Below are 55,982 nucleotides of genomic sequence, written 5' to 3'. Positions count from 1 at the left end.
CATCTCCAAATGCCTGGAAGATGGCGAGGTATTCGGGATTCGAGCGTACTTGCCACTCCGGGTGCCACTGCACCCCAAGGGCAAAGCTCTTGGCTCCCTCGACCGAGATGGACTCGATCAGCCCGTCAGGAGCCAAAGCCTCGACACGCAGGCCCGGCGCCAGACGTTCAACGCCCTGACCATGAATCGAATTGACGAGGATCTCGTCCGGCAAGCCGAGGCCGGCGAGGACACCGCCCGACTGCACGTGCAGCGGGTGGCGGGGGGCGTATTGGACTTCCAGCGGCTCGTTCTCCGGCTCGCGGTGATCCATAAAGGGGCCGACCTCATGCACCTTCTGGTGCAGGCTGCCGCCGAAGGCCACATTTATTTCTTGGAAGCCGCGGCAGATACCGAGCAGCGGAACACCGGCGGCCACGGCCGCACGAATCAGCGGCAAGGTGGTGCGGTCACGCTCGGGGTCGTGCTGAGTGCCTGGCGGACTGGCCTGGCCACTGTAGTGCTGAGGTTCGACATTCGACGGCGAGCCGGTAAACAACAAGCCGTCTAGACTCTCTAATAAGGTCGGTTGGTCGATCAGCTCAGCCAGTGACGGAATGATCAGCGGCAAGCCACCGGCGCCGACGGCCACCGCACGGACGTATTTGTCGCCCGCTATATGGTGGGGATGGAGGCCAATCTGCTTGGAGCAGGCGATAACGCCGATTAACGGCAGGCGCGACATGAGATACCCGTTTTATTGCTGTTATGGGTTTGAACCGAGCTTAGCCTTGTTCATTTTTTTACACAATACTTATGTAAAAAATTAAACACACCTTCGCTGAGCACCGCGCAGGCCAAGGCCGCGAGAGGGTTTGCAATGCCCTGCAGCGCCCTAAAAACGGCCGCCACGCCCCTTTTTAAGGCGAAATGTGGCACTATTGACAGGGTGAGGCGTTTGAGATTGACTCACACCCCATCAGTCGAATGATTGATATTTTTAACAATAAAGGTGTTGCATCATGTCGGTTCCTCCGTGTGCCGTTCAGCTTAATGAAGCGAATGATTTTCTTAAGAAACATCCCGAGGTTCAGTTCGTCGACCTCCTAATTGCAGATATGAATGGCGTGGTGCGCGGCAAGCGCATTGAGCGCGCCAGCCTGCACAAGGTCTATCAGCGCGGCATCAACCTGCCCGCCTCCCTGTTTGCACTCGACATCAATGGCTCCACGGTAGAGAGCACCGGCCTCGGCCTGGATATTGGTGATTCCGACCGGGTTTGTTACCCCATTCCCAACACCCTGTGCAACGAGCCCTGGCAGAAGCGTCCTACCGCTCAGCTGCTGATGACCATGCACGAGATGGAAGGCGAGGCCTTCTTTGCCGACCCACGCGCCGTGCTGCAGCAGGTAGTCAGCAAATTCGATGCGCTGGGTCTGACCATCTGTGCGGCGTTCGAGTTGGAGTTCTACCTGATCGACCAGGCCAACGTGAACGGCCGCCCGCAACCCCCGCTGTCGCCGCTCTCGGGCAAGCGCCCGCAATCCACCCAGGTCTATATGATCGACGACCTGGACGAATATGCCGAATGCCTGCAGGACATCCTCGAAGGGGCCAAAGAGCAGGGCATTCCGGCTGACGCCGTGGTCAAGGAAAGCGCCCCGGCGCAGTTCGAGATCAACCTGCACCACGTCGCCGACCCGATGAAGGCCTGCGATTACGCGCTGCTGCTCAAGCGCCTGGTGAAGAACATCGCCTACGACCATGAAATGGATACCACCTTCATGGCCAAGCCTTACCCGAACCAGGCTGGCAACGGGCTGCATGTGCACATCTCGATTCTCGACAAAGATGGCAACAACATCTTCAAGAGCGAAGAGCCGGTAGAGAACGACGCGCTGCGTCATGCCATCGGCGGCATCATCGAAACCATGCCGGCGTCGATGGCGTTCCTCTGCCCGAACGTCAACTCCTACCGGCGTTTCGGCGAGAAGTTCTTCGTGCCGACTTCGCCGACCTGGGGCGTGGACAACCGCACCGTAGCACTGCGCGTGCCGAACGATTCGGCCGATGCCGTGCGCATCGAGCACCGGGTTGCCGGCGCCGATGCCAACCCCTACCTGCTGATGGCCTCGGTGCTGGCGGGCATTCACCACGGCCTGACCAACAAGGTCGAGCCCGGTGCGCCGGTCGAAGGCAATGCCTACGAGCAAAACGAGGCCAGCCTGCCGAATAACCTGCGCGACGCCCTGCGCGAGCTGGACGACAACGAGATCATGGCGCGCTATATCGACCCGAAATACATCGATGTGTTCGTCGCCTGCAAGGAAAGCGAGCTGGCCGAGTTCGAGTACTCGATCTCCGACCTCGAGTACAACTGGTATCTGCACACCGTGTAACTAAGACCCGACGCCGGCCCTAGCCGGCGTCGTTTTATCGGGCGACAACCAGCAATCATTCGCCGCGCCCGTGGTTCCGCGCCGCGGCCGAGAGCTGCAGCGCTCATAGCGCAAGCCGCCAAGCCAAGCACGTGCAACCTCAGCCAGCAGAACAAGCCCCAGGCCCGCTCGGCGCCGCTCAGCTTGGATAGATGGAACTCATCCGTGGCGCCCAATGCCGGTGCTGCACATGCTGTGAACCGACACTTAAGGAAGGTCGTCATGCCCCGCTTTCTCGCTCCGCTGCTGTTCGCTTTGACTCCGCTACTGGCCACCCCGCTGCCGGCCGCTGCCGAGGAGCTGATCCGTGTCTACAACTGGGACGACTACATAGCGCCGCAGGTGCTCACGGACTTCGAGAAGGAGACCGGCATCCGCGTCGAGTACCACACCTTCGACACCGCCGAAGAATTGGAGAAAGCCCTCGCCAGCGGCGAGGCGATCGACATCGCGGTGCCCACCCACAGCGATCTGCCAGCCCTGATCAAAGCCGGGCGCCTGCAGCCGCTGGATATGACCAAACTGCCCAATCGCCAGCACCTGGATAAACCCCTGCTGAGCAAGCTCGCGGCGGTCGATCCGCAGAACCGCTATGCGATTCCCTACCTGTGGGGCGCCATCGGCCTGGCGGTGAATACCCGACTGGCGGAACAGGCCTTCGGTGGCCCGCTACCCGATAGCTGGAGCCTGTTGTTCGATCCCGAGAAGAGCAAGCGCCTGGCCAGCTGCGGGATCGGCGTCTTGGATGCCCAGGACGAAGTCCTCTCCGTGCTGCTGAACTACCAGGGACACAGCCTCGCCCACAGCCCGCCGAGACAGATCAAACGGGCCGGCGAGGTGCTCAATGAGTTGCGCCCGCAGCTCAAATACGTCGACAGTGCGCGCTATCTCGACGACTTGCAGCAAGGTCGGCTGTGCCTGGCCGTGGCCTGGGCCGGCGACGCCCTGGCCGCTGCCGATACCGGCCAGCCGGTGCGCTTCGTGATACCGCAGGAAGGCTCGGTGGTGTTTATCGACAACCTGGTGATTCCCAGCAGCGCGCAACGGGCCGACCTCGCCCACCGCTTTATCGACTACCTGATGCGGCCCAAAGTGGCGGCGCTGACCACCGCGCAAACCCTCTACCCGAGCGGCAATGCCGACGCCAAGCAGTTCCTCGAGCCGGCGCTGCGCGAGCAGCCCGGTCTCTATCCGGACCGCGACACCAAGCGCCGCCTGTTCGCCCTGGAAACCCTACCGGAGAAGCTCGGCCCGATACGCGACGAGGTCTGGGTGCGCTTTCGCGACGGCAGCTGACTTGCCGAACGGCGCGGGCTGACGTCCAATAGCACCTCCTAAGCAGAGGTGACCGTCATGCAGCGCCCCGCTACCGCCCGCAAACCACGCGCCAGCAGCCAGGCACGGATCGCCGGGATACTCGCCGCCGCCCGTGCCTTGCTGGCCGAAGAGGGGGTCGCCGGGCTGTCGATCTACAGCGTGGCCGAGCGCGCGGAGATGCCGCCGTCCTCGGTCTATCACTTCTTCGCCAGCGTGCCGGCCATCCTCGAGGCCCTCACCGCCGATGTGCATGCGGCCTTCCGCGCCTGCCTGCAACAGCCGATCGAGCACGGCGCCCTGCGCGACTGGCGCGATCTCTCGCGGCTGGTCGAGCAACGCATGCTGGCGATCTATGCCGCCGACGCCGCCGCCCGCCAACTGATCCTCGCGCAGCACGGCCTGAGTGAAGTCACCCAGGCCGACCGCCAGCACGACATCGAACTCGGCCAGCTGATGCACGAGTTGTTCGACCGCCACTTTCCGCTGCCACTGTTGCCAGCAGAAATCGACGTGTTCGCCCTGGCTCTGGAGCTTAGCGATCGGGTGTATGCACGCTCGGTGCAACTGCACGGACAGATCACGCCGCGCCTGGCCGAGGAAGGCATGCGCGTCTTCGATGTTTATCTTGGTCTCTACCTGCCGCCTTACCTGCCCAAGCGCGACCCGCAGCCCTAGACCATCCGCAGCGATCAATACGGCCAACGACCACATTGAGCCGGGTGCATGGTGCCGGGCTTATTGCACCCGACCAACCCGCACAAAACAGATATTTATCGGTATTTTTATCGTTAAAGATCTTTCGATAGAAAAAATAAGCTTCTAAAGCAGATTTTTATCGACTATAAAGTCAGCAACCGCACGGCAGGCCTTCGTCTGCCGCCACGGCATTGCCACAGCTGTCTGCTAGCGTCTGATGACCCCCGCAGATGATCCAGTCGTAATCACTCTTACGAGGTGTTCCATGTCCCGTATCGTCACCGTCGCCGCCACGCAGATGGCTTGTTCCTGGGATCGCACGGCGAATATCGCCAACGCCGAGAAGCTGGTGCGCGAAGCCGCCGCCAAAGGCGCGCAGGTCATCCTGATCCAGGAACTGTTCGAGACTCCGTATTTCTGCCAGAAACCGAATCCGGACTACCTGCAGTTGGCCACCAGCACGGAAGAGAACGCCGCCATCGCGCACTTCCAGAAGATCGCCAAGGAACTGCAAGTGGTGCTGCCGATCAGCTACTTCGAGCATGCCGGGCGCGCACGCTATAACAGCATCGCGATCATCGACGCCGACGGCAGCAACCTCGGCATCTACCGCAAGAGCCATATCCCGGACGGTCCTGGCTACCACGAGAAGTACTACTTCAACCCAGGCGACACCGGCTTCAAGGTTTTCCAGACCCGTTACGCCAAGATCGGCGTGGCCATCTGCTGGGACCAGTGGTTCCCGGAAAGCGCGCGCAGCATGGCGCTGCTCGGCGCCGAACTGCTGTTCTACCCGACCGCCATCGGCAGCGAGCCGCATGACCCGAGCATCACCTCGCGCGAACACTGGCAGCGCGTGCAACAGGGCCACGCCGGGGCGAACCTGATGCCGCTGATCGCCAGCAACCGCATCGGCCGCGAAGACCAAGGCGACTACCACATCAACTTCTACGGCTCGTCCTTTATCGCCAACCAGTTCGGCGAGAAGGTCGCGGAGCTCAACCAGACCGAGGAAGGCGTGTTGGTGCACAGCTTCGACCTGGATGCGCTGGAACATACCCGCAGCGCCTGGGGCGTGTTCCGCGACCGCCGGCCGAACCTCTACGGCCCGATCAAGACGCTGGACGGCGAGCTGCAGTCCTGACCCGGCCCGCCCGGATTGCGCGCCCCCTGATCCGGGCCACAGGCTATTTGTTGTAGGAGCGGGCCATGCCCGCGATATCCGGTGTTTCGCGGGCATGGCCCGCTCCTACGGTCAGAACTCCCCCTTTTGGCAACAGGTTCGACACTAATGAAAACCCTAAACAGCACCCCGCGCACCGATGGCTTCCGCATGCCGGCCGAATGGGAAGCGCATAGCCAGACCTGGATGGTCTGGCCGGAGCGCCCGGACAACTGGCGCCTCGGCGGCAAGCCGGCGCAAGCCGCGTTCACCGCGGTGGCCACGGCCATCGCGCGCTTCGAGCCGGTGACCGTGTGCGTCAGCGCCGGGCAATACGAAAACGCCCGCGCACGGCTCGACGAGCCCAATATCCGCCTAGTCGAAATCACTACCGACGACGCCTGGGTGCGCGACACCGGGCCAACCTTCGTAACCAACAGCCAAGGCGAAGTCCGTGGCGTGGACTGGACCTTCAACGCCTGGGGCGGCTTCGACGGCGGCCTGTATGCGCCGTGGCTGCGCGACGATCAGGTGGCCAGCAAGATCCTCGAGATCGAGCGCTGCCCGCGCTATCGCACCGAAGGCTTCGTACTGGAAGGCGGCTCCATCCACGTGGATGGCGAAGGCACGCTGATCACCACCGAAGAATGCCTGCTCAATCGCAACCGCAACCCGCACCTCGGTCGCGAAGAGATCGAAGCGCTGTTGCGCGAGCACCTGGCGGTGGAGACGGTGATCTGGCTGCCGGACGGCCTGTTCAACGACGAGACCGACGGCCACGTCGACAACTTCTGCTGCTACGTGCGCCCGGGCGAAGTGCTGCTGGCCTGGACCGACGATGTGCAGAACCCCAACTACCCGCGTTGCCAGGCCGCCATGCGCGTGCTGGAAAGCGCGAAAGATGCCCAAGGCCGCAGCCTGGTCGTGCACAAGATGCCGATCCCCGGGCCGCTCTACGCCACCGATGCGGAATGCGCCGGCGTCGATCTGGTCGCCGGCACCCAGGAGCGTGACCCGTCGATCCGCCTGGCCGGCTCCTACGTCAACTTCCTGATCGTCAACGGCGGCATCATCGCGCCGAGCTTCGACGACCCGAAAGATGCCGAGGCCCGCGCCATCCTCCAACGCCTGTTCCCGGCCCATGAGGTGGTGCTGGTGCCCGGCCGGGAGATCCTCCTCGGCGGCGGCAATATCCACTGCATCACCCAGCAACAACCCGCGCCGCAACGGCGCTGAGGCATCACCCAGGCCTGGCGCTCGACAGCGGCGCCAGGCCTGGGTGCGGAGCGGCTGGCGCTGCGCCTGCAGATAAAGAGCAACAGCCCCCGGCGCCGGTTCAGGCCGAGACGATCTGGTTCTTGCCCTGACGCTTGGCCTGGTACATGGCGGCATCGGCACGGGCGAACAGCGCATCGAGGGCGGCGTCATTGCTCCGCAGGCTGGTCAGCCCCTGGCTGACGGTGACGCCGAAGACTTGCTCATCACAGCTGAACGTCAGCCGCTGGATTTCCCGCTGCAGGCGTTCGGCGATTTGCTCGGCCAACTCTGGTGCACAGTGGGGAAACAGCGCGGCGAATTCCTCGCCGCCGATGCGCCCAAACAGGTCACCGCGCCGGAGCGCACCGGCGCCACACTGGGCGATGCGCTGCAGCACCACGTCGCCCATCTGATGGCCATGGCTATCGTTGATCGACTTGAAGTCATCCACATCCAGCAGCAGGAAGGCCAGTGGCGTACCGGCGCTGCGCGCTTGTCCGAACTCGTGCTGAGCGCATTCGAAGAAATGCCGGCGGTTGCTGCTCTGGGTCAGCACGTCGGTGGTCGCCAGGCGTTGCAGCTCGCCCTCCAGCTGCTTCTGCGCGGTGATGTCTTCGGCGATGCCGACCACGATCAACGGCTTGCCGGCGGCGCACTGGCGGCTGACGAAGCATTTGTCGCTGAGCCAGCGCAGCTGCCCGTCGGCGCGCAGGATGCGGTATTCACGGGCCTCGACCGCGCCCTTGACCAGCACCTCGGCCAGGCTCGCGGCGGCGTACTCGACGTCGTCCGGGTAGATGCTATTGAGCCACTCGCCATAATCGGCCAACAGCAGCCCGGCGGAGCGGCCGAAGACCCGTTCGTAAGCCGGACTGACGTAGATGATCCGCTGCGTTTGCCAGTCGAAGGCCCAGAGCACCGCGTTGACGCTGTCGAGCAGGGAACTGAACAACTGCTCGCGTTCACGCAAGCGCTCGACTTCCCCACGGCTGTGCAGCAAAGCCAGGGTCAGCGCCTCGAGCTCCGGCGGTAGAGGGGTCTGCTCGTCCATCAGAATCCCTCCCGGGTGAATCCATGGGTGACCTCTGCAGCATACTGCGCCTGCCCCGCGCGCAACAAAAAGCCCGCCGAACGGCGGGCTTGAGTCGAGCAGGCAAGGCTTAAGCCAGGGCTGCCGGGCGGAGCGAGTAGGTCTTCAGCTGTTCGGCGAAATCGCGCAGCGATTGGATGCCACTGGCCTCGGCCTCGTGCACCCAGACCTTCATCGCTTCGAGCATGTCGTGGCCGTTGGCACTGGTTTTCACCCAGATCTGCTGCAGCGCCAGGCGCTTCTCGTAAATCACCTTGAGCGCCTGGCTCTGCTCCAGCATGACCTGGATGCGCGCGTGGTGCTGGTCCTCCAGCAGGCTGGTCTCACGCGACAGCAGCCGCTTGGCGCGGTGGAATTGATGGCGAACCGAGGCGTCGGCCTTGGCCAGTTCTTGCTTGACCAACGGCCCGATCACCAACTTGCGGTACTGCGCCATGATCTGGAAGCGGTTGTTGAGGATCGCCATGGCGGTATCCATGTCCAGGTTGCCCTTGCCGGCCACCCGGTGGGCAATCGGCGCGACCCGCTGCACCTTCGCCAGGCGCAAGCAGCTGAACAGCTGGATCCAGGCCCAGCCCATATCGAACTCCCACTTCTTCACCGACAACTTGGCCGAGTTCGGGTAGGTGTGGTGGTTGTTGTGCAGCTCTTCGCCGCCGATCAGGATGCCCCAGGGCAGCAGGTTGGTGGCGGCGTCGCGGCATTCGAAGTTGCGATAGCCGACCGCATGGCCAAGGCCGTTGATCACCCCCGCGGCCCACACCGGAATCCACATCATCTGCACGGCCCAGACGGTGATGCCGATCACGCCGAACAAGGCCAGGTCGGCGATGGCCATCAACACGATGCCGCCCATCGGGAAGCGCGAATAAAGGTTACGCTCGATCCAGTCTTCCGGGCAGTTCTTGCCGTAGATGCGCAGGGTCTCGGGGTTTTGCGCTTCCGCGCGATACAGCTCGGCGCCGGTGCGTAGGACGGTGGCCAGCCCCTTGATCACCGGGCTGTGGGGGTCGTCGACGGTCTCGCATTTGGCGTGGTGTTTACGGTGGATCGCCGTCCACTCGCGGGTGTTCTGGCCGGTGGTCAGCCACAGCCAGAAGCGGAAGAAGTGCTTGAGGGCCGGGTGCAGCTCCAGCGCGCGGTGCGCCGAGTAGCGGTGGAGGTAGACGGTGACCGCGACTATGGTCACGTGCGTCATCAGCAGGGTGACCGCCAGCACTTGCCAGGCCGACAGGTCGAGAAAGCCGTTGTACCACATAGAAAACCTTGCCTCGGGGGTGATGAACTCATAGCTTGTCGGACAAGCTCGAGGGCATTATCCCTGAGCCTTGTCAGAAAACCAGTCGGTCTTTTAGATCAAAATATGCGCCTCACCCCTCTATCCATGCTGCCCGTGCTCGACTCGAGGCGCCCTCCTGGATGACTAATTACCGTAGCGCCCTGCACCTCAGCTTGATCTACCTGTTCAGCGCCGGCCTCTGGGTGTTCTGCAGCGACTACCTGCTAACCGAACTGGGCCTGCACATGGCGCAACTGGAACGCCTGCAACTGGCCAAGGGCCTGGGCTTTGTCCTGCTCACCGGACTGCTCCTGCACCAGATACTGCGCAACCATGAACGCCAGCAAGGGCGGGCCATGCGCGACCTGCAAATGAACCTGGAGCGTCTGCGCCAGGCGGCGGCGGTGTTCGAGGCCACCCAGGAAGGGGTGCTGGTGACCGATGCGCAGACGCGCATCAGCCATATCAATCCGGCGTTTTCCCGCATCACCGGCTATCAGCAAGGCGAGATCCTCGGCGCTACGCCGAAACTGCTGAAATCCGGCCGGCATGACCCGAGCTTCTATCAACAACTGTGGCGGAGCCTGCACCAGCACGGCAGCTGGAGCGGCGAGGTGTGGAACCGGCGCAAGAATGGCGAGGTTTACCCCCAGTGGCAGTGCATCCGGGTCATTCACGATGAACAAGGCCGCATCAGCCACTATGTCGCGGTGTTTTCCGACCTCAGCGCGCTCAAACGCTCGCAGTACGAGTTGGATTACCTGGCCCATCATGATCCGCTGAGCGACCTGCCCAACCGCCTGCTGTTCACCGAGCGCGTCGAGCAGGCGCTGGGGCACGGGCGGCGCGATAAACCGGGTGGCGCGGTGCTGCTGATCGACCTCGATCACTTCAAGCACATCAACGAAAGCCTCGGTCACAGCGCCGGCGACCAGCTGTTGAAGCAGGTCGGCGAGCGCCTGCAGGCGCAGCTGCACGAGGGCATGACCCTGGCACGCCTGGGCGGCGATGAGTTCGGCCTGCTGTGCGAGGGCTGCCACCGGCCCGAACAGGCCGCCGCCATCGCCGAACGCCTGCTGGCTGCGCTGCGCCGGCCGTTCAAGCTCGAGGGCCAGGAGCTGTTTATCGGCGCCAGCCTCGGCCTCAGCCTGTTCCCCGGCGATGCGCAGAACGTCGAGCAGGTGCTGCGCAATGCCGACTCGGCCCTGTTCAAGGCGAAGCACAACGGGCGCGCAACCTACGCCTTCTACAGCCAGGAGCTGACCACCCTGGCCCAGCAGCGCGTCGAACTCGGCGCCCTGCTGCATCAGGCCTTGGAGCAGCAACAACTGCGGGTGTATTACCAGCCGATCTATGCCCTGGACGGCGGCCAGTTGCTGGGGGTCGAGTCACTGGTGCGTTGGCAGCATCCGCAACGCGGCCTGGTGCCACCGGGCGAGTTCATCCCGATTGCCGAGGAAAGCGGCTTGATCGGTGCCATCGACGCCTGGGTGCTGCAGCAGGCCTGCCGGCAGATGCGGCTGTGGCAGCAACAGGGGCTGAACCTGGAGTTTGTCGCGGTGAACGTCTCCAGCCGCCTGTTCAGCCGCGGCGAACTGGACACGCAGGTGATGCGGGTACTGGCGGAAACCGGTTTGGAGCCAGGCTGCCTGGAGCTGGAAATTACCGAAAGCGCGGTGATGGATAACCCGGATACCGCGTTGGCGCTGATGCAGCGCTTGTGCGCACTGGGCGTGCGCCTGGCCATTGACGATTTCGGCACCGGCTATTCCTCACTGGCGCGACTCAAACGCATGCCGGTGCACAAGCTCAAGCTGGATCAGAGTTTTGTTCGCGGCTTACCCGCCGATCAGGATGACGTGGCGATTGCCCGCGCCGTGATTACCCTGGGCCAAAGCCTGGGGCTGAAGGTGCTGGCCGAAGGCATCGAGCAGCCGGCCCAGGCGGAGTTTCTCCAGCACCTGGGCTGCGACCTCGGCCAAGGCTACCTGTTCGGCCACCCACAGCCGGCCGAGCGCCTAAGATCTCAGGTCGAACAACGCCCAGCGTTATTCAGCGTCACCACGTAGCTGCAACACGAGGAGTTGCAACCGGCTAGGATAGCGAGCTCAATGCGCTGAAACCCTGCAAGCTCACCGCGCATCCCCATGACACTCTCTGCCGACGACCTCGCCCACATCGCCGCCCTCACCCTCGAGCACTACAACCAGTGCGCCGAGGACTTCCGCGCCGGTACCCGCGATCACGATGTGAGCCAGAACATCGCCGCGTTGTTGCGCCATATCGAGGCCGAGCCGCCCTTTAGCCTCCTCGATTTTGGCTGTGGGCCGGGGCGCGATCTCAAGGTCTTCACGGGCTTGGGCCACCTGGCTGTCGGGCTGGATGGCTGTCCGCGCTTCGCCGAGATGGCGCGGGCCGACAGCGGCTGCGAGGTCTGGCAGCAGGACTTCCTCAGGCTCGAGCTACCGGCGGAGCGCTTCGATGGCGTGTTCGCCAATGCCGCGCTGTTTCATGTGCCGAGCCAGGAGTTGCCACGGGTGTTGCGGCAACTGCAGGCCACGCTGAAACCTGGCGGCGTGCTGTTCAGCTCCAACCCGCGCGGGGACAATCGGGAAGGCTGGAATGCCGAGCGTTATGGCGCTTACCACGACCTGCCGAGCTGGCGCCGCTACCTGATGGCAGCGGGCTTCCACGAACTCGAACACTATTACCGGCCGGCAGGCTTGCCGCGCGCGCAACAGCCGTGGCTGGCCAGCGTGTGGCGCAAGCTATAGCCGCGCCCTAAACCCGCAGCACAAGACAACGCAAACTCCATGCGCCCCACCCGCCGGGCGAGCAGAGGCGCCTCGCTCGGGCGACTCAAACGTATCGCGATGTGGGCCTTGCGCCGAGCCCGGCTGAGCTTGCGGCTGTCGGTGAACCGCTCCGTCAGGGTACCGGGGTGCCTGGCACGAAACGAGGCCCATCTGGCCGACCTTGAACGCCGGCCACGACCAACTATGCTCAGCTCGAGGCGCTGCAGAGCGCCGCCCGCCCTCGCCACGGCCGGGGCAGTCCTCCTTGAGCAAGGAAGTTCACTGACATGAGCTTTTTCCGCCGCTCCCTGCTGGTCCTGCTGGTCCTGCCGCTGCTCATGGCGCAAGGCCAGGCAGACGATCAGGTCGCCGCTCCGGTACGGGTCGGTTTCCTGGAATTTCCACCTTATTCCTATCGGGATGCCCTCGAGCGACCCGCCGGCTCGATGATCGACTTTGCCGAACGTCTGTTCGAACTGGCCGGGCTGCCGGTGGAGCTGACCCCCTATCCGCCGGCGCGCCTGTACAAGAACCTGCTGGATGGCTCGACCGAGGTCACCCTCGGTGCCCTGGGCAACCCCCTGCTGCGCGACCACACCCTGAACGGTGGCGAGGTGATCGGCTCGCTCAATCTCAACCTCTACTACCCCGCCGGCCAGCCGCCCCCGCAGCTGCCTCAGGACCTCGTCGGCAAGCGCCTGCTGCTGATCCACGGCTTCACCTACTGGGCCCCGGAGGCCCGCCAGCTCCTCGAGGATCGGAACCTGGAGCTGAGACTGCAGACCGCCAACAGCCACCTGGCGGCCCTCGAACTGCTCGACAAGCGGCGCGCCGATTACCTCCTCGACTACCAGATGCCGGTCGAAGACGCCCTGCGACAAAGTCAGCGCCCGGCGTTGCCAGCGCTGACCCTGCACAGCCTGCCGCTGGGGCTGATCTTCTCGCGCCATTCCATGCGCAGCGAGCTGCTGCGCCAACGCCTGGAGGGCGCCTACCAGCAACTCAAAGACAGCGGCGAGCTGCAGAGCTGGCGCCAAGCCATGCACCTGCAAGAAGTCGTCACCCCACGCGTCGCGACAGAAGCCCTCAGCGCCAAGCCAACCCCCTGACCGCCGGTCATTCACTGCGCAAATCAACCTTTCGGACTATTCCCGTCGGCCGCAGGCAGGGTAGGCTTGTACTGCGGTTAGGCTTGCGCTTGCCCCCTCGGCCCGACTGCTCACAACAACAATAAGGAGCACCTCGGTATGCCTCGTAACTCGTTGTTCCGCCTGCTGTTTGCCATGACCATCGGGCTATTGGCAGGCTTCGCCCCAGGCGCCTCCGCCACCCCCCTGACACCCCAGGAACAGATGCAGGTCTATGCCCTCCGCGCCACCAGCAGTCTGCTGCTGTATCGCGGCGAAGGCTTCCAGGCCAGTTATGCCCAGCGCGTGGACGACGACCTCGCCGCCTTGGCGGCGGCGCTGCAGAGCAGCCAGCCGGCGAGTGATGCGTTACGCAACAGCCACCAGGAACTTGTTACCCAGATTCGCCGCGGTGTTTCCTTCGGCCCCAACGAGGAGGATGTGCCTTGGTCCTACCAGAAGGAGCTGAGCAAGGCGCTGAGCGACTTCCTGCTGACCACCCATGGCCTGGCCAGCAACAGCGCGCAGGAGGAACTGCCGGTCAAGGTCGAATACCTGTCCGTGCAGTACCTGTTCCGCTCCTACATCGGCAGCTTCGAACTGCCCCGCGAGCTCAGTGAGCAGTACCTCGGCCAGGATGAACGGGTGCTGGTGCCGGACATCGATACTCGACTGGTCGCTTTGAATGACCAAGGCAATCCGGCGATCGGCAAAATCAAAACCCGCTGGAGCTACCTGAAAGTCGCCCTCAACGACATGAACAGCCAGAGCTCGGCGCTGGCCAGCGCTTCTGGCCGGCCCTTCGCACCGACCACCGTGGATCGCCACACGCGCACCCTGACCGAGCAGTTGATGAGCTTGAACTAAGCCGGCCCCGCAACAAAAAGTCAGGCAGCAACAAGCCGGCCCCGCGCCGGCTTTTTTGTTGGCGTGGGCTCAGACGGGGGCTTTCTTGGCGCGGATACAGGTGGGCCCGGCGCGCTCTTCCACGGCCTGACGAACCTCGTCACGCAGGCCGAGTAGAAACGCCAACTCGGCGACCACAAACAGCGGGCCGACCATCAGCCCCATCACATCATCGACAAAAGCGGGCTTACGGCCCTCGTAGTAATGGCCGATGAACTGGATGATCCAGCCGACCACGAACAGACCCAGACCGCCACTCAGCCAGACCAGCGTCGATTGCACGGCCAACACCTGGCCACCCCACAGACTGAACCCGAGCAGCGCCGTCATCAGCAGACCGAAACGCCGATCCAAGCGCAGGTAAAACCCCGCCGCCGCCAGCGCGGCGAGCGTCGCCGGTGACCACCACAGGCCCAGCGCCGACAGCCCTGGACGAGACAACAGGGCGGTGACGGCAAAGACGATCAGCGGCACGCCGATGAAGTGGCTGAAGATATTCCGGCGGTCGCGATGATAGGCCGCGTATTGGCCAAGGTGGTCGACCAGGGTTTTCATGCTGCTACTCCTCGAGTTGGGCTGACCTGATAATGCCGCGTAGCTAAGCTGTAGCACTGTCAGCTAGCCGACAAAGCCTTGGAAAAACCATGAATGATGCCCTGCGTTATCGCCAACGCCTGCTCGGCGGCCAGTGGTTCAATGCCCTGCCCGCCAGCCTGCAGGAGATGCTGCTGAGTAGCGCCCAAGTGCGCCGTTTGGAGGCCGGGCAGCGCTTGTTCAGCCGCGGCGACCAACCCTGTGGCCTGTATGCGGTGGTAGAGGGCGCGATCCGCATTGGCGCGGTCAGCGCGAGCGGCAAGGAAGCCTTGCTGAGCCTGGTCGAGCCGCCTTACTGGTTCGGCGAGATTTCCCTGTTCGACGCTCAACCGCGCACCCATGACGCCTTTGCCGAAGGGCCGACGACCCTGCTGCACGTGTCGCAAACGGCGCTGCTCAGCCTGCTCGAATGCGAACCGCAACACTGGCGCGACTTCGCCCTGCTGATGAGCCAGAAGTTGCGCCTGGCCTTTATCGCCCTGGAACAGATCAGCCTGCTACCCGCCGCGCCGCGCCTGGCCCGGCGCCTGCTGATGATCGCGGAGAATTACGGCGAGGGTGGACCGCGGCGGGTGATCCACCTGGCCCAGGAACAACTGGCGCTGATGCTGGCGATCTCGCGACAGACCACCAACCAGATCCTCAAGGAGCTGGAAGCCCAGGGCATCCTGCGCCTGACCTACGGCGCGATCGAAATCCTCGACCTTCAACGCCTGCGCCAGGCCGCGCAGCACTATTAAAACGTCGCGCTGCCCCGTAGCAGCGAGCTCTGCCAACACCGAAGCCGGATGACCTAACCCGGCAAGCGATGGCGCCGGATAAAGCCGCGGTCGAGGTAGTCCTTCCAGCAACCGCATAAACGCCCGCCGGCGCTCCATTCGCGCCAACTCAGCAGCGCCCCGCCATCGCCGGTGGCGAGCAGGCAGCACCCGCGCAGCACAGCCAAGCGGCCTAGTCGCCCAACCCACAGGCGACTCAAGGGCTGCGGAAACCCCAGACAATTTCCACCACCCGCAGCGCCAGGACGACGTAGACCAGACACACCGCCACCTGCAACAGCAGGTGGCGTTTCAAGCGGGCCAGCTTATGCAGACCGTCCCAGATGTTCAGCAGGGTGAGCACAGCGGCCAGTACCATCAGCCCCCAGCCAGCCGGACTCGAGACGGCCAGCCCCAAGAACAACTGCCGAGGATCGTGGAGCGCATTGGTGCCGGCGGCGAACAGCAGGGAGCACATCAGGAAATTGCGCAGGTTGTCGAAGATATCCTTGGCCAGACCCTGCTCGAGAACCTGGTTGAGGCGTTGCAGATAATCCTTGGCCATATGCTCGCCCATGCTGGGAATGGTCAGTGGGTCGCCGCGACCAAGGGCCGCGGCGCTACAACGACTTTAGCTCAGCCGCGCCGCCAACCATGCAGGCGCTTGAGCCAGCGCAGCAGGCCTCGCGGCGCATGGCCGCGCTTCCACTCGCCGGCGGCGTATTGGTTGGCTTCGGCCAGGGTCGGGTAGCTGTGGACGGTGCCGAGGATCTTGTTCAAGCCGAGGCCGTGCTTCATCGCCAGCACGTACTCGGCGAGCAGTTCACCGGCCTGTGCCCCAACTATGCTGACGCCGAGGATGCGGTCCTGGCCCGGCTCGCTGAGCACCTTCACGAAGCCGTGCGCCACTTCGTCGGCAATCGCCCGGTCCAGCTCCGCGAGATCGAAACGCGTGACCTCATAGGCAACTCCCTGCGCCTGGGCCTCGACTTCCGAGAGGCCGACCCGCGCCACTTCCGGGTCGGTGAAGGTGCAATGGGGAATCACCCGGTAATCGACCTTGAAGCGTTTAAAACTTCCAAATAGCGCATTCACCGCGGCGTACCAGGCTTGATGGGCGGCGACATGGGTGAACTGGTAAGGCCCGGTGACATCGCCCACCGCATAGATATTCGGCAAGCGGGTGGCCAGGTACTCATCGGTCTCCAGGGTACCGTTCGGCCGCACCACCAGCCCCAAGGCTTCGACACCGTAACCCTTCACGTTGGCCACCCGGCCGAGGGCCAGCAACAGACAGTCGAAGGCAATCACGATCTCTTCACCACTATCCAGCTGACGGGCGAGCAACCGCCGTTCGCCCTCCACCCGCTCGAAACGTTCGGCCTTGTGCCGCAGGCGCACATCGACCCCTTCACCGCGCAGGCTGGCCAGCACCAGCGCGCTGGCATCTTCGTCCTCGCGCGGTAGCAGGCGCGTATCCAGTTCCACCTGAATCACCTGGCTGCCGAGGCGCTGGAAGGCCTGCGCCAGCTCACAGCCAATCGGCCCACCACCGAGCACCAGCAGGCGCTTGGGCTGCTCACGCAGGCTCCAGATCGTGTCCGAGGTGAACGCCGGCAGGTCGGCCAGGCCGGGAATATCCGGCCACAGCGGCCGGCCACCGGCGGCGATGATGATGGCGCGGCTGCTCAGGAGCTGGCCGTTGACCTCCACCGTCCACGGCGAGCGGATGATCGCCGCGCCGGCAAGCACCTCGACGCCCAGTTCGCGATAGCGCTGCGGCGAGTCGTGCGGTTCGATGGTGGCGATCACCCGCTGAATGCGCTGCATCACCGCCGGGAAATCCACCTCGGCGCTGACCTGGGTAAACCCCAAGGCCGCGGCCTTTTTCAGCTCGGCCGCGAGCTTGGCCGAACGCAGCAGCGCCTTGGACGGCACGCAGCCGGTGTTCAGGCAGTCGCCGCCCATCTGCTGCTTCTCGATCAGGCTGACCTTGGCCTTCAGCGCCGCGGCGATATAGGCGCTGACCAACCCGCCGGCACCGGCACCTATCACCAGCAGGTTGCGCTGAAAGGTCTTCGGCTTGACCCAGCCGGCGTACGCCCGCCGCGCCTGGAGCCAGCCGAGCAGCCGGCGCGCCAGCAGCGGGAACAGGCCGAGCAGGACGAAGGCACCGAGCAGGCCAGGCGAAAGTATTCCGGCCAACGACTCCAGCTGACCGAGCTCGCGCCCGGCGTTCACATAGACCAGGGTGCCCGGCAACATGCCGAGCTGGCTGACCCACCAATAGGTCAGCAGCGGCAGGCGGGTCAGGCCCATCAACAGGTTGATCATGAAGAACGGAAACAACGGCACCAGACGCAAGGCGAACAGGTAGAAGCCGCCGTCGCTCTGCATGCCCTTCTCGATCCCGGCCAGTTGCCGGGCAAAGCGCCGCCGCACCCAGTCGCGCAACAAGAAGCGGCTGCTGAGCATGGCCAAGGCCGCGCCTAGGGTCGAGGCGAAGGACACCAACAGCACGCCTTGCCACAGGCCAAACAGCGCGCCGCCGAGCAGAGTCATCAGCGCCGCGCCGGGCAAGGACAACGCGGTCACCGCCACATAGGCCAGAAAGAACAGCAACGCCGCTTGCCCAGGCTGAGCCGCCACCTGGGCGAGCAGCGTCGCCTGCTGGGCCTTGAGGTACTCCAGGCCCACGTAGCGGTCGAGGTCGAAGGCAAAGAAGCCGCCCACCAGCAGCAGGATCAGGCTGAGCAGTGCCAGTTTGCGCGGATTCATCCGCTTAGCGCCCCACTGCAGCTGGAACCTTGGCCGGCGGTGCAGGCGAAGCAGTGGTCGCGGCCGACGATCGGATTACCGTCCAACTCGATCGCGAGCAGATCGCGCAGATGCGTGCGCGCACGGGCGATCAGTCGGTCCGGCTGCTCCAGCGGCAGATCGAGCATCTGATTGAAATCGCAGTCGTAGAGGTAACCCTGCCAATCGACGCTGACCAGCGAACGGCACATCAGCCCGTCGAGGTTTTCCGCCCGGTAGCTGTCGCGCAGCAGCTGCATGTAGGCGGCGAACTGGCCCTTGCTGACCAGGGTGCTGCCGAAGCGGGCAATCGGCTGGTTGGTGATGCACAGCAAATGATCGAAGCGGATGCCGAAGTCCTCACCCAGATGCTGCTTGTAGTCGGCCTCCAGCTGCGCCTGCGGCGGCGGCAAGTTGGGGCCTTGCGGGTTATAGACCAGATTGAGGACCAGCCCGCTGCCGGCTTGCCCATAGCCCAGCGCATTGAGCTGGTGCAGCCCCTGGATGCTGGCGTCGAATACCCCTTGGCCACGCTGGCGGTCGACGTTCTCCCGCGAGTAGCAGGGCAACGAGGCGGTGATCTCGACACCCTGGGCGGCGAGGAACGCGCCCAGATCCTCCTGGCCCGGCTCAGCGAGGATGGTCAGGTTGCAGCGATCGATCACCCGCAAACCTTCGCGCCGCGCGTGGCTGACCAGCTCGCGAAAGCGCGGGTGCAGCTCCGGCGCCCCACCGGTCAGGTCGAGGGTCTGCACCGGATGGGCGTCGATCACCCGATACAGAACCGCCAGGGTTTCGTCGCCCATGCTCTCGGTGCGGGTCGGCCCGGCGTTGACGTGGCAGTGCAGGCAGCGCTGGTTGCAGCGGTAGGTCAGATTGACCTGCAAGGCTTGCAGCGGCCCACGGCGCAGCGCAGGGAAGGTCAATTGATTGAGGAGCGGCAGCATGGCGTGCACGGCTAACTCCTTCGAGGGATATAGGCTATAGAGGATAACGGCGCGCCCCTGTTACAAGCCTAGTGCGTTACAGGCCCAATAGGCTGCCGCCGGCGCGCACGGCGCAATCTTCTATCTATAGACGCAATCGTCCTGTTTGGCAGTCCCGCCCGCACCTTCCGGCAGCATCTTTGCTGCGCGGTTGCGCCTGGCCTACAAAAAAAGTCTATGTACCAGTTAGGTGTTGCATGAGGCGTTTGGGGAAGTGCTCCTGCCTACAAGCTCAGCAATGGGTAGGGTGCGCCGTGCGCACCAGCGCAGGCCACGGGTTCTTGGTGCGCACGGCGCACCCTACGACGTCAGGTTACCTCGCACTCAAGCGCCGGGCGCCTGGGCGCAACACATAACGGCGACATAGCCAAAAAAAAGACCCGCCGAAGCGGGTCTCAGGACTGCCTGGCTGGTGAGCCCTAGGCGAGTTCGTTGAAGCACTCGGCGATGATCGCCAAGCCTTTGTCCAGCAGTGCGTCTTCGGCGGTGATCGGCACCAGCACGCGCAGGACGTTGCCGTAGGTACCGCAGGACAGCAGGATCAGCCCCTTGTCGCGGGCCTTGGCCACCACGGCGTTGACCAGCGCGGCCGCCGGCTTGTGGTGGTCGCCGTCTTCGAACAGCTCGACGGCGATCATGGCGCCGAGGGCGCGCACGTCACCGATGCTCTTGTGCTTGGCCTGGATGGCTTTGAGACCAGTCACCAGACGCTCGCCGACCGCTTTGCAGCGATCCAGCAGCTGTTCTTCCTCGAACACTTCCATCACCGCCAACGCGGCCACGCACGCCAGCGGGTTGCCGGCATAGGTGCCGCCCAGGCCACCCGGGGCGATGGCGTCCATGTATTCCGCCTTGCCGCACACACCGGCCAACGGGAAGCCGCCGGCGATGGATTTGGCGAAGGTGGTCAGGTCGGCAGTCACGCCCATCTGTTCCATGGCGAAGAAGGTGCCGGTACGGCCAGCGCCGGTCTGGACTTCGTCGGCGATCAGCAGGATGCCGTGCTGGTCGCAGAGGGCGCGCAGGCGCTGCATGAAATCTTTCGGCGCGACGTAGAAACCGCCTTCGCCCTGTACCGGCTCGATGATGATCGCGGCGATGTCTTTCGGCTCGGCGTCGTTCTTGAAGATCCGCTCGATGCTGGCGATCGCGTCATCGGTGCTGACGCCATGCAGTTCGCAGGGGTACTGGGCGCGGAAGATACCGCCGGGCATCAGGCCCATGCCGGCCGAGTACGGAACGACCTTGCCGGTCAGGCCGAGGGTCATCATGGTGCGGCCGTGGTAGCCGCCGGTGAAGGCGATGACGCCGGCGCGGCCGGTGGCGGCACGGGCGATCTTCACGGCGTTTTCCACCGCTTCCGAGCCGGTGGTGACCAGCAGGGTCTTCTTGGCGAAATCGCCCGGGACCTTGGCGTTGATCTTCTCGCAGACTTCCACGTAGGGCTCGTAGGCCAGTACCTGGAAGCAGGTGTGGGTCAGCTTGGTCAGCTGCTGCTGCACGGCGGCAACGACCTTCGGGTGCAGGTGACCGGTGTTGAGCACCGCGATGCCGCCGGCGAAGTCGATGAATTCACGCCCTTCGACGTCGATCACGCTGGCGTTCTTCGCCGACTCGGCGAAGATCGGGTGGATCTGGCCGACACCGCGCGGAACGGCGGCCTGGCGGCGTTGCATCAGGGATTCGTTAGTCTTGCTCATAGAGTCCTCATTCGCCGCTCATCGGTCGGCGCAGTTCAAGGAGTAACGCAGCCGGGGAAAGGCGCGGGCAGCATACGATGATCGACTGCCACGGCCCTGCCGACTGCTCAGGGGTTCTTTGTTGCTTTTTACCATCGGACTAGTAGCGAGCGAAGGTCTGGGCCGCACCCGCTCCCGGCGGGTAGCGGCATTTCCCACATCCATGTGGGTCACAAGGTGCAACGCAGCATCACCGATGCGCAGTAGCTACTAGATGCCGAGGCAGAGGTATTTGATTTCCAGATAGTCTTCGATGCCGTACTTGGAACCCTCACGGCCCAGGCCCGAGGCCTTGATGCCGCCGAACGGCGCCACTTCGGTGGAGATGATCCCGGTGTTGATGCCGACGATGCCGTACTCCAGCGCCTCGGCGACGCGGAACACCCGGCCCAGGTCGCGGGCATAGAAGTAGGACGCCAGGCCGAATTCGGTGTCGTTGGACATGGCGATCACCTCGGCCTCGTCCTTGAAGCGGAACAGCGGCGCCAGCGGGCCGAAGGTCTCTTCCTTGGCGACCGCGGCGTTGTTCGGCACGTTGACCAGGATGGTCGGCTCGAAGAAGTTGCCGCCCAGGCTGTTGCCGCCGGCGACCACCGTAGCGCCCTTGCTCACGGCGTCGGCGATATGCTCCTGAACCTTGGCCACGGCCTTCTCGTCGATCAGCGGGCCGGTGGTGATGCCGTCGTCCAGACCGTTGCCGATCTTCAGCTTGGCCACCGCGGCTTTCAGCTTCTCGGCGAAGGCGTCATACACGCCGTCCTGCACATACAGGCGGTTGGCGCACACGCAGGTCTGCCCGGCGTTGCGGTACTTGGAGGCGAGGGCGCCGTCCACCGCGGCATCCAGGTCGGCGTCGTCGAAGACGATGAACGGCGCGTTGCCGCCCAGTTCCAGCGAGACCTTCTTGATGTCCTTGGCGCATTCGGCCATCAGCTGGCGACCGATTTCGGTCGAGCCGGTGAAGGACAGCTTGCGCACTATCGGGTTGCTGGTCAGCTCGCCGCCGATGTCGCCGGCCGAGCCTGTGACCACGCTGAGCACGCCTTTCGGGATCCCGGCACGGTGCGCCAGTTCGACCAGCGCCAGGGCCGAGAACGGCGTCTGGCTGGCCGGTTTGATCACCATGGTGCAGCCGGCGGCCAGGGCCGGGCCGGCTTTGCGGGTGATCATCGCCGCGGGGAAGTTCCACGGGGTGATAGCCGCAGTCACGCCGATCGGTTGCTTGAGCACCAGCAGGCGCTTGTCCGGCTGGTGGCCGGGAATCACGTCGCCATAGACGCGCTTGGCTTCTTCGGCGAACCACTCGATGAAGGAGGCGGCGTAGACGATCTCGCCCTTGGCCTCGGCCAGCGGCTTGCCCTGTTCCTGGGTCATCAAGCGGCCGAGGTCGTCCTGGTTCTCGATCAACAGTTCGAACCAGCGGCGCAGCTTGTTGGCGCGGTCCTTGGCGGTCAGCGCGCGCCAGGCCGGCAGGGCCTTGTCGGCGGCCTCGATGGCACGCCGGGTTTCGGCGGCGCCCATTTTCGGCACGCTGCCGATGATCTCGTTGGTGGCCGGGTTGTTGACCTTGATAGTCTGGCCGTTGTCCGCGTCCACCCAGGCGCCGTCGATATAGGCTTGCTGGCGGAACAGTTGAGCGTCTTTGAGTTGCATGGCCGTCTCCTTTACCCCGACACACAGGCACCGGGCAGAATTGTTGTGACTCGACCCAGCTTAGACAGCTGCAGCCGGAAATAATGGATGACACGTCGTACCGACTGAGCCCTGACGGCGGCAATTGGAACAAGGTGCAGGCCGCTGAGTACGGTAAGCCCCTGTTCGCGTCGAAGGCGTTTGAAATCTCAAACGAATCCTAGGGTCGCGCCGGGCAAAGGGCAATAGCCTGTTCGAAAAAATTAACGAAAACTCATTAAGAGTGACGCTTTTCTGATCATTGACTGGCCAGCCTAGTACTTTCGTTCAATATCACGAACAAGTCTACCTGGCATGGACGCCTGCCACCGAGATGCGTATCATGGCGCCCGCATCGCACCAGTAGCTCAGCTGGATAGAGTACTGCCCTCCGAAGGCAGGGGTCGTGGGTTCGAATCCCGCCTGGTGCACCAAATACGACAAGGGCTTAGGTGAAAACCTAGGCCCTTTGTTTTTGTGTTGTGCCAATTCTGTGCCTAATCCGTGCCGCCTCTGTGCCAGGAGCGAGTGGGCACCAAGCCTGCGTGATCACTGCTCTCAAATCGGCCGAACTCTAGTTTAGAACTGTCGGAAAGCCGGGATGACCTCACAGCAGCGACTCAGGATCTGAGGGCGGCTGGATGTTCAAGTGCTCTCGTTGCCTGTGTTTAATCACCAGTTCTGAATCATCAGTTGAGTGCCTGTAAGGAGTAGACCCAGTCGTGCGATGCGATAGAACCACGTCTGATTGACCTTGCCTTGCAGCCAACCCCCGAGCCATACCCCGAGCACTACCACTGGCCCCAGTGCCATGCTGGTGAGGAGGCTTTCCTGAGTGAATTGCCCAAGCAAGGTGTAGGGAATCAACTTCATCGCATTGATCAGCAGGAAGAACACATTGCAGGTGGCTATGAAGCGCACCTTTTCCATCTGCTGGGGGAGCAGGTACATCATCACCGGAGGCCCGCCGGCATGGGCCACGAAGCTGGTGAAACCGGATGCTCCAGAGAGCAGTGCACCCTTGAGGCGTTTGGGCTCTTCTGACCCTGTATTGTTCTGTCCGGTGATCAAACCGAGCAGAAAGAACACGATTGCAATGACGCCGATAATCATGCCGATCAGATGCTCGCTGAGCATCCCGAATGTCAGGCTGCCAACCAGAATGCCGACGATGGCCCCAGGTAGCATGATCTTGAGGTTGGCAACGTCCCACTTTCGATAGTAACGCTGCAGTCCTGTGAAGTCGGCCATGCATAGCACCGGAAGCACGACAGCTGCCGCGTGGGTTGGCGGCATTACGAGTGCGAGCAGCGGCACCGCAAGGCCACCCAGGGCTCCGCCGAAACCGCCCTTGGATATGCCAATCAGCAGCGCTGCAGGCATTGCGAATGCAAGAATGCCTAGATGGGGCATAAGTCATTATCCACTGCGGTTGTGCCCGCTACCGGGACAAGCTGCGATGCCTTGCCAACACAACGTCTCCTGCACAACAGGCCGGATATAAGACTGCTCCTACCTACACGCCAGCATGATTACCGATTGAGTTCCGGGAGGCGTCCATATAAGAGTTTCCCTTGAGCAGAGAAACTACCTCCGAGAACTTCGGCGCAAAGCCGCAATAAGATGGTAGGGAAGGTCGGTTGGAAGTTGTGAAGAAGAGCTGCGCTCGCATCGGTAGATAAGAGCGCTGCTCCTTATTCGGATTACTTCAAGCGAACCGAATCACTCGAATAGTCCCTGCCTAGATTAATTAGGCTGGTTGGAAGCAATAAACAGCCAACTTATTGCCATCGAGGTCTCGGGTATAGGCGGCATAGGCATTGGGTGCCCAGCCTCGCGGCCCCGGCTGCCCCTCGTCCTTGGCCCCCAATGCCAGAGCAGCCTCGTGGAACGCATGAACAGCAGCACGACTCGGCGCTTGGAAGCTGACAGTAACGCCATTGCCTACAGTAGCCGGCGCACCATCTGCGGGTTTGAGGACGAAAAACGCAGGGGAGTCATAACCCCAGATCGAACCATTTTCATTCAGGTCAGCGATACGTTTGTAATCCAACTCTTCCAGCACTTTGTCGTAGAACTCGCGGGCCTGAGAGAGGTTGTTGGTGCCAACGGTAACGTGCGTATAGATAGACATTATTTTTCTCGGTTTAGTGAATGGCGGGCACGCGCCCAATAGTTACGGGCCGACACTGGCAATTGCTGCGTCGGCACGCAAAGTCAGAAATGAATGACAGTTCGGATACTTTGCCCGGCGTGCATCAAATCGAATGCATCGTTGATGCGCTCCAACCCCATGGTGTGGGTGATAAACGTATCGAGTGGAATCTCACCCTTCTGCGCCTTCTCTACATAGCCGGGCAGTTCGGTGCGCCCCTTTACGCCGCCGAAGGCACTGCCGCGCCAGACGCGACCGGTGACCAATTGAAAGGGCCGAGTGCTGATCTCGGCACCCGCGGGTGCCACGCCGATGATGGTCGACTCGCCCCAACCCTTGTGACAGCACTCCAGGGCCGCGCGCATCAGGTGCACGTTGCCGATGCACTCGAAGCTGTAGTCCACACCACCGTCGGTCAACTCGATGATTACGTCCTGGATGGGGCGGGCGTGGTCTTTCGGGTTGAGAAACTCGGTGGCACCCAATTCGCGCGCCACCTCGAACTTTGCCGGGTTGATGTCGATGGCGATGATGCGTGACGCCTTGGCCATTTTGGCGCCGATAATCGCCGCCAAACCGATGCCGCCCAGCCCGAAGATCGCCACAGTGGCACCCTCGCTCACTTTGGCGGTGTTGAGCACCGCACCGATGCCAGTGGTCACCCCGCAACCGAGCAGGCAGACCTTATCCAGCGGCGCCTCCTTGGGGATCTTGGCCAGGGAAATTTCCGGGAGCACGGTGTATTCGGAAAAGGTCGAACAACCCATGTAGTGATAGATCGGCGTGCCCTTGTAGGAGAAGCGCGTCGTTCCGTCCGGCATCAAGCCCTTGCCCTGGGTGGCGCGCACCGCCTGACACAGGTTGGTCTTGCCCGAGGTACAGAACTTGCACTGGCGGCATTCGGCCGTGTACAGGGGAATGACGTGGTCGCCCACTTGCAGCGAGGTGACGCCCTCACCGACCGCTTCGACAATGCCCCCGCCTTCGTGGCCGAGGACGCAGGGGAACACGCCCTCGCTGTCTTGTCCGGAGAGCGTATAAGCGTCGGTGTGGCAGACACCGGTGGCAACGATGCGCACCAGAACCTCGCCTGCCTGGGGTGGCGCCACGTCGATCTCGACGATCTCCAGCGGTTGGTTAGGCGCGAACGCGACGGCGGCGCGTGACTTGATCATGAGCAACTCCCTGATATGAAGGGCAGCTTGTGTGAGTTGAAAAACTGCCTGGGCCCCGTGGCCAGGTCACCGAGCGAGGGCCTGCTGCCGCTCCGACAGCCGGCACCTGGCCGCACAGGCCACTATTGATCCGGCCCGCTGAAGTTTGAACTTTCAGCCGGCAGTCCGCAGTCGTAGGGTGGGTTAGCCGCGTAGCGGCGTAACCCACCCTACGGAAATCAAGACATTAAAGGGCCGGATCAATAGCCGGCTACCGACAGCAGCGCCGCGATGGCCCAGAAAACCATGAATTCGGGGCCTTGCTTCTGCCAGCGCCAGTTGAAGCCGTTGATCTTCAGCACCGCATAACTGGCCCCAGCGAGCACGCCCGCGGCGAGAGCGGCAGCGACCTCGGGATAGATGTTGAACACCAGGCCCAGGCCGGCGAGCACTTCGACGACGATGGTCAGCACCACGAAGGCCCGCGCCGGGTGCAAGCCGGCCTTGGCGAAGGTCTGCGAGGCCGGCCCGAGGTTGCGGACCTTGCCGATGCAGTGGGGTAGAAACCAGACGCCGCACAGCACGCGCAGCACGGCCAGGGGATCAAGACTCAGCGCCTCCATCACACGGCCTCCCCAGCGTTCACGGCCTGCGCTGCACGTTGCGCCCAGCGGCCGTCCCAGCCCCGACGGGCGCTGTCCTGCGCGGCGGCGTCGAGCAGCCCCGCCTTGACCATCAGCTCCAGCGACTTGTCCAACGCGGCGGACGGGATCTCCAGCGAGCGGGCAAACGCCGACTTGTCACGCATGTAGTCGAGCGCCCGCTTCGCGTAGGCCGCGTCCGACTGGGTCACCTCCATCATGATGGGCAACAGCGTCGCGTCGTTCATCTCGTCGTAGACAAGCGCGGTGGCCTCGGCCAGCGCGCGCAGCAGGGCCAGCACCGCGACCTCGTGGGCCTGCACCCACTCCAGCCGACCGAGCATGGCGGTGAAGGCGATCTCGGGCAGGTAGTCGCTGACCTCGCCGAGGTCGCTGTAGCCCGCATCGATGGCCAGGAAATTGAACGGCGGCGGCTGCACGGCGGCATCGATGCTGCCGTCCTGCAGCGCCTTCCAGCGCGCCTGGTGCACGCCTGCCAGGGAGAACGAATAGTCCTCCGGGTACTGCAGCCCGTGTTGGGCCAGCATCTCGCGCGTGTAGATGGCCGTGCCTTCGGTGAGCGACGAGGTGCCGAGCACGGCGCCCTTCAGGTCCTCGATGCGCTCGATGCCCGCGCGCGCCACCAAAGTGAGCGGCAGGCAGTTGCAGTTGGCAGCGATCAGCCTCAGATTGCCGCCAGCGGCAGCGTCGGCCAGCACACCTTCAGGTGGCGAGATGGCCAGATCGGCCTCGCCCGTGCGTACGGCGGCGGTTGCCTTGTCCACGCTGCCCAGGCGGCAGAGTTCCACCTCAAGGCCATGGCGTTTGAAGATGCCGCGCTCACGCGCCACGAACACGGGGAGCCAGTTGAAGCCGAGGGCTCCTCCGGCCAGCTTGATGGGGGTGAGAGGGTGGGTGGATGGGTGGGTCATGAAATCGTTCCTGTGGTTCGGTTCGATGGACGAAAGGGGGTAGCTCAGAGATCGAGCACCAGCAGCTGCGAGCGCGCTCTGGAGCAGCACGGGGTGAAGCAGTCGTTGGCCGCTCGCTCCTGGTCGGTGAGGTAGCTGTCGCGGTGGTCGGGCTGACCTTGGAGCACGCGGGTGACGCAGGTGCCGCAAACACCCTGTTCGCAAGACACAGGCACTTCGATACCGTGCTCGTTCAGCACCTCGATCACGTTGCGCTCGGCCGGCACCGTGTGAATGGCGCCGCCACGGCCGATCTGGATCTGGAACGCCCCGTCCTCCGCGTCCTGGACGCGGGCGGGCGCGGCAAAGTACTCGCGGTGCAGCTGTGCTTCGGGCCAGCCGGCCTCACGCGCGCCCTGCAGCACCCAGTCCATGAAGCCGCCGGGGCCGCAGACATAGACCTGGGTGCCTGGCGTGACCGGACCCAGGGCCTGAGCCAGCACCAGCTTCTGCTCGGGCGCGCCATCGTCCAGATGGAAGTGCACATGCGCGGCCAGCGGTTCTTGGCGCAGCCGTTCTTCGAACGCCATGCGCGCGGCCGAGCGGGCCCCGTAGTGCAAGACGAAGTCCGCGCCGCGGGCCGCCAGATGCTCGGCCATCGCCAGCAAGGGGGTGATGCCGATACCGCCGGCCAGCAGCACCGAGCCTTGTGCGTCGCCCTGCAGCGGGAAATGGTTGCGCGGGGCACCAATGCGCAGTCGATCGCCGACCTGCAGCCTGTGCACCGCCGCCGAACCGCCGCGCGAGGCCGGCTCCAGCAGCACCGCGATCAGGTAGCGGCCGAGCTGCTCCGCCCCCGGGCACAGCGAATACTGGCGGATCAGGCCGTTGGGCAAATGCACATCGATGTGCGCTCCGGGCTCGAAGGGCGGCAGCGGCGAGCCGTCCACGGCCGTCAGCTCGAAGCTGCAGATGTCCTCGGCTTCGCTGCGCCGCTGGCTGACCAGTACCTCGATCATGACATCACCTGCTGGTCGATCAGTTGGCGCAACACTCGCCGTGCGCGCAAGGCGGCTGAATCGGTGGGCAGCAGCACCGGCTTGAGTTCGTCCAGCTGGCGGCCCGCCATGTGGCGTGACTGGGCTTCGATCATCGGCTCGTCTTCCGTTTCAAAGGCCTCCTGCAGGCTGGCCTGAAGTTGCACTGAGAGTTCTTGGTTGCCGATCTGGAAGTCGCGTGCCCACTTCCAGAACAGGTGGCTGGTGTGCTCGGTCTCGGGTGTTAACAGGTGCGCCTGATAGGAACTAGGCCCTTCTGCAGCCGGTCGGCCCGGCCGTGTGACGCCGATGTCCAGGCGGATGGTGGATGGCGCTTCCCAGATAACCACAGACAGGTGATCGACGTTCGTCGGCGCACCCTCGCCGTAAGCCAGGGCGAACAGCCCGCTGATGGGCTCACTCGGACGCCAGTTGCGCGCCACCACCGTATTGCCCTGCTGCTCCATCGAGTACTGGGTGCGCCGGTTGAAACCCTCGGTGGCGAGGTAGGGGTGAAGGAACTCGGCGTGGCTCAGGTCGAGCAGGTTATCGATCACCAGCTCAAAGTTGGCGCGCACGTGGATGTAGCCCTGAACGCTGGTATGGCGCTGCGTGTCATCGAATTCAGACCAGCGGCGGATTGTCGTTTCGTCGGCAGGCGCGTCGCCCCACCACAGCCACACGATGCCGTCGCGCTCGGCCAGCGGATAGCTGCGCACGCAGGCCGCCTTGGGAATCTTGCCCTCGCCGATCGGGTTGTGTACGCAGGCACCTTGAGGGTCGAAGCGAAGGCCGTGGTAGGGGCAGCGCAGGTCGTCGCCGAACACCTGGCCCTGGTGCAGCGGCGCGAAACGGTGCGGACAGCGGTCATGTAGGGCCACCGCGCGGCCTGACGCACCGCGGTACAAGGCCATCGGTTCTCCGAGCAGGGTGCGCAGCAACGGCGTGGTGCTCAGCTCGTCGCTGAAGGCGGCTGCATACCAAGTATTGGACAGATAGACGGGAGCGGTCATCGCGTTTGTCTCCTTATTTTTATGCACAAAACCAATGTTCATGCACGATATATCATAAAATACATGCCGTGGAAATGCATCTTGCGCGGGATCGGCATGCCTTGTAGTATTCGCATACCAAATGGAATGTCAATTATTTTTCGCTTTCCATTGCCCGGCCCTCGGCCCCCAAAACAACAAGCAAGGAGACACCCCATGAGCCTCCCAACGATGCGCGCCGCCCGCATGCACGCGGTTGGTACCCCGATGACGATCGATACTGTGCCGCGCCCTGCACCACAGGCCACCGACGTTCTGGTACAGGTTCAGGCCTGCGGCATGGTGCCCAACCTGGGCAATGTGCTGGCCAACTGGCCGACCTGGTGTCCGCACTTGCCGCAGCCCGAGCTGCCGGCGGTCTTCGGCCTCGACCCGGCCGGCGTGATCGTCGAAGTCGGCTCGCAAGTGGTCGGCCTCAAGCCGGGCGACCGGGTCTACGTGAGCCCGGTGCGTGCCTGCGGCTCGTGCCCGGCCTGCCTGTCGGACAACCGCGTGGCCTGCGAGTACTTCGTGTTCAACGGCTACTTCGGTTTCTCCAAGGACAAGTCGCAAACCATCTACGACCTCTATCCGCACGGTGGCTTTTGTGAATACCTGGCGGCGCCGCAGCACGCCATCGTCAAGCTGGCCGACAACATCTCGTTCGAAGAAGCGGCTCGGCTCGGCTACCTGGGCACCGGCTACGCGGCGCTGCGCAAGTGCGGACCCCTGGCCGGCAAGTCGCTGATCATCAATGGCATCTCGGGCACCCTGGGGCTGGGCATCACGCTGTTCGCCCTGGCCATGGGCGCGAGCCGCATCCTCGGTACCGGGCGCAATCGCGCGCTGCTCGAGCGCGTGAAGGCCCTGGCACCGCAGCGTATCGAGGTGTTCTCCACCGACGACGGCTCGATCGCTCAGTGGGCCCGCAGCCGCACCGGCGGTCGCGGCGCGCATTTCATGGTGGATGCACTGGGCGCGGCCGTCTCGCTGGAGGTGTTCGATGACGCCATGCACGGCGTGGCACGCGGCGGCACGATCGTCAACGTGGGTGGCACGGTCGGCAAACTGCCGATCGATATGAAGTGGCTGATGGACAACTCGATGAAGCTCATCGGCTCGGCCTGGTTCACCTCAACCGAGGGCTACGACATGGTCGAGATGATCCGCTCGAAGACCATCGATCTGTCCATCCTCGAACACGAAGTCGCGCGCCTGGACGACATCAACCAGGCTATCTCTGGCATCGGCGCCCGCCACGGCGGCTTCAGCAACTATGTGATCGTGCCCTGAGCCTGGAGATTCCCGACGCGGCTTTCGACAAGTCGATCGAACTGATGGCCAAGGCCGACCTGCTCAGCCCAGACGCCAAGCACGACGCCAAAGCCGTTGCCGATGACACCCGGGTGCAGCGCGCGCTGCAAGCATTCAGCATTAGTATGTGAGGGAAACAGACCATGGTATTAGCATCGATTGACCCGTTCGCCGTACTGCGCATCCTGTGCGGCATCTGGTTCCTCCCCCATTGCATCGGCAAGATTCAAAACTTCGCTCCCGCTTCGCTGACGTTCGCGAAAGTCGGTCTGCGTCCTGGCCGTGCATTCGTCGCCATCACCATCGCCCTGGAGCTGCTGGCAGGTATCGGGCTGGTGTTCGGTATCCAGGAGAAGCTCGCCGCTGCGCTGGCGGTCGTCGTTCTCATGGGGGCGAGCTATGCCGTGCTCAGGATCAACGGCTTCAACTGGCGCTGGCAGAAGCAAGGCCCGGAATACATGCTGTTTTGGGCGACGGCCTGCGTCCTTTCGGTACTGGGTTGAAATGATTAAGATGCGCCGGGTGCCAGTCGCCTGGCGCGAATTCCCGCGCTGCGGCGTGCGGTATCTATGTGCAATCCAAGGAGGAAGCGGGTGGCTCGCCTATCCAGAGAAGAAAGCCGTGCGGTGACTAGGGCGAAACTGCTGGAGTCGGCGCGCGCAGTGGTGGCGCGCGAAGGCTACGAGAGCGCCTCCGTAGATCGCATCGCCGAGGAGGCTGGTTTCAGCAAGGGCGCCTTTTACTCCAATTTCAACGGCAAGGAAGAGATCATCCTCGAGTTGCTGGAGGCTCATTCGCTGCAGGACGTGACGGAAATCGCCGAGCTGATCGGCGATGTGACGGACCCCCAGGCGATGATCGAGATCATCAGCGACTGGGCGTTGAACCGTTCGACCGATCCCAGTTGGGGCCTGCTCGCGCTCGAGCTGTTCCGCCGCGCGCGCCGCGACGCGACCTTCGGCGAGCGCCACGCCACCCTGTTCCGGGCGCAATGGCAGCGTCTCGGTGAGATCCTGTTGCGGATGTTTCCAGAGGGCGCCGCTCCCGCAGATCCAGAAACCCTGGGTGGTATCGTCTTCGAGCTGACCTATGGTGCGGCCGCGAGTTTCAAGGCCGGGCCGACCGCAGGCGACCTGGTCAGGCTTGCCCTGAGCGCGATGCTGCATGCCTATGGTGAGCAGCCGCAGGGCGCTAAGCACTCCTCGTAACGGGTAGCCATTGCAGGGGCGGACCCATCACCTGCCGGACGATCCGCCCGGCAAGGCACACTCCAATGGCGCTTCGGTCACTGCCGAGGCGCCATTTCCGTTTCCGCATTGACCGGCGCCGGGCTAGAGCCCGCGGGCTTTGAGCTGCGCATCCAGGCGTGGATAGACCCGCCGCGCATTGGCTTCGAAGACTCGGTGCTTGTCCTGCGGCGAGATGGCGAGCGCATCGATATAGCGCCGAGTGTCGTCGAAATGATGTCCGGTCTCGGGATCGAGGCCGCGCACCGCACCGATCATCTCCGAGCCGAACAGGATGTTGTCGATGTCGATCACCTCGAACAGCAGATCGATGCCCGGCTGGTGGTAGACGCAGGTGTCGAAGAACAGGTTCTGCATCAGGTGGCGCGCCAGGGGTGGCTTGCTCAGCATGTCGGCGAGCCCGCGGTAGCGGCCCCAGTGATAGGGCACGGCCCCGCCGCCGTGGGGAATGATCAAGCGCAGCTGCGGAAAGTCGCTGAACAGATCGCCCTGCAGCAACTGCATGAAGGCCGTAGTGTCGGCGTTGATGTAGTGCGCGCCCGTGGTGTGGAAGCACGCGTTGCACGAGCCGGAAACGTGGATCATCGCCGGCACATCGAGTTCGATCATCTTCTCGAAGAAGGGATACCAGGCGCGGTCGGTCAGTGGCGGCGCGGTCCAGTGGCCTCCCGATGGGTCGGGGTTGAGGTTGCAACCGACGAAGCCCAGTTCCTTGACGCAGCGCTCCAACTCGTGGATCGAGTGGGCTATGGGTACGCCTGGCGACTGCGGCAACTGGCAGACGCCGAAGAAGTGCTGCGGAAACAGCGCAACGATCCGCGCGATCAGGTCGTTGGAGGCGCGAGTCCAGGCCTGGCTGATGCTCTCGTCGCCGACATGGTGGCCCATGCCGGCGGCACGCGGCGAAAAGACCGTCATGTCGATGCCACGCTGCTGCAGCAGGCGCAGCTGGTTGCCTTCGATCGAGGCGCGGATCTCGTCGTCGCCGATGCCCGGGTAGAGGGGGGGCGCCCCGGTCCGATCCTGGGCGTACCTCACTTGCGCTTCTCGAAAGGCGTGATGCAGCTGCGGTTCGGTCGTGTAGTGGCAGTGGCAGTCGATGATCATGGAAGCTCTCTTCGTCTTGTGGTCGGCAGTTCACGGGACTCTTGCTGTCAGGCGCCCCAGGGCTGCCTCCGCCCTGAAAGACCTGCCCGCCGAGGGCATCACGGGCTAGCGAGATGTTGACATTCGTTGCGGTATTTTAATACTTTAAAGTATCTAGTCGAGAATCGGGATTGTCAACGACCGTGCGCAAGGCGGGCGGAGTGACGCGCGACATGGCCCGTTGCCGGGACTCGATGGATACCGGCATTGCGGCCAAGGGGCGTTCGGATGGTTCGCGCATAGGCCCTCTGGCCGCAGCAGTCCGCGTGGCACTGGTCGCGCGTGCCCGCGCTAACGAAGCGGGTGGGGCGGCACGGCAACATCGATCGATAACAGCAATGGAGTAAGCAGGTGATGAGTCGAGTCCACAGCTACCAAGTTACCCTCGCGCCGCTGCCGCATGAGGGCGGCGCCGAAACCGTACCGGCGCTGGTGTTCACCCACCACAACCATGACGACCTGATGCAGATAGCCGAGCGCGTTCGCCGAGTGAGCGGGCTCGATCCGGACTCGGCCGCCGCCACTGCGGTGGGTTTGAAGCTCCTCGGCGGGGTCATGCTCAGTGAGCGCGACAACCCGCTGTTCGACGTCCTGCGCCAGCCTTTACGCGAATTCATTCAGGAGCTGAAGTCACTGAGCAAGCGCAGCTGACTGCTGGGCACATGACGGCTTCACTCCGAGAGCGGCCGGGATCCGCGCAGATGCAGGCGCAGGCAATGGCCTCGAATAAACATACCTTAAAGCACTTGAATACCTATCGGTATGTTAATACTATCGGCACATGTAGCCAGAAGAGGAATAGTGCAATGGCCATCGTAGTGACGAACGTACGGCGAACGGACGATCGGGTAGTGCTCGGCCTCGGCGAATTGGGTGTGGCCACCGTGCATGAGGCGCAGGGGCGCAGAGGGCTGCTGGCTCCTCACCTGCGGCCTATCTATCGCCCGGCGAAGATCGCCGGCAACGCCCTGACCTGCGAAGTCGCCCCGGGGGACAACTGGATGATCCACGTGGCGGTCGAGCAGGCCCGCCCTGGCGACATCCTGGTCGTGGTGCCGACCTCGCCCTGCGAGGACGGTTATTTCGGCGATCTGCTCGGCGCCGCGCTCAAGGCGCGCGGTGTGAGGGGGTTGGTGATCGAGGCCGGGGTGCGCGATGTCGCCACCCTCACCGAGATGGGCTTCCCGGTCTGGTCGAAGGCGATCTCGGCGCAAGGGACGGTCAAGGAGACCTTGGCCAACGTCCAGGTGCCGGTGGTCTGTGGCGGGGTTCTGATCCATCCGGGCGACGTAATAGTCGCCGATGACGACGGGGTCTGTGTCGTGCCGCATGCCCGGGCCGAGAGCGTGCTGAGCATCGCGCGACTGCGCGAGGCCGACGAAGGCGAAAAGCGCCGTCGCTACGAGGCTGGGGAGCTCAGCCTCGACCTGAACAACATGCGCCCGCGGTTGGCGCAGAAGGGCTTGAAGTATGTCGAATTCGATTCCGAAAGTTAGGGGGCCGAGGCGGGTGGTCAGCGGCGTCCAGGACAGCAAGTCCGTGGTCATCGGTGATGGTCCGCTGCCCAACGCTCACGTCTATCCATCGATTCCCGGTTTCATGGGGCCGCGCTTGTTCAGATTTTCTCAACCTCTCGGAGATGCATCGATGGACGCCTTTAAATCACCACTGATGCTGACCGGTCGCATTCTGCTGGCACTGCTATTCCTCCTGGCAGGGATCGACAAGCTGACGGACATCGCCGGCACCGCTGGCTATATCGCGAACGTCGGGTTACCGGCGGCGACCGCTTTGGCCGTGCTGTCCGGCGCCTTCGAAGTCCTCGCCGCCTTGGCCCTTGCCGTGGGCTGGCAGGCGCGCTGGGCGGCACTCGGCTTGGCGCTGTTCACCGTGCTGACGAACGTCCTGTTCCACAACTACTGGGCGCTACCCGCCGATCAGGTGTACATGGCGCAGATCAAGTTCATGAAGAACCTCTCCATCGTCGGCGGCATGCTGGTCGTCGCCGCGCTCGGCGCGGGGCCGCTGAGCCTGGATGCGCGTCATGCCAATTCACGCTAAGGGGCTCGGGATGACGGCGAGGGCGCTGCGGTGATCATTGGCATTCCACTTGAGACGGTCACGGGCGAAACCCGGGGTGCCGCGACGCCCGAGACTATCAAGAAGCTGGTGAGCCAAGGCCACCAGGTCACCGTGCAAAGTGGAGCCGGCGTCAGCGCCAGCATTCCGGACAGCGCCTATGCCGCCGTCGGCGCAGTCATCGGCAACGATGCCGCGGCCTTCGGCGCCGATCTGGTGCTGAAGGTGCTGGCCCCGAGCGATGCCGAACTGACCCGCATGAAGATCGGCGCGGTGCTGGTCGGCATGCTCAACCCGTTCAGCAACGAGACCATCGCACGCCTGGCCGAGCGCGGCATCATCGCCTTCGCCCTGGAGGCCGCGCCGCGCACCTCCCGTGCGCAGAGCCTCGACGTGCTGTCGTCGCAGGCCAACATCGCCGGCTACAAAGCGGTCGCGTAGCCGGCCCGCTCTGCAGCAGCTGCTCACGCAACATCGATGTCGGCGGGTACGCCGGACGGCTGCTTTCCCTTTGCGCAAGGCGGCCCGATCGGAGCGCTCAAGCCAGCCCTTTCCCACGGGTCAGGGGATACCGCGACGGCATCCCACGGGATCTGTCGTGCTGCGAACTGCACCGGCTGATTGGCCAACGCCACCTCAGTGGCCCTTGTCTCCACAGAGTTGTTTTTTCGCTTGACTTCGAGAGGAAGCGGGAATAGTTTTTGTGCACAAAATAGATTAAAAGGCACAATAGCAAAATGGTGCATAAACCTAAAAGTCGTACGAACCACGTTGCCACCTGCATCAGAGGATCACTGCCATGCGTGTGAAAGCAGAACTCGAATTGAGCGAAGTGGACGGCATGCTGGCCGCGGCGGAGGAGGAAGCGCTACGCAACGGCTGGGCGGTTTCCATCGCGGTGGTCGATGACGGGGGGCATTTGCTGGCTTTCCGCCGGTTGGCCGGCGCCTCTAAATCCTCGGCGCAAATCGCCATCGACAAGGCTCGCTGCTCGGCCATCACGCGCCGGCCCACCCGTTTCTTCGAAGACATGCTGGCAGCCGGGCGCACTGGCGTCGCCTCGTTGGCAGGGGTCATTCCAATGGTGGGTGGACTGCCGGCCCTGTTCGAAGGCCAGACCGTAGGCGGTATCGCCGTCAGCGGCGTGAAAGGGGAGTTCGACGAGCAAATCGCCGAGGCCGGTCTGGCGTTTCTCTACCGATGCGAAGGTCGCTGACCCCCACACCACTCTCCATCTGAACGCACAAAGAGGGATCCAGGCACTCGCACACCCGATCTTCCGTGCTCCGGCACGATGTAGACCAGCTGTAACAACAACAAAAAACAGAAGAGGTTTCCATGAAAACGCAGCAAAAACTCCGGGCACGCCTGGAAACTCCTCCGTACAGGCTCAGCGCCATTGGCGCGGCTGTGGCCCTGTGTACTTCGCTCAATGCCTATGCATTTCAGCTCGACACGGGCGTCCCCGACCTCACGGCGAGCTGGGACAACACCCTCAAGTACAGCAACTCCTTTCGCGTCAAAGGCCGCGAGGACAACATCGCTGGTGATCCGGGTACGCTTAACGGTGACGATGGTGACCGCAACTTCAGCAGCGGCCTGATTTCCAATCGCCTGGATCTGCTCTCCGAACTGGACATCAAGTACCAGGAGGTCGGCGCCCGTATCAGTGGCGCGGCCTGGTACGACACGGTGTACAACGAGGACAACGACAACGACTCGCCGGCCACCGCCAACCAGCTCAGCGTGCCGCACGACCAGTTCACCGAGGACACCGAGAAGCTGCACGGGCGCAAGGGCGAACTGCTCGATGCCTTCGTCTATGGCGCCACCGATATCGGCTCGACTCGTCTGACCGGTCGGCTGGGGCAGTTCAATCAGATCTATGGCGAAAGCCTGTTCTTCGGTGCCAACGGCATCGCCAACGCTCAGTCGACCGTGGACCTGGTCAAGTTGCAGTCGGTGCCCGGCTCGCAGTTCAAGGAAATCCTCATGCCGACCGAGCAGGTCTCGGGCAACTGGCAACTGAGCGACACCGTCAGTGTGGGGGCCTACTACCAGTTCGAGTGGAACAAGAGCCGCCTCCCGGCCGCAGGCAGCTATTTCAGCAACGGCGACTTCGTCGGCGACGGCGCGGAGAGCGTGTTCTTCCCGACCGGCCGGCTGATCCATGGCGAGGACATCGATGCCAAGGACTCCGGGCAATTCGGTGCCCAGGTCAAGTTCAGCATCGAGGACTGGGAATTCGGCCTGTATGCCGCCAAATACCATGACAAAACCCCGATCTTCTACTTCCGCCCGGCAGCACTGATTCCCGGTGCCGACGACAGCTACGTGAATGTCTATGCCGAGGACATCAAGGTCTATGGCGCCAGCTTCAGCACCGTCATGGGTGAGGCCAACGTCGCCGGCGAAGTATCGATGCGTGTCGATACCCCGTTGGCGGCAACCGGAGGGGTGGTACTGACCGGCATGGATGCCGACAACAACTCGAATCCGGCCTACCCGATCGGCAACTCGCTGCATGCCCAGGTGTCGATGGTCAACCTCTATGGCGGTTCCAGCCTGTGGGATGCCGCGGCTTTAGTGGGCGAACTGGCGTTCAACCGTCGCCTGAGCGTCAAGGAAAACGGTGATCACCTCGACCCCAACGCTACCCGCGACGCCTACTCCCTGCGCTTTACCTTCGAACCGCAGTACTTCCAGGTAATGCCCGGAGTCGACCTGCAGGTGCCCATTAACGTCGGCTACACCCCTCACGGTCGCTCGTCGGTGACCCCACTGGCGTTCAGCCCCGAGCATGGTGGCGACTTCACCATCGGTCTCAAGGCCGACTACCAGAAGGCTTGGTACGCCTCGCTCAGCTACACGAACTTCTTTGGCGATGGCGCCCCAATCGTCGACTCCCATAACGCGTACACCTACAAGCAGACCCTCAAGGATAGGGATTTCATCGCCTTCTCGATCCAACGCACCTTCTAGTTCCAGCCTTGTTGAGGAAAACAATAATGAACAAGCATGCATTCGTAGTTTCGGCGACGCTCGCCATCGGCCTGGCGATCGGTCAGGCCCACGCCGCTGTTTCCGCCGGTGAAGCCAACGCCCTGAAAGGCACCTTGACGCCCCTGGGTGCGGAACAGGCTGGTAATAGCGACGGTAGCATCCCTGCCTGGACCGGCGGACTGACCGGCGAGGTGGCAGGCGCCACGTTCGGCGATGTGCCGGCCGACCCCTTCCCCGGCGAGAAGCCGGTACTGCAGATCACCGCCAAGAACGCCGCACAATACGCCGACAAGTTGAACGAAGGAACCAAGGCGCTGCTGGACAAATACCCCGACAGCTTCCACCTGGATATCTACCCGACCCATCGTACCGCCGCGGCGCCGCAGAAGGTTTACGACAATACCTTCGCCAACGCCACAAGATGCCAGTTGACCCAGGGCGGTCTGTCCGTCGAGGGCTGCTACGGCGGTATCCCGTTCCCGATTCCGAAGGACGGCAGCGAAGTGATCTGGAACTTCCTGCTGCGCGTCGAAGCCGAGTCGATCGAGATGGGCTACCTCAACATGATCGGCAACTCGGACGGCTCGCGCACCCTGGCCAGCCGCGGCGTGGAGAACTGGCAGTACCCCTACTACTACCAGGATGGCAGCCTCGACAAATGGTCCGGGCAGTACGTGAAACTGCGCTTTTTGACCAGCGAACCGCCGTTCAAGGCCGGCGAATCCCTGGTCACCCATGACGGCATCGATCCGCAGAACCCGCGCGAAGCCTGGCAGTACCTGGTCGGCCAGCGCCGGGTAAGGCGCGCACCGACAGTCGGCTACGACACGCCGGACTTCGTCGCTTCCGGGGCCAACTACTTCGATGAAGTACATGGCTTCATCGGCCATCCCGACCGCTACCAGTGGAAGCTGGTGGGCAAGAAGGAAATGTACATCCCCTACAATCTCAACAAGTTCCACGCCGAGAAGCGCGACGACGCCTTCACTAAAGACGTCCTCAACGCCGACAAGATGCGCTGGGAATTGCACCGGGTCTGGGAGGTCGAGGCCAGCGTCGCGCCGGGCAAACGCCATGCGGTGCCCAAACGCCGCTTCTACATCGACGAGGACAGCTGGACCATTGCCCTGGCGGATGGGTACGACGCCGAGGGCAAGCTCTGGCGCGCGACACAGGTCCTGCCGTTCGTGGTGCCATCGATTCCCGCCGTCGTAGTAAAACCTGTGGTCATCTACAACCTGCAGGCCAACACCTACAGCGTCGTACAGGGGCTCAACGGCGAGAGCTACAAGATCGTCCCTCGCAAATCGGAAAACTTCTTCACCGGTAACGCGGTGGCCTCCGGCTCGGTCCGCTAAGCGTCACCACGCAGAAGGAAAGGCGCGCTCGCCCCGCGCCTCTCTCCTTTCGATCTTCGAGGTATAGACAGTCATGCAAGTACGAGTAAGTAGAACTCCACGGTGGCGCAACTCCAGGCTGGCGACTCTGCTCGCATTCGCACTGAGTGCATGCGCGGTCAGCCAAGTCGCAAGCGGCGCCGAAGCGGCTATCAAGCTGTTCGAGCAGCCGGCCCTGCCCAGCGCATTGGCCACCCAATCCTTGATGCTCGATGTGACGTTGGCTGGCCAGCGGCTGGTGGCCGTGGGCGAACGCGGCTTCATTCTGCTCTCCGACGATGATGGCCGGTCGTGGCGGCAGGTGTCCTCCCCAGTGAGCGTGACCCTGACCCGCGTGGTTTTCCCGAGCGCCTCGCGGGGTTGGGCCGTCGGCCACGCCGGCGTGGTGCTGCATTCGCAAGACGGCGGACTGAGCTGGAGCAAACAACTGGATGGCGAGCAGGCCGCACGCCTGGAACTTGAGGCGGCACAGCAGGCGCACCGCGCCCAGCCAAGCGAGCAGAGCCAACTGCAAGTCGACGCCGCACAACAGATGCTGCAGGAGGGCCCGGACAAACCCTTCCTGGCCGTGCACTTCTTCGACGACCAGCGTGGCTTGATCCTCGGCGCCTACGGGCTGGCATTCGCCACCGAAGATGGCGGCGCGAGCTGGCAATCGATCCGCGAGCGAATCGACAACCCCTCCGCCCTGCACCTGTACGACATCCACGAAGCAGCCGGCGGGCTGTTCATCGCCGGCGAGCAGGGTTTGCTGCTGCGCTCGCTCGACAACGGTCAGCACTTCGCCGCACTCGACTCGCCGGCCAACGGCACCCTGTTCGGGCTGCTAGCGACGAACGCTCGCGGCCTCCTGGCGTTCGGCCTGCGCGGCAAAACCTACCTGTCCGAAGACCACGGCGACAGCTGGCGTACTGTGGCCAATAGCCTGCCCGTCACCCTGACCGCCGGCGCCCGCTTGGCGGATGGCAGCTTGATGCTGGTCGACGAGTCCGGCAGGACCCTGCTCAGCCGTGATCACGGCCAAAGCTTCGTTGCCTCCACCCTCGCAGAACCAACCTACCTGACCGGGCTGGCCAGCAGCGCCGATGGACAGGTGATTCTTGCCAGCAGCCACGGCCTTGCCCGCCTACCCGAGACAACAGCACAACGGAGTCCAGGCAGTGAACAGTAAAGTGACGCACCATCAGCCTGAGAGCGAAAGCGCCCTGCTGCCTTTCGACAGAAATTCCGGTGGCCTGGTTGAGCGCCTGTTGTTCAATCACCGCGGCCTCGTGGTTGCCCTATGCCTGATCGCCAGTCTGGTGCTCGGCATGCAGGCTACGGGCCTGCGCCTGAACGCCGCCTTCGAGAAGATGATTCCGATCGGCCACCCCTTCATCGAGAACTACTTCAAGTACCGCGGCCAACTTGGCGAAGGCGGCAATACCCTGCGTCTGGCGGTGCGCGCCACCGAGGGCACCATCTACGACGCCGACTACCTGGATACGGTCAAGAAGATCAGCGACGAGCTGTTTCTGCTCAACGGCGTAGACCGCCCCTACATGAAGTCATTGTGGACGCCTGCCACCCGCTGGATCGGGGTCACCGAGGACGGTTTCGACGGCGGCCCGGTGATTCCGGACGACTACGACGGCTCACCGGCCAGCATCGACCAGGTCCGGCAGAATATCGAGCGCTCCGGTGAGGTGGGTCGCCTGGTGGCGGCCAACATGCGCTCGAGCGTGATCCTGCTGCCGCTGCAGGACAGCAGCGCCCAGGGCGCCACACAACTCGACTACCACGTGCTGTCGAACCAGCTCGAACAGATCCGCCAGAAGTACGAAACCGACAAGATCAAGATACACATCACCGGCTTCGCCAAGGTGGTGGGCGACCTGATCGACGGGCTGCAACTGATGCAGCTGTTCTTCGCTTTCACCCTGGTGATCTGCGGTTTGGTCCTGCTGTGGTACACGCGCTGCGTGCGCAGCACCCTGCTGGTTCTGGCCTGTTCGTTGATCGCGGTGATCTGGCTGCTCGGCCTGCTGCCAGCCCTCGGCTACGACCTGGGGCCCTACTCCATCCTCGTGCCCTTCCTGGTGTTTGCCATCGGCCTGAGCCATGGCGCGCAGAAAATGAACGGCATCATGCAGGACATCGGCCGCGGCGCGGACAAGCTGGTGGCCGCGCGCTTCACCTTCCGCCGCCTGTTCCTCACCGGCCTGATGGCCTTGGTCGCCGATGCGGTAGGCTTCGCGGTGCTGATGATCATCAACATTCCGGTGATCCAGGACCTCGCCATCACCGCGACCCTGGGCGTGATGGTGCTGATCCTGACCAACCTGGTGCTGCTGCCGATCCTGCTGTCGTATACCGGTGTCAGCAATAACGCCGCCAAGCGCGAAGCCGAAGCCGAACGCCTGTCGCTGAACGATCTGCAGCACCGTCGCCATCCACTGTGGGCGTTTTTGGATCAATTCACGCAGCGCAAATGGGCGCGTATCGCGGTCATCCTGGCCGCCATCCTGGGCGCGCTGGGATTCGCCATCAGCCTCAACGTCAAGGTGGGCGACCTCAACCCCGGCGCGCCGGAACTCCGTGCGGACTCGCGCTATAACCGCGACAACGCCTTCATGGTGAGTAACTACTCCTCCAGCAGCGACAAGTACGTGGTGATGGTCAAGACCCCGCAGTACTACTGCGCGAACTACGACACCCTGGTCAAGGTCGACGCGCTGGAAGCACAGCTGCAGCAACTGCCCGGCGTGGTCTCCACCAGTTCGCTGGCGGCGCTGAGCAAACAGGCCTCAGCCGGCATGAACGAAGGCAGCATGACCTGGTACGAGATCCCACGGAACCAGGGCCTGTTGAACGCCATCATCACCCGCGCGCCGCGCGAGCTGTTCAACCAGAACTGCGACCTGCTGACCGTCAACGTGTTCCTCTCCGACCACAAGGCCGACACCCTCAGCCGCGTGGTCGCTACGGTCGATAGCTTCGCCGCGGCAAACAACAGCGACACGCTGCAGTTCATGTCCGCCGCAGGTAACGCCGGTATCGAGGCCGCCACCAACATCGTGGTCAAGCGCGCCAACCTGCAGATGCTGCTGATGGTCTACCTGGCCGTGATCGCCCTGTGCTACATCACCTTCCGCTCCTGGCGGGCGGTGATCTGCACCGTGCTGCCGCTGATGCTGACCTCGATCCTCTGCGAGGCGCTGATGGTCGGGCTGGACATCGGCCTCAAGGTCGCGACCCTGCCGGTTATCGCCCTCGGCGTGGGCATCGGCGTCGACTACTCGCTGTACATTCTCAGCATCACCCTCGCCAACCTGCGGCAAGGGGCCTCGCTGTCGAATGCCTACTACCGGGCGCTGCTGTCCACCGGCAAGGTCGTGGTGCTGACCGGCGTGACCCTGGGCATCGCGGTGGCGACCTGGGCCTTGTCGCCTATCAAGTTCCAGGCCGACATGGGCATCCTGCTGGCCTTCATGTTCATCTGGAACATGCTCGGCGCGCTGATTTTGACCCCTGCACTGGCCAGGCTGCTATTGCCTGAAACCGCTCCTTCCCTGCAACCGGCAACGAGGTAATGGCAGCCATGCGCAACCCTGTGACTCTGGATACTTTCAAGGCGATTCTCGGTTTATCAGTTGTGGCCAGCCTCGCCGCCACCATCAGTGCACTGCTGATCGAAGTGCCGGTCTGGGCTACGTTCATTGGCTGGATTGCGTTCTTCACCCGCGGCATCACCGCGCGCGACGGGGCGATCAATCTGACCTGCGTGCTCATCGGCCTAGTCATCGGCATCGCGGCCGCCTTTGCCAGCGCGGCACTGACGCCGTATCTGGGTGCCTTGACCATCACCCTGGTCGTGCTGCTAGCGACCTTTTTGCTGCTGTCCCTGGGACTGCTGCCGGTGATCAACAACCTGACGGGCTTTTTCCTGGGGTTGGTCTGTTACTTCGCCTCGCATCTGCCACCAACGCTCGACACCTTTGTCGAGCTGGCCATGGCATCGGCGCTGGGTGTACTTGGCGGGCTGGTGGCCAGCCTGGTGCAGAAACGTTTGAGTGGGCCAGAAGGGCCAGCCGGTGACGTCTCGATCACTCACCCTTGAGCCACCGGTACAGGCATTAGACGAAGTGCTCCTTAGTCAAAGGCCACAAGCCTGAGACCTATGCCGCCACCTTGTTGGCGGCTTTTTTATGTCCTGCACCGTTCGGCCTAAATGGCCACCTGCACCAATCCGCAACGCCTGTACCTCTAGATCCGCAGCGGCGGTTGTACAAGTCCTTGCGGTTCATCCCGGGGCGGAGATGCGCAGCCGGAGGGCTCTAGTGTGCTGTCTCGCAATAATCATTGCTCAAGCGGCTGCGGCTGGCCTGTGTAGGGTGCGCCGTGCGCACCACTGACACCCGGGTGCCTGGTGCGCACGGCGCACCCTACGAGCCGGTGTCATCGAAACAATAATTCTGAGACAGCACACTAGTGGCCTGTGTGGCTAGTTCAATTAGTCAATTTCGGCGCCTGAAGCCCCGATACTGCGTTGCCGCTCCTCGCCATAGCATTGCCGAGCAGATGCTGGATGAGTCCGAGGCCTTGCAGCACGGCATCATCACCGGTCAGCAGCGCTGGAATCAACGGGCCTACTACGCCGTGCTCGGCATGACCCTGGTCGCCGTCTTGCTGAGTGCGGGTGCCGCCGTGCTCATCCGTCGGCAGATAGTCGCGCCCCTGCGTTACACCGCCAGCGCGGTGAGCCGGGTCACCCTCGGCCAACTGGACCTGGATGTGCAGCACAGCCGCAAGGACGAGCTGGGGGGGGCGTGGCGCGCAGCACCGAGCAGACCTCGCAGGCGGCACGCTCTTGTCCGTGCAGATGGAAGAGGCGAGTTTTGGCATGCAGAGTCTGGATGAACAGAGCATACGGGTCAGTCGGGTTCTGGAGGTGATCCGTGGGTTGGCCGAGCAGACCAATCTGCTGGCGTTGAATGCCGCGATCGAGGCCGCCAGAGCCGGCGAACAGGGCCGGGGATTTTCCGTGGTGGCGGACGAGCTGCGCCATCTCGCCAACCGCACTCAGGCACCCGCTGGCGAGATTGGTCGGGCGAGAGAGCAGTCGCTTCACGCCCAGGTGTTGTCTAGCCAGGCAAGTGCGGCCTTGAGCCGCGTGGCAGAGGATGTGGCGCGTCCAGTTGCAGCTCATCCTTAACTATTTCAGCTTGGCTTGAGACGGATGCAGGCGTGGCGAGCACGCCTTTACTAAATTGCACAAATGTGTTTTTGCGCATAAAATCCAACTTAATGCAATATTTGGACGGAAAACTCCATGCTGAACGCACACGGCGGATCTCTGATTGATGTGGCGTTGCAGCAGATGAAGAAGTCGATCATCTGCTGTGAACTTGCGCCTGGCGAAAAACTCAAGGTGGCTGAGCTGTCCAAGGCCTATGGCCTGAGCAGCTCGCCCATTCGCGAGGCACTCAACCGACTGGCCCAGGAAGGTATCGTCGAGGCCAACGAGAACAAGGGTTTTCGGGTCACGGAATTGTCGGTGGATGACTTTCGCGAGATCACCCGTCTGCGTTGCCTGCTGGAAAGCGAGGCGCTAGCCGATGCCATCGAGTATGGCGACGATGCCTGGGAGGCGAACGTCCTCGGAGCCTTTCATCGCTTGGGTTTGATCGAAAAAAAGCTGGGTAAGGTGGCTGTCGTGCTGGACGATGATTGGGCGCAGCGGCACAAGGCTTTCCACTTTGCGCTGTTTTCTGCCAGTCCGTCCTCGCTGTTGCTGCGCATGATCGACTCGTTATTCGATCGAGCCGAGCGCTATCGTCGTTTTTCTGCTTTGCACCGTACTGGGGAGCGGCGTAAGGGCGACGAGCACAAACAGTTGATGGAGGCGGCGCTGGCCCGAGATACGGAGAAGGCGGTCGGCCTGCTCAAGCGCCATATCACCGGCACCTTGGCGCGCGTAACCGAGGTGATTCCCAGGCAGCATGCGACGCTGCAATAGGTCGAACCGAAGGCCTGGCTCAAGTTGCTAGCGGGCAAGTAGCCTGCCGTACCGCGGGTAGCGGCGGGCAGGTACTGGGTGACGCCGAGGTTAGGGACGTGACGTCGCCGTCAGCAGCCCCTGGGAATGCCGCCATCGCCTCGTGAGCAAGGGCGGCTGCCGCAGGCTGCGGTAGGCCTGCTGCTTTGGGGGATAAAAAATACGCAACGTGCAGTCGAAGACGGAACGCCTGCACATTGCGTCAACGCTCAACTGGCTAGCGATTCCAGGCAACGCTCAAAAAGGGCCAACGCACCTTCGGTCGTACAGGCTCCACCGAACACGTAATGATCGGGTCGTGCGATAACGATCTTACAGTTCCGCTCGTTCATCCACTGTTCCAGGACAGCGTCCACCTCCTGGTAATGATCCGGATCGTCACTGGGCGTCGGGCGTTCGGCCGTCAGGCGCACCACCTTGAAGGGCAGCGGGCTACCTTCCAGGCGCAGATGAATTTGTTCGAGCAGCGGCTGGGCGTCGATACCCGTAGCGATCACGATGCGGAAGCTTTGCCCGGTGAAGCCGTCCAGCAGACCTTGCACGCCCTCGCGATTGATCACCATCGGTTGCGGGAATAGCTCGCCCGCTGGCGCTCGATCATCGATCAGGCCGCTCTTAAGACCAGGGATCAGCGACTGGCGAATGGTGCCCCCAGCTGTGCTATTCATGCTCTGCAGCAGATGCTCGTCGCGCTCGGCGGCCTTGGCGGGATCGCGTTCGCAGATGATCAGGCCAAATTCCTTGGCCGCTTCAGTCGTCTGGCGTACGTGCGGCGCACGCTCCTGCTGATAGGTATCGAGCAGCCCGGGGCCGGCGAGGCCGCGCTGAACCAGCGCCAGCTTCCAGATCAAGCCCATCGCATCACGAATACCCTGGCACATCCCTTGAGCAAGGAAGGGGGGAGTCATATGCGCGGCATCGCCTGCAAAGAAGATGCGCTCGCTGCGCCACTGCTCGAGAACCAGCGCGTGGAAGCGGTAGCTCGATGCGCGCCAGATGTCGTAGTCGTCGGCGTCCAGCCAGCGGGAGATCAGGTGCTTGATCGATTCTGGCTTGGCAATGTCGGCCGGGGTTTCATCGGGGTTGATCATGAACTCCCAGCGCCGGTGGCGGCCCGGCCCGACCACGTAGGTACTGGGGCGCTCGACTTCGCAGTACTGGACGTTGGTGGTCGGCAGCGATTCGCCGGCCCCCTCCTTGAGCATCACGTCGACCACCAGCCAGGGTTCGTCGAACACCAAGTCCTCCATGCGCAGCTTCAACCGCGCACGAATGGGGCTGGTGCCCCCATCGCAAGCCAATACATAGCCGGCACTCACGGTCCGCACCTCGCCGTGGCGGTTGCGTACCTGCACCTGCGCCAGCTCGCCCTGGGTCTCGACTGCCAGGACTTCGGCGCCGAGCTCAACGGTAACCTGCGCAAACGAGGCGATATTGGCGCGCAACTCGCGCTCCACCGGCGGCTGGGAAAATACATAGTTAGGCGCCCAGCCCAGCGCATGCGGTGGTTTGGCCGCGTCGATGTGCTTGATCAGGCGCGACTGCGTCGTGAGGTAGTGCGAGGCCCGGTAGGGCATGACATAGGGGGCGATTGCATCGGCCAGGCCGATGTTGCCGAAGGCGCGCATCACCTCGTGGTCGAGGCCCATGGCGCGCGGGTTCTCGTAGACGTTGTCGGCCTTGTCCAGCGCCAGTGTTTTCAAACCCCACAGGCCGGCAAGGTTGGCTGCCATGGCCCCCACGGGGCCCATACCCACTATGATCAGATCGTAATCCATAGCCATCTCCGTCTTGTTGTTGTGGCGCCCGCTGTCTGGCATGCGGGCACGGCTATTTCAGGCCTGTGTGTACACGGTCTTGACCGTGGTGAAGAACTCGGCGGCATAGCGCCCCTGTTCTCGCGAGCCGTAGCTCGAGCCCTTGGTGCCGCCGAACGGCACGTGATAGTCCACGCCGGCGGTCGGCGCGTTGATCATCACCATGCCGCTCTGCACGTGGCGCTTGAAGTGCGAGGCATACTTCAGCGAGGTAGTGCAGATCCCCGCGGACAAGCCAAAGGGGCTGGCATTGGCCAGCTGCAGGGCGTGCTCGTAGTCATCGGCAGGTATGGCGCAGGCGATCGGCCCGAAGATCTCTTCCTGGGCGATGCGCATCTGTGCCTCGGCATCGACGAACAGCGCGGGACTCATGAAGTAGCCCTGGGTATCGCGCGTCAGTGGGTGGCCGCCGCAGGCCAGCACCGCGCCTTCGGCCAGGCCGATGTCCACATAGGCCAGGTTCTGCTCGAACTGTGCCTGCTCGGCCACCGGGCCGATCTGTGTGTCGGCATGCAGGGCATGACCGACCTGCAAGGCCTGCAAGCGGGCCTGCACGCCTTCGGTAAAGCGCCGATAGATGCCTTTCTCGACGATGAAGCGCGACGAGGCCGTGCAGCGTTGCCCGGTCGAGAAGTAGGCGCCTTGCACCGCGGACTCGATGGCCTGCGCCAGGTCCGCGTCGTTCAGCACCACCAGCGGATTCTTGCCGCCCATCTCCAGTTGCAACTTGGCGAAGCGGGCGCCGGCGGTGTGCAGGATCTGCCGGCCGGTATCCGACGAACCGGTGAAGCTGAGTGCCTTCACCCGGGGCGACTCGACCAGGGTCTGGCCCACCACGCTGCCGCGTCCCATGACCAGGTTGAAGGTTCCGTCCGGCAGCCCCGCACGATGGATGATTTCGCTCAACGCCCAGGCGGAGCCAGGCACCAGGTCGGCGGGCTTGAAGACCACCGCGTTGCCGTAAGCCAGAGCTGGGGCGATCTTCCAGGCCGGAATCGCAATGGGAAAATTCCACGGGGCGATGATGCCGATGACCCCCACCGGTTGGCGCAGCACATCGACCTCGATCCCAAGTCGAACGGAGTCCAGGTGCTCGCCTTGGATGCGCAGTGCCTCGCCGGCGAAGAACTTGAATATCTGGCCGGCACGAGCGACTTCGGCAATCGCTTCCGGCAGGGTTTTCCCTTCCTCGCGGGCAAGCAGGGTGCCCAGTTCCTGGCGGCGCAGAAGAACTTCGGTGCCGATAAGGTCGAGCGCGTCTGCACGTTGCTGCGGGCTTTTAGCGGCCCACAGAGGCTGTGCTTGTTCGGCGGCGGCGATGGCTATCTGGGTATCGTCCGCGGATGCTTGGGCGTACAGACCTACCTGGTCTTTCGTATCCGAAGGGCTGAGGTTTTCACGAACGCCAGTTCCGTCCAACCATTGCCCTGCGATGAGGTTCTTGTGCATATCGTTTACATATCCGCATGTTCGCGCGGCCCGGAAAAGTGCGGCCCGCGCAGAGGTGGATTACCAACGCACGCGTTGCTGAGCGATCCGATCAGTCGTTGATTGCACCCATTCGGCGCGGGTCTGGAACCCTGGGCGACGGCGGCACATGGCTTCCGTCATGGACAGGATGTCCTCGGCGCTCATGTCGAGGTCGAGTGGTTCGCGGCACGGTTGATTGGTGTAATAGGGCGTGTCGACGTACATCTCGATCGGGTTGCCCTCCGGGTCCTTGAAATACATCGACCAGGCGTTGCCATGATCGACTTGGTCGATGTTCTCGATGCCGTTTTCCTTGGCGAACTGGTAGTAAAGTCTGAGGTCTTCGATCGAGTCGAGCAGGAACGAGAGCTGGTTGATCGGGTTGAACGGCAGGTCGCTCGGTTTGCCGTCGAACAGGACCACCTGGTGGTGGATCTCGGGGTTCTGGGTCAGGAAAAACAGGCGATGGCCGGTCGACGCGACCCCCTTGTCGCTGACGATGAAGCCGAGCTTCTGGCAATAGAAGTCGACCATCTTGTCGAGATCCTCGCAGAAGGTGCCTGTGTGGGTGAAATTGATTCTGGGCAGAGTAGCCATGCAGGTGAATCCTCGTTTTATGGTTGTTCGGAGGAAGAAGTCAGGCTTCGTCGATGACCGGATTGGACAGGGTGCCTATCTGCGAGATGACCACCTCGAAGGTATCACCCGGCTTGAGGAATATCGGCGGGTTGCGTTTGAAGCCGATGCCGCTTGGGGTGCCCGTGGCCAGAATATCCCCCGGGTTCCACGTCAGCGCCTTGGATACGTAGGAAATCAGTTGGGGAATGTCGAACGCCAGTTCGGACAGGGCGCCTTCCTGCACCTGCTCGCCGTTCAGCACGCCGATGACGCGCAGTTCGCGGTAATCGGCGATCTCATCGGCGGTCACCAGCCATGGACCGAGGGCGCCGGTGCTGCGGAAGGTCTTGCCCATGCCGTATTGGTGGGTGTGGAACTGCCAGTCGCGCACGCTGGCATCGTTGAAGCAGGTATAGCCCGCGACATGCGCCATGGCGTCTTCAGGTGCGATATGGGCGCCGCCCTTGCCTATGACTACCGCCAGCTCGGCCTCGAAATCGAACTCCTCGGAGACGATCGGCCGAAGCAGCGGGGCGTTGTGGGCCAGCAGGGTCTCGGCGAAGCGTTGGAATATCACCGGATGCTGCCCCACCTTGCGGCCGGCCTCTTCGGCATGGGCGACGTAGTTGATGCCCACGCAGATGATCTTGCCGGGAGCGGGAATCACCGGATCCAGTTGCACATCGCTGAAGGCGTAGTCGGCGGTCGAGCTGGCGGCGTAGGCCTTAGCCTGTTCCAGCAGGCTCGAGTCGGACAACAATTCGGCCAGATTGGCGGTGGCGGGGAACTGCTTGCCCAGGTCGACGACCTTGTCTGCGACTACTGCGCCGAAGCTCGGCTTGCCGTCTTTGCGATACGAAATCAGCTTCATCATTGCCTTCCTTTTTTGTGCATAAAAACTAAGTTCTTGCACGATAACTCATAAAATGCATACTAGGGAAGCCCGCAGAAAAAATCTCTTAGCGCGCGGGCCTAGCAGGAGAGCAAGCATGTCACTGGTGAAAATCCGCAAATTCAAACTCGATGTGGAGCAGGTGCTGCACGAAGGTGGCCCGGTCGCGGCCGCCCCGTTGAAGATCGCGGTGGCGACGGCAATCGTGGAAAACCCCTATGCGGGCAAATACGTCGAGGATTTGCTGCCCTTCATGGAGGAGCTGCGGGCCTTGGGCGCCGAGCTGTCCAACCGCTTGATCGTCGCGCTAGGTGGGGCCGATAAGGTGCAGGCGTATGGCAAAGGGGCGATTGTCGGCGAGGATGGCGAGCTGGAGCATGGTGCGGTCTGGCATGAGGCTGGCGGCTGGGCCATGCGTGAGGCCCTGGGTCATCCGAAGGCCATAGTCCCGGCTGCCAAGACCATCGCCGGCTCCGGCTCCCGGGTGATGATTCCCCTGGGCCATATCCAGGCCGCCTACGTGCGCAGCCACTTCGGCGTGGCCGAGATGAGCGTATGGGATGGGCCGCGCCGCAACGAAATCGCCTTCGGCCTGGCCATGGCGACCGGTGGGCGCATCCATGCACGGCTGGGCGGCTTGGCCGCCGACGCGATCAAGGGCGAGGATGGCTTGCGTTAACCCAGGTTTTAGGCGTCGCAAAGGTAGACCGACCACGGCCGACGTGGTTCGAGCTACCGGAGAACAAGAACAATAGTGTTGGAGAAAATCATGACTACAAGAATGATGCGTGCTGCACGGATGTACGAAGGCGGCAAGCCGATGGTGATCGAACAGGTCCCGGTTCCCGCGATCCGCCCGACCGAGGTGCTGGTCAAGGTGAAGGCCTGCGGCATCGTGCCCAATCTGCACAATATCCTGACCAACTGGGTCAACTGGTTCCCCAATCTGCCCCTGCCGAAACTGCCGGCCATCTTCGGCCTGGATCCGGCGGGTGTGGTCGAGGCGGTCGGCGAGCAGGTCTATGACTTCAAGCCGGGCGATCGGGTGTACGTCAACCCTGCGCGTTATTGCGGCTCCTGCCGCGCCTGCCGCTCGGGAAACACCACGGGCTGCTCGGCCTACACCTTCAACGGTTACTTCGGCTTCACCCCTCGTAGTCCACGCATGTTCGAGGACTACCCCTACGGTGGCCTGTGCGAATACATGCCCGCGCCGCAATACAGCCTGGTCAAGTTGCCCGATTGCCTGAGCTTCGAGACCGCCGCTCGCCTCGGTTATCTGGGGACTGCCTACCGCGCTCTGCGCGCGGCCAATGTGGGCCCCGGCAGCACCGTGCTGATCAATGGCATCAGCGGCACGCTCGGCCTGGGTGCCGTCGCCCTGGCCCTGGCGCTGGGCGCGCGCAAGATCCTCGGTACGGCGCGTAACCAAGCGCTGTTCCAGCGGGTCAAGGATCTGGCCGCACCTGGCCGCATCGAGATCCATACCCTGGGCAGCGGTTCCACCCAGGAGTGGGCCTATAACGTCACCAACGGCGAAGGGGTCGATGTGGTCATCGACGCACTGGGCCCGGGTGCTCCGGCGGAAAGCCTGGTCGATGCCATGCGCAGCCTTCATCGCAGTGGCCACCTGGTCAACATCGGTGCCGTCGCCGGTGAGGTGCCGCTGGATCTGCACTGGATGATGGACAACGGCATCACCGTGAGTGGTTCGGTTTGGTTCACCACCGGCCAGGGCCAGGATATGGCCGATATGGTCGAGTCGGGCGTACTCGACCTGTCGTTCTTCGAGCACAGCGTGTTCCCCCTCGAGGAGGTCAACCAGGCCATCAGCGGCATCGAGAACCGTCACGGTGGCTTCGGTAACTTCGTCATCTGCCCATAAAACCGGTGGTGAGCGGCGCGCATCTGCCGTCGCTCACGAGACCCACGCCGCCACAGGTGCAAGCCTGCGACGGGGTGATTGCAGATATTGGAGGCTACCCGATGCAAATACGCAGGATAGTGACCGGACACGATGCGAGTGGACAGGCTGTGTTCATTTCCGATGGCGCGGCCCCCCGTGCCACCGACTTTGTCGACCTCCCCGGGCATGGCGTCGCCCAGCTGTGGGCGACGCCTTGTCCTCCGCGGTTGTCCGAGGTGCCGGAAGACCTGACCCAGCTGCAAGGGTCGTTGATTCCCGGACTCGGCGGCACCTCATTGTTGGCGGTCAGCTTTCCGCCCGACAGCATCATGGCGGCGCCGCTGGATCCGCAGCGTGCCTTCGAGCAAATGGCGGTCGCGCTACCCGGTCTGTTCGAATGCTTCGAGGCCGAAACCCCCGGCATGCACAAGACACCGACTATCGACTATGGGGTGTTGTTGGAAGGCGAGCTTTGGCTGGAGCTCGACAACGGCGAGCAGCGGCTGATCCGTCCGGGCGACGTGGTGATTCAGAACGGTACCCGGCATGCCTGGCGCAACAAGTCTGAGCAGCCGGCCAAGGCGATCTTCTTCATGGTCGGGGCAAGCAACCACTAGTGTCGAAGCCCACCCAGGCTTCTCTGCTCGACCTCCGCGCCGCCACACCGTCCGCGTGCAGGAACTGCGCCCAGTGAGATATGCAATGAACGACGTAGTAATAGTTTCCGCCTCGCGTACTGCCATTGGCCGTTTCCAGGGCTCGTTGGCCAGGGTCTCCGCCGTCGACATGGGGGCGGCGGTCATACGCAGGTTGCTCGACACCACGGGGCTGGCTGGCCACGAGGTTGGTGAGGTGATCATGGGCCAGGTACTGGTGGCTGGCGCGGGGCAGAACCCGGCGCGTCAGGCCGCGATCCAGGCTGGGCTGCCTTACACCGTGCCGGCTCTTACCATCAACAAGGTTTGCGGTTCAGGGTTGGAGGCTGTTCATCTGGCTGCTCAAGCCATTCGTTGCGGCGATGCCGAGGTGATGATTGCCGGCGGCCAGGAATCCATGAGCCAAGCCCCGTACGTGCTCGCGGAGGCCCGACAGGGGTTGCGCATGGGCCACAAGGGCCTGGTCGACAGTGTGATTCATGACGGCCTTTGGGATGCTTTCAATGACTACCACATGGGTATCACGGCAGAAAACCTGGCAGAACAATATGGTGTTACCCGTGAGCAACAGGATGCCTATGCGCTAAGGTCTCAACAGCGCGCCAGCGCGGCGCGGGATGCTGGCCGCTTCGTAGATGAGATAACGCCTGTGCATCTTCCGCAGCGGACCGGCGAAACGCATCTGTTCGAGACAGATGAGCAACCTACAGCTGGAACCTCCGCAGATCTCGCGCGCCTCAAACCTGCTTTTAAGGCGGATGGCAGTGTCACGGCGGGCAACGCTTCGACGCTGAACGACGGCGCGGCTGCCGTCCTGCTGATGAGCGAAGACAAGGCCAAGGCCTTGGGTTTGCCGATCATGGCGCGGATCAAGGCCTATGCCAGTGTCGGCGTGGACCCTTCGGTCATGGGTGTCGGCCCGGTGTTTGCCACTGATCTGTGCCTGCAGAAGGCTGGCTGGACGCTGGATCAACTGGACCTTATCGAAGCCAATGAGGCCTTTGCCGTACAGGCACTGGTAGTCGGCAGGGAGCTGGGCTGGGATACCGACAGGGTCAACGTCAACGGTGGCGCAATCGCCCTCGGGCACCCGATTGGCGCTTCAGGCTGTCGAATACTGGTCACCTTGCTGCACGAAATGCAGCGGCGTAACGCCCGCAAGGCGTTGGCGACGCTGTGCATCGGCGGTGGCCAGGGCGTTGCCTTGGCGTTGCAGCGCGGCTGAACACTAGAGGAGTTTATAGATGGTCGTAGCAGTAAAGATTCTTGGTCTGTCGGGCAGTTTGAGGAAGGACTCGGCCCATAGCGCCGTGCTGCGTACGGTTGCCGAACAGCTTCCCGCAAGCGTGGCATTGGAGCTGCATGATTTGCATGATGTGCCGCCCTACAACGAAGACCTCGATTGCGATGCGGCGCCAGTAGCTGTGCTGGCTCTGCGTGAGGCGGTGCGACGCGCCGACGCCGTGTTGATCGGCTCGCCGGAGTACAACCATGGTATGTCGGGGGTATTGAAGAACGCGCTGGATTGGATATCGCGACCCCACGGCAAGTCTTCGCTGACGGGCAAACCGGTCCTTACCTTTACCGCATCTCCTGCTTTCACCGGAGGTGTGAGGGCGCATCAGCAATTGAATGAAACGCTAGTGGCTATTCAGGCCGTACAGGTCGCTTACCCACAGATCGTGATCGGTAGCGTTGCTAGCAAGCTTAAGGACGGCCGCCTTGTCGATGAAGCGGCTAATCAGTTCTTGATGGATGGGGTCAGAAGGCTTGCGCAACTGGTCGACAATTGGCCTTTGTAAGAAACACGTAAAAATTGTAGTGGCGAGCTTCGGTAATCCACCCATTTTTACAGCCGCCTCACCGGCAGTGCTGAAAACATTAAAAAGGAGAATGACCATGCCCGTCACCAGCCCCTTCAGCGGCGGAACCTGTTCGCGCTTGCACTGAGCCGGAGGCCCCCCTTCGCCACTCGGCCGCAAGGCCGGAACAGACCTCCATCTCAGACAAGGAAGACCTGACCATGCAAACAATGACGAAGTTTTTCCTGACGCTTGCCCTGTTGGCCCCCGTATCTTGTTCTTGGGCCTCTTCCTCCGCTCAGGACCAGCAACAGCTACACAGCCAGACAACCCTGCTGGCGATCGACGCACTGACCTATTACGACACCGACCCGCGCGCCGCGACACCTCCGGACGAAAGCATCCTGGAAGCCTTGAGTGAAACCCGACGAAAGCTCAAGGAAGTGGCCGTAAAACTCTCCCTGCCGGCCAGCCTCGCCGCCCCACTGGCGGGCATGGGCGCCAGCCTGGACGAACTAGGTGGCCTGTCCCGCGAGCAGGCCAGCAGTTATGCCCCCCTGCTCATCACCCTGCTGGACAACCGCGCGCAGTTGAACCGACAGATGGATACCACCTACACAGGACAATCGGTATCGCAACTGGCGCGGGCCCTGAACCGACAAAGCCTGCGCATCAGCGAAATCCTCCTGCATGCTTTGGCGCGCAATGCAGTAGTGCTGAACCAGCACTCCATGGCCTACCACCAGACCGGGCTGAGCGCCCAGGATCAGGCTATCGAACAGGGTTTCGACGAACTGAAGGAACTCTTGCCGACTAGCGAGGCGGAGCAATTGCAGCACCAACGCCTGGCTTACCGCTTCGTCCGCCCCAAGCTGCTGCAACCCGACACGCTGCAAAAGGCGGCCGCCGCCGAGCGCTACATCACCGGCATCGTCACCTGGCTAGACCAGCAGGCCATGCGGGCAGACCACTGACCGCCCGGCAAGCGCTTTTCGCCAGCAACATCGAACCATCCCGGGTACAACGCAGACGCAGCGCCTTCAATGACGCGTAGCGCGGATCGGCATACCACTCGCGCA

General features: G+C 63.1%; 51 protein-coding genes, 1 tRNA gene and 2 pseudogenes (1 of these 54 running past the window's edge). 33 read left to right on the top strand and 21 right to left on the bottom strand.

Annotation, left to right across the window (positions count from 1 at the left end):
• Positions 1–724 carry the 5' portion of a gamma-glutamyl-gamma-aminobutyrate hydrolase family protein gene (locus FFS13_RS03440; RefSeq protein ID WP_137817715.1) on the bottom strand. It extends 29 nt beyond the left edge of the window, so 724 of the gene's 753 nt are visible here — the first part of the coding sequence; it begins with the start codon at positions 722–724; its stop codon lies off the left edge, out of view.
• Between the two features lie 277 nt (positions 725–1,001).
• Here FFS13_RS03440 and FFS13_RS03435 point away from each other — a divergent pair, with 277 nt between their 5' ends.
• From FFS13_RS03435 to aguA, 5 genes are all read left to right on the top strand, one after another.
• Positions 1,002–2,378 (top strand): glutamine synthetase family protein, encoded by a 1,377-nt coding sequence (locus FFS13_RS03435; RefSeq protein WP_137817714.1) that lies wholly within the window; start codon positions 1,002–1,004, stop codon positions 2,376–2,378.
• Between the two features lie 261 nt (positions 2,379–2,639).
• Entirely contained in the window at positions 2,640–3,713 is a 1,074-nt protein-coding gene (locus FFS13_RS03430; protein ID WP_137817713.1) for an extracellular solute-binding protein, read from the top strand.
• A gap of 57 nt (positions 3,714–3,770) precedes the next feature.
• A complete protein-coding gene (locus FFS13_RS03425) occupies positions 3,771–4,409 on the top strand; it encodes a TetR/AcrR family transcriptional regulator (protein WP_137817712.1) in 639 nt (212 codons plus the stop codon).
• Between the two features lie 286 nt (positions 4,410–4,695).
• Entirely contained in the window at positions 4,696–5,574 is an 879-nt protein-coding gene (aguB, locus tag FFS13_RS03420; RefSeq protein WP_137817711.1) for an N-carbamoylputrescine amidase, read from the top strand.
• A 147-nt stretch (positions 5,575–5,721) separates the two neighbouring features.
• Positions 5,722–6,828, top strand: a complete 1,107-nt coding sequence (aguA, locus tag FFS13_RS03415; RefSeq protein ID WP_137817710.1) for an agmatine deiminase — start codon at positions 5,722–5,724, stop codon at positions 6,826–6,828.
• Positions 6,829–6,928: 100 nt separating this feature from the next.
• Here the strand turns inward: aguA and FFS13_RS03410 are convergent, their stop codons facing one another.
• The gene (locus FFS13_RS03410) at positions 6,929–7,900 is read right to left on the bottom strand and encodes a sensor domain-containing diguanylate cyclase (RefSeq protein WP_137817709.1); all 972 of its coding nucleotides are present in this window, start codon (positions 7,898–7,900) and stop codon (positions 6,929–6,931) included.
• Between the two features lie 109 nt (positions 7,901–8,009).
• Positions 8,010–9,197, bottom strand: coding sequence for a delta-9 fatty acid desaturase DesA (gene desA, locus FFS13_RS03405; RefSeq protein ID WP_137817708.1), 1,188 nt, complete (start codon positions 9,195–9,197; stop codon positions 8,010–8,012).
• A 161-nt stretch (positions 9,198–9,358) separates the two neighbouring features.
• On the opposite strand from desA, the gene dibA reads away from it, so the two are divergent.
• The 4 genes from dibA to FFS13_RS03385 all read left to right on the top strand — a co-directional run bounded on the left by dibA (position 9,359) and on the right by FFS13_RS03385 (position 14,007).
• Positions 9,359–11,287, top strand: a complete 1,929-nt coding sequence (gene dibA / locus FFS13_RS03400) for a phosphodiesterase DibA (protein ID WP_137817707.1) — start codon at positions 9,359–9,361, stop codon at positions 11,285–11,287.
• 78 nt (positions 11,288–11,365) lie between these two features.
• Entirely contained in the window at positions 11,366–11,992 is a 627-nt protein-coding gene (locus FFS13_RS03395; protein ID WP_137817706.1) for a bifunctional 2-polyprenyl-6-hydroxyphenol methylase/3-demethylubiquinol 3-O-methyltransferase UbiG, read from the top strand.
• A 308-nt stretch (positions 11,993–12,300) separates the two neighbouring features.
• Positions 12,301–13,122 (top strand): ABC transporter substrate-binding protein, encoded by an 822-nt coding sequence (locus FFS13_RS03390; protein ID WP_137817705.1) that lies wholly within the window; start codon positions 12,301–12,303, stop codon positions 13,120–13,122.
• 138 nt (positions 13,123–13,260) lie between these two features.
• The gene (locus tag FFS13_RS03385) at positions 13,261–14,007 is read left to right on the top strand and encodes a hypothetical protein (protein WP_137817704.1); all 747 of its coding nucleotides are present in this window, start codon (positions 13,261–13,263) and stop codon (positions 14,005–14,007) included.
• A gap of 69 nt (positions 14,008–14,076) precedes the next feature.
• On the opposite strand, the gene FFS13_RS03380 is transcribed toward FFS13_RS03385, so the two are convergent.
• Entirely contained in the window at positions 14,077–14,601 is a 525-nt protein-coding gene (locus FFS13_RS03380) for a DUF962 domain-containing protein (protein WP_137817703.1), read from the bottom strand.
• An 89-nt stretch (positions 14,602–14,690) separates the two neighbouring features.
• On the opposite strand from FFS13_RS03380, the gene FFS13_RS03375 reads away from it, so the two are divergent.
• Positions 14,691–15,380 carry a Crp/Fnr family transcriptional regulator gene (locus FFS13_RS03375; RefSeq protein WP_137817702.1) on the top strand — a complete coding sequence of 230 codons (690 nt, stop codon included), beginning with the start codon at positions 14,691–14,693 and terminating at the stop codon, positions 15,378–15,380.
• A gap of 235 nt (positions 15,381–15,615) precedes the next feature.
• On the opposite strand, the gene FFS13_RS03365 is transcribed toward FFS13_RS03375, so the two are convergent.
• From FFS13_RS03365 to gabD, 5 genes are all read right to left on the bottom strand, one after another.
• Positions 15,616–15,975, bottom strand: coding sequence for a hypothetical protein (locus FFS13_RS03365; protein WP_256657802.1), 360 nt, complete (start codon positions 15,973–15,975; stop codon positions 15,616–15,618).
• 59 nt (positions 15,976–16,034) lie between these two features.
• The gene (locus tag FFS13_RS03360; RefSeq protein WP_137817701.1) at positions 16,035–18,176 is read right to left on the bottom strand and encodes an FAD-dependent oxidoreductase; all 2,142 of its coding nucleotides are present in this window, start codon (positions 18,174–18,176) and stop codon (positions 16,035–16,037) included.
• Positions 18,173–19,141 carry an arsenosugar biosynthesis radical SAM (seleno)protein ArsS gene (gene arsS / locus FFS13_RS03355; RefSeq protein WP_218568595.1) on the bottom strand — a complete coding sequence of 323 codons (969 nt, stop codon included), beginning with the start codon at positions 19,139–19,141 and terminating at the stop codon, positions 18,173–18,175. Before arsS ends, FFS13_RS03360 begins: the two co-directional genes overlap by 4 nt.
• A 458-nt stretch (positions 19,142–19,599) precedes the next feature.
• Positions 19,600–20,880, bottom strand: coding sequence for a 4-aminobutyrate--2-oxoglutarate transaminase (gene gabT, locus FFS13_RS03350; RefSeq protein ID WP_137817699.1), 1,281 nt, complete (start codon positions 20,878–20,880; stop codon positions 19,600–19,602).
• Between the two features lie 249 nt (positions 20,881–21,129).
• On the bottom strand, positions 21,130–22,572 hold the full coding sequence (gene gabD, locus FFS13_RS03345; RefSeq protein ID WP_137817698.1) for an NADP-dependent succinate-semialdehyde dehydrogenase: 1,443 nt from the start codon (positions 22,570–22,572) through the stop codon (positions 21,130–21,132).
• A 375-nt stretch (positions 22,573–22,947) separates the two neighbouring features.
• Between gabD and FFS13_RS03340 the strand changes: the two genes are divergently transcribed.
• A tRNA-Arg gene (locus FFS13_RS03340) sits at positions 22,948–23,024 on the top strand.
• A 238-nt stretch (positions 23,025–23,262) separates the two neighbouring features.
• On the opposite strand, the gene FFS13_RS03335 is transcribed toward FFS13_RS03340, so the two are convergent.
• From FFS13_RS03335 to FFS13_RS03305, 7 genes are all read right to left on the bottom strand, one after another.
• Entirely contained in the window at positions 23,263–24,003 is a 741-nt protein-coding gene (locus FFS13_RS03335; protein ID WP_137817697.1) for a sulfite exporter TauE/SafE family protein, read from the bottom strand.
• Positions 24,004–24,340: 337 nt separating this feature from the next.
• The gene (locus tag FFS13_RS03330) at positions 24,341–24,724 is read right to left on the bottom strand and encodes a VOC family protein (protein WP_137817696.1); all 384 of its coding nucleotides are present in this window, start codon (positions 24,722–24,724) and stop codon (positions 24,341–24,343) included.
• An 83-nt stretch (positions 24,725–24,807) separates the two neighbouring features.
• The gene (locus FFS13_RS03325) at positions 24,808–25,920 is read right to left on the bottom strand and encodes an S-(hydroxymethyl)glutathione dehydrogenase/class III alcohol dehydrogenase (RefSeq protein ID WP_137817695.1); all 1,113 of its coding nucleotides are present in this window, start codon (positions 25,918–25,920) and stop codon (positions 24,808–24,810) included.
• 239 nt (positions 25,921–26,159) lie between these two features.
• On the bottom strand, positions 26,160–26,522 hold the full coding sequence (locus FFS13_RS03320) for a DoxX family protein (protein WP_137817694.1): 363 nt from the start codon (positions 26,520–26,522) through the stop codon (positions 26,160–26,162).
• On the bottom strand, positions 26,522–27,472 hold the full coding sequence (locus tag FFS13_RS03315) for an ABC transporter substrate-binding protein (protein ID WP_137817693.1): 951 nt from the start codon (positions 27,470–27,472) through the stop codon (positions 26,522–26,524). Before FFS13_RS03315 ends, FFS13_RS03320 begins: the two co-directional genes overlap by 1 nt.
• A gap of 44 nt (positions 27,473–27,516) precedes the next feature.
• Positions 27,517–28,470 (bottom strand): PDR/VanB family oxidoreductase, encoded by a 954-nt coding sequence (locus tag FFS13_RS03310; protein ID WP_137817692.1) that lies wholly within the window; start codon positions 28,468–28,470, stop codon positions 27,517–27,519.
• A complete protein-coding gene (locus FFS13_RS03305; protein ID WP_171006405.1) occupies positions 28,467–29,501 on the bottom strand; it encodes an aromatic ring-hydroxylating dioxygenase subunit alpha in 1,035 nt (344 codons plus the stop codon). The genes FFS13_RS03310 and FFS13_RS03305 overlap by 4 nt, the downstream gene beginning before the upstream one ends.
• Before the next feature lie 195 nt (positions 29,502–29,696).
• Here FFS13_RS03305 and FFS13_RS03300 point away from each other — a divergent pair, with 195 nt between their 5' ends.
• From FFS13_RS03300 to FFS13_RS03290, 3 genes are all read left to right on the top strand, one after another.
• Complete coding sequence (locus FFS13_RS03300; protein WP_137817690.1) at positions 29,697–30,812, top strand: alcohol dehydrogenase catalytic domain-containing protein; 1,116 nt, start codon at positions 29,697–29,699, stop codon at positions 30,810–30,812.
• 164 nt (positions 30,813–30,976) lie between these two features.
• Entirely contained in the window at positions 30,977–31,336 is a 360-nt protein-coding gene (locus FFS13_RS03295; RefSeq protein ID WP_137817689.1) for a DoxX family protein, read from the top strand.
• 123 nt (positions 31,337–31,459) lie between these two features.
• Positions 31,460–32,041, top strand: coding sequence for a TetR/AcrR family transcriptional regulator (locus tag FFS13_RS03290; protein ID WP_218568593.1), 582 nt, complete (start codon positions 31,460–31,462; stop codon positions 32,039–32,041).
• A 123-nt stretch (positions 32,042–32,164) separates the two neighbouring features.
• Here FFS13_RS03290 and FFS13_RS03285 read toward each other — a convergent pair whose 3' ends face one another.
• On the bottom strand, positions 32,165–33,187 hold the full coding sequence (locus FFS13_RS03285; protein ID WP_137817687.1) for an amidohydrolase family protein: 1,023 nt from the start codon (positions 33,185–33,187) through the stop codon (positions 32,165–32,167).
• A gap of 393 nt (positions 33,188–33,580) precedes the next feature.
• Between FFS13_RS03285 and FFS13_RS03280 the strand changes: the two genes are divergently transcribed.
• The 13 genes and pseudogenes from FFS13_RS03280 (at position 33,581) to FFS13_RS03220 (ending at position 45,703) form a co-directional block, all read left to right on the top strand.
• The gene (locus FFS13_RS03280; RefSeq protein ID WP_218568591.1) at positions 33,581–33,877 is read left to right on the top strand and encodes a DUF3861 domain-containing protein; all 297 of its coding nucleotides are present in this window, start codon (positions 33,581–33,583) and stop codon (positions 33,875–33,877) included.
• 155 nt (positions 33,878–34,032) lie between these two features.
• On the top strand, positions 34,033–34,722 hold the full coding sequence (locus tag FFS13_RS03275; RefSeq protein WP_137817685.1) for a 4-carboxy-4-hydroxy-2-oxoadipate aldolase/oxaloacetate decarboxylase: 690 nt from the start codon (positions 34,033–34,035) through the stop codon (positions 34,720–34,722).
• A gap of 151 nt (positions 34,723–34,873) precedes the next feature.
• On the top strand, positions 34,874–35,287 hold the full coding sequence (locus FFS13_RS03270) for a DoxX family protein (protein ID WP_137817684.1): 414 nt from the start codon (positions 34,874–34,876) through the stop codon (positions 35,285–35,287).
• A 30-nt stretch (positions 35,288–35,317) separates the two neighbouring features.
• Positions 35,318–35,740 (top strand): annotated as a pseudogene (locus FFS13_RS03265) (NAD(P)(+) transhydrogenase (Re/Si-specific) subunit alpha); the annotation flags it as partial.
• A 364-nt stretch (positions 35,741–36,104) separates the two neighbouring features.
• Positions 36,105–36,521 (top strand): heme-binding protein, encoded by a 417-nt coding sequence (locus tag FFS13_RS03260; RefSeq protein ID WP_137817683.1) that lies wholly within the window; start codon positions 36,105–36,107, stop codon positions 36,519–36,521.
• A 122-nt stretch (positions 36,522–36,643) separates the two neighbouring features.
• Positions 36,644–38,287, top strand: coding sequence for a DUF1302 domain-containing protein (locus FFS13_RS03255; protein WP_137817682.1), 1,644 nt, complete (start codon positions 36,644–36,646; stop codon positions 38,285–38,287).
• A gap of 26 nt (positions 38,288–38,313) precedes the next feature.
• Positions 38,314–39,666, top strand: coding sequence for a DUF1329 domain-containing protein (locus FFS13_RS03250; RefSeq protein ID WP_137817681.1), 1,353 nt, complete (start codon positions 38,314–38,316; stop codon positions 39,664–39,666).
• 73 nt (positions 39,667–39,739) lie between these two features.
• On the top strand, positions 39,740–40,876 hold the full coding sequence (locus tag FFS13_RS03245; protein WP_137817680.1) for a YCF48-related protein: 1,137 nt from the start codon (positions 39,740–39,742) through the stop codon (positions 40,874–40,876).
• Complete coding sequence (locus FFS13_RS03240) at positions 40,866–43,277, top strand: RND family transporter (protein ID WP_256657801.1); 2,412 nt, start codon at positions 40,866–40,868, stop codon at positions 43,275–43,277. The genes FFS13_RS03245 and FFS13_RS03240 overlap by 11 nt, the downstream gene beginning before the upstream one ends.
• An 8-nt stretch (positions 43,278–43,285) precedes the next feature.
• On the top strand, positions 43,286–43,804 hold the full coding sequence (locus FFS13_RS03235) for a DUF1097 domain-containing protein (RefSeq protein WP_218568590.1): 519 nt from the start codon (positions 43,286–43,288) through the stop codon (positions 43,802–43,804).
• 461 nt (positions 43,805–44,265) lie between these two features.
• Complete coding sequence (locus tag FFS13_RS19955) at positions 44,266–44,604, top strand: HAMP domain-containing protein (RefSeq protein WP_305956012.1); 339 nt, start codon at positions 44,266–44,268, stop codon at positions 44,602–44,604.
• A 19-nt stretch (positions 44,605–44,623) separates the two neighbouring features.
• A pseudogene (locus tag FFS13_RS20320) lies at positions 44,624–44,774 on the top strand (methyl-accepting chemotaxis protein); the annotation flags it as partial.
• 242 nt (positions 44,775–45,016) lie between these two features.
• Complete coding sequence (locus FFS13_RS03220) at positions 45,017–45,703, top strand: GntR family transcriptional regulator (RefSeq protein WP_137817677.1); 687 nt, start codon at positions 45,017–45,019, stop codon at positions 45,701–45,703.
• A 248-nt stretch (positions 45,704–45,951) separates the two neighbouring features.
• Here FFS13_RS03220 and FFS13_RS03215 read toward each other — a convergent pair whose 3' ends face one another.
• The 4 genes from FFS13_RS03215 to FFS13_RS03200 are packed head-to-tail and all read right to left on the bottom strand — an operon-like array spanning position 45,952 to position 50,518.
• Positions 45,952–47,520 carry a bifunctional 3-(3-hydroxy-phenyl)propionate/3-hydroxycinnamic acid hydroxylase gene (locus FFS13_RS03215; protein WP_137817676.1) on the bottom strand — a complete coding sequence of 523 codons (1,569 nt, stop codon included), beginning with the start codon at positions 47,518–47,520 and terminating at the stop codon, positions 45,952–45,954.
• A gap of 57 nt (positions 47,521–47,577) precedes the next feature.
• Positions 47,578–49,008 carry an aldehyde dehydrogenase family protein gene (locus FFS13_RS03210; protein WP_137817675.1) on the bottom strand — a complete coding sequence of 477 codons (1,431 nt, stop codon included), beginning with the start codon at positions 49,006–49,008 and terminating at the stop codon, positions 47,578–47,580.
• Between the two features lie 60 nt (positions 49,009–49,068).
• Positions 49,069–49,626 carry a VOC family protein gene (locus FFS13_RS03205; protein WP_137817674.1) on the bottom strand — a complete coding sequence of 186 codons (558 nt, stop codon included), beginning with the start codon at positions 49,624–49,626 and terminating at the stop codon, positions 49,069–49,071.
• Between the two features lie 40 nt (positions 49,627–49,666).
• Positions 49,667–50,518, bottom strand: a complete 852-nt coding sequence (locus tag FFS13_RS03200) for a fumarylacetoacetate hydrolase family protein (RefSeq protein WP_137817673.1) — start codon at positions 50,516–50,518, stop codon at positions 49,667–49,669.
• Positions 50,519–50,636: 118 nt separating this feature from the next.
• On the opposite strand from FFS13_RS03200, the gene FFS13_RS03195 reads away from it, so the two are divergent.
• The 6 genes from FFS13_RS03195 (at position 50,637) to FFS13_RS03170 (ending at position 55,877) form a co-directional block, all read left to right on the top strand.
• Positions 50,637–51,218: an amino acid synthesis family protein gene (locus FFS13_RS03195; protein WP_137817672.1), complete on the top strand. Its 582-nt coding sequence runs from the start codon at positions 50,637–50,639 to the stop codon at positions 51,216–51,218.
• A gap of 90 nt (positions 51,219–51,308) precedes the next feature.
• Positions 51,309–52,424: an alcohol dehydrogenase catalytic domain-containing protein gene (locus FFS13_RS03190; RefSeq protein ID WP_137817671.1), complete on the top strand. Its 1,116-nt coding sequence runs from the start codon at positions 51,309–51,311 to the stop codon at positions 52,422–52,424.
• A 149-nt stretch (positions 52,425–52,573) separates the two neighbouring features.
• Complete coding sequence (locus FFS13_RS03185) at positions 52,574–53,062, top strand: cupin domain-containing protein (protein WP_256657800.1); 489 nt, start codon at positions 52,574–52,576, stop codon at positions 53,060–53,062.
• An 85-nt stretch (positions 53,063–53,147) separates the two neighbouring features.
• A complete protein-coding gene (locus FFS13_RS03180; RefSeq protein WP_137817669.1) occupies positions 53,148–54,326 on the top strand; it encodes an acetyl-CoA C-acetyltransferase in 1,179 nt (392 codons plus the stop codon).
• Positions 54,327–54,345: 19 nt separating this feature from the next.
• Positions 54,346–54,903 (top strand): NADPH-dependent FMN reductase, encoded by a 558-nt coding sequence (locus tag FFS13_RS03175; RefSeq protein WP_137817668.1) that lies wholly within the window; start codon positions 54,346–54,348, stop codon positions 54,901–54,903.
• 221 nt (positions 54,904–55,124) lie between these two features.
• Positions 55,125–55,877, top strand: a complete 753-nt coding sequence (locus tag FFS13_RS03170) for a hypothetical protein (RefSeq protein WP_137817667.1) — start codon at positions 55,125–55,127, stop codon at positions 55,875–55,877.
• Positions 55,878–55,982 lie beyond the last annotated feature (105 nt).

The organism is Pseudomonas sp. 2FG (assembly GCF_005502935.1).
Classification (GTDB): Bacteria; Pseudomonadota; Gammaproteobacteria; order Pseudomonadales; family Pseudomonadaceae; genus Aquipseudomonas.
The sequence above is the reverse complement of the archived record's forward strand: the minus strand, read 5'-3'. Positions and strand labels throughout refer to the sequence as shown.

Coding starts and splice junctions, on each gene's coding strand:
- FFS13_RS03360 (WP_137817701.1), bottom strand. CDS start 18,176: ATGAATCCGCGCAAACTGGCACTGCTCAGCCTGATCCTGCTGCTGGTG.
- FFS13_RS03320 (WP_137817694.1), bottom strand. CDS start 26,522: ATGGAGGCGCTGAGTCTTGATCCCCTGGCCGTGCTGCGCGTGCTGTGC.
- FFS13_RS03430 (WP_137817713.1), top strand. CDS start 2,640: ATGCCCCGCTTTCTCGCTCCGCTGCTGTTCGCTTTGACTCCGCTACTG.
- aguA (WP_137817710.1), top strand. CDS start 5,722: ATGAAAACCCTAAACAGCACCCCGCGCACCGATGGCTTCCGCATGCCG.
- FFS13_RS03325 (WP_137817695.1), bottom strand. CDS start 25,920: ATGATCAAGTCACGCGCCGCCGTCGCGTTCGCGCCTAACCAACCGCTG.
- FFS13_RS03210 (WP_137817675.1), bottom strand. CDS start 49,008: ATGCACAAGAACCTCATCGCAGGGCAATGGTTGGACGGAACTGGCGTT.
- FFS13_RS03365 (WP_256657802.1), bottom strand. CDS start 15,975: ATGGGCGAGCATATGGCCAAGGATTATCTGCAACGCCTCAACCAGGTT.
- FFS13_RS03170 (WP_137817667.1), top strand. CDS start 55,125: ATGCAAACAATGACGAAGTTTTTCCTGACGCTTGCCCTGTTGGCCCCC.
- FFS13_RS03435 (WP_137817714.1), top strand. CDS start 1,002: ATGTCGGTTCCTCCGTGTGCCGTTCAGCTTAATGAAGCGAATGATTTT.
- FFS13_RS19955 (WP_305956012.1), top strand. CDS start 44,266: ATGCTGGATGAGTCCGAGGCCTTGCAGCACGGCATCATCACCGGTCAG.
- FFS13_RS03195 (WP_137817672.1), top strand. CDS start 50,637: ATGTCACTGGTGAAAATCCGCAAATTCAAACTCGATGTGGAGCAGGTG.
- FFS13_RS03295 (WP_137817689.1), top strand. CDS start 30,977: ATGGTATTAGCATCGATTGACCCGTTCGCCGTACTGCGCATCCTGTGC.
- FFS13_RS03395 (WP_137817706.1), top strand. CDS start 11,366: ATGACACTCTCTGCCGACGACCTCGCCCACATCGCCGCCCTCACCCTC.
- gabD (WP_137817698.1), bottom strand. CDS start 22,572: ATGCAACTCAAAGACGCTCAACTGTTCCGCCAGCAAGCCTATATCGAC.
- FFS13_RS03375 (WP_137817702.1), top strand. CDS start 14,691: ATGAATGATGCCCTGCGTTATCGCCAACGCCTGCTCGGCGGCCAGTGG.
- FFS13_RS03330 (WP_137817696.1), bottom strand. CDS start 24,724: ATGTCTATCTATACGCACGTTACCGTTGGCACCAACAACCTCTCTCAG.
- FFS13_RS03270 (WP_137817684.1), top strand. CDS start 34,874: ATGGACGCCTTTAAATCACCACTGATGCTGACCGGTCGCATTCTGCTG.
- FFS13_RS03180 (WP_137817669.1), top strand. CDS start 53,148: ATGAACGACGTAGTAATAGTTTCCGCCTCGCGTACTGCCATTGGCCGT.
- FFS13_RS03215 (WP_137817676.1), bottom strand. CDS start 47,520: ATGGATTACGATCTGATCATAGTGGGTATGGGCCCCGTGGGGGCCATG.
- FFS13_RS03300 (WP_137817690.1), top strand. CDS start 29,697: ATGAGCCTCCCAACGATGCGCGCCGCCCGCATGCACGCGGTTGGTACC.
- FFS13_RS03305 (WP_171006405.1), bottom strand. CDS start 29,501: ATGACCGCTCCCGTCTATCTGTCCAATACTTGGTATGCAGCCGCCTTC.
- FFS13_RS03275 (WP_137817685.1), top strand. CDS start 34,033: ATGGCCATCGTAGTGACGAACGTACGGCGAACGGACGATCGGGTAGTG.
- FFS13_RS03310 (WP_137817692.1), bottom strand. CDS start 28,470: ATGATCGAGGTACTGGTCAGCCAGCGGCGCAGCGAAGCCGAGGACATC.
- FFS13_RS03385 (WP_137817704.1), top strand. CDS start 13,261: ATGCCTCGTAACTCGTTGTTCCGCCTGCTGTTTGCCATGACCATCGGG.
- aguB (WP_137817711.1), top strand. CDS start 4,696: ATGTCCCGTATCGTCACCGTCGCCGCCACGCAGATGGCTTGTTCCTGG.
- FFS13_RS03280 (WP_218568591.1), top strand. CDS start 33,581: ATGAGTCGAGTCCACAGCTACCAAGTTACCCTCGCGCCGCTGCCGCAT.
- FFS13_RS03260 (WP_137817683.1), top strand. CDS start 36,105: ATGCGTGTGAAAGCAGAACTCGAATTGAGCGAAGTGGACGGCATGCTG.
- FFS13_RS03315 (WP_137817693.1), bottom strand. CDS start 27,472: ATGACCCACCCATCCACCCACCCTCTCACCCCCATCAAGCTGGCCGGA.
- FFS13_RS03285 (WP_137817687.1), bottom strand. CDS start 33,187: ATGATCATCGACTGCCACTGCCACTACACGACCGAACCGCAGCTGCAT.
- gabT (WP_137817699.1), bottom strand. CDS start 20,880: ATGAGCAAGACTAACGAATCCCTGATGCAACGCCGCCAGGCCGCCGTT.
- dibA (WP_137817707.1), top strand. CDS start 9,359: ATGACTAATTACCGTAGCGCCCTGCACCTCAGCTTGATCTACCTGTTC.
- FFS13_RS03425 (WP_137817712.1), top strand. CDS start 3,771: ATGCAGCGCCCCGCTACCGCCCGCAAACCACGCGCCAGCAGCCAGGCA.
- desA (WP_137817708.1), bottom strand. CDS start 9,197: ATGTGGTACAACGGCTTTCTCGACCTGTCGGCCTGGCAAGTGCTGGCG.
- FFS13_RS03380 (WP_137817703.1), bottom strand. CDS start 14,601: ATGAAAACCCTGGTCGACCACCTTGGCCAATACGCGGCCTATCATCGC.
- FFS13_RS03220 (WP_137817677.1), top strand. CDS start 45,017: ATGCTGAACGCACACGGCGGATCTCTGATTGATGTGGCGTTGCAGCAG.
- FFS13_RS03335 (WP_137817697.1), bottom strand. CDS start 24,003: ATGCCCCATCTAGGCATTCTTGCATTCGCAATGCCTGCAGCGCTGCTG.
- FFS13_RS03205 (WP_137817674.1), bottom strand. CDS start 49,626: ATGGCTACTCTGCCCAGAATCAATTTCACCCACACAGGCACCTTCTGC.
- FFS13_RS03190 (WP_137817671.1), top strand. CDS start 51,309: ATGACTACAAGAATGATGCGTGCTGCACGGATGTACGAAGGCGGCAAG.
- FFS13_RS03175 (WP_137817668.1), top strand. CDS start 54,346: ATGGTCGTAGCAGTAAAGATTCTTGGTCTGTCGGGCAGTTTGAGGAAG.
- FFS13_RS03250 (WP_137817681.1), top strand. CDS start 38,314: ATGAACAAGCATGCATTCGTAGTTTCGGCGACGCTCGCCATCGGCCTG.
- arsS (WP_218568595.1), bottom strand. CDS start 19,141: ATGCTGCCGCTCCTCAATCAATTGACCTTCCCTGCGCTGCGCCGTGGG.
- FFS13_RS03255 (WP_137817682.1), top strand. CDS start 36,644: ATGAAAACGCAGCAAAAACTCCGGGCACGCCTGGAAACTCCTCCGTAC.
- FFS13_RS03410 (WP_137817709.1), bottom strand. CDS start 7,900: ATGGACGAGCAGACCCCTCTACCGCCGGAGCTCGAGGCGCTGACCCTG.
- FFS13_RS03390 (WP_137817705.1), top strand. CDS start 12,301: ATGAGCTTTTTCCGCCGCTCCCTGCTGGTCCTGCTGGTCCTGCCGCTG.
- FFS13_RS03235 (WP_218568590.1), top strand. CDS start 43,286: ATGCGCAACCCTGTGACTCTGGATACTTTCAAGGCGATTCTCGGTTTA.
- FFS13_RS03245 (WP_137817680.1), top strand. CDS start 39,740: ATGCAAGTACGAGTAAGTAGAACTCCACGGTGGCGCAACTCCAGGCTG.
- FFS13_RS03200 (WP_137817673.1), bottom strand. CDS start 50,518: ATGAAGCTGATTTCGTATCGCAAAGACGGCAAGCCGAGCTTCGGCGCA.